The 41,605-nt window shown below is 45.6% G+C and carries 39 protein-coding genes (1 of these 39 running past the window's edge); 32 read left to right on the top strand and 7 right to left on the bottom strand.

Translation table 11 applies throughout. The features are described from left to right. Positions 1-201 precede the first annotated feature (201 nt). A complete protein-coding gene (locus BUC01_RS17550) occupies positions 202-495 on the bottom strand; it encodes a nucleotidyltransferase family protein (RefSeq protein ID WP_025831159.1) in 294 nt (97 codons plus the stop codon). Positions 496-702: 207 nt separating this feature from the next. On the opposite strand from BUC01_RS17550, the gene BUC01_RS17545 reads away from it, so the two are divergent. The 10 genes from BUC01_RS17545 to BUC01_RS17495 all read left to right on the top strand — a co-directional run bounded on the left by BUC01_RS17545 (position 703) and on the right by BUC01_RS17495 (position 11,411). Continuing rightward, positions 703-1,686: a tyrosine-type recombinase/integrase gene (locus BUC01_RS17545; RefSeq protein WP_073314373.1), complete on the top strand. Its 984-nt coding sequence runs from the start codon at positions 703-705 to the stop codon at positions 1,684-1,686. A gap of 659 nt (positions 1,687-2,345) precedes the next feature. Further along, on the top strand, positions 2,346-3,644 hold the full coding sequence (locus BUC01_RS24950) for a DUF3575 domain-containing protein (protein ID WP_243462376.1): 1,299 nt from the start codon (positions 2,346-2,348) through the stop codon (positions 3,642-3,644). Positions 3,645-3,708: 64 nt separating this feature from the next. Further along, positions 3,709-4,080: an Rrf2 family transcriptional regulator gene (locus BUC01_RS17530; RefSeq protein ID WP_025831161.1), complete on the top strand. Its 372-nt coding sequence runs from the start codon at positions 3,709-3,711 to the stop codon at positions 4,078-4,080. Between the two features lie 42 nt (positions 4,081-4,122). Further along, positions 4,123-5,145 (top strand): DUF5119 domain-containing protein, encoded by a 1,023-nt coding sequence (locus BUC01_RS17525; protein ID WP_081795759.1) that lies wholly within the window; start codon positions 4,123-4,125, stop codon positions 5,143-5,145. Positions 5,146-5,215: 70 nt separating this feature from the next. Then, positions 5,216-6,388 carry a fimbrillin family protein gene (locus BUC01_RS17520; RefSeq protein WP_083595472.1) on the top strand — a complete coding sequence of 391 codons (1,173 nt, stop codon included), beginning with the start codon at positions 5,216-5,218 and terminating at the stop codon, positions 6,386-6,388. Between the two features lie 135 nt (positions 6,389-6,523). Then, positions 6,524-8,161, top strand: coding sequence for a fimbrillin family protein (locus tag BUC01_RS17515; RefSeq protein ID WP_073314369.1), 1,638 nt, complete (start codon positions 6,524-6,526; stop codon positions 8,159-8,161). An 11-nt stretch (positions 8,162-8,172) separates the two neighbouring features. After that, positions 8,173-10,170 (top strand): fimbrillin family protein, encoded by a 1,998-nt coding sequence (locus tag BUC01_RS17510; RefSeq protein ID WP_083595470.1) that lies wholly within the window; start codon positions 8,173-8,175, stop codon positions 10,168-10,170. Between the two features lie 74 nt (positions 10,171-10,244). Then, on the top strand, positions 10,245-10,628 hold the full coding sequence (locus BUC01_RS17505) for a hypothetical protein (protein WP_244895758.1): 384 nt from the start codon (positions 10,245-10,247) through the stop codon (positions 10,626-10,628). Positions 10,629-10,761: 133 nt separating this feature from the next. Next, the gene (locus tag BUC01_RS17500; RefSeq protein ID WP_243462380.1) at positions 10,762-11,010 is read left to right on the top strand and encodes a hypothetical protein; all 249 of its coding nucleotides are present in this window, start codon (positions 10,762-10,764) and stop codon (positions 11,008-11,010) included. Next, positions 11,010-11,411, top strand: coding sequence for a type II toxin-antitoxin system VapC family toxin (locus BUC01_RS17495; protein WP_025831168.1), 402 nt, complete (start codon positions 11,010-11,012; stop codon positions 11,409-11,411). The genes BUC01_RS17500 and BUC01_RS17495 overlap by 1 nt, the downstream gene beginning before the upstream one ends. Positions 11,412-11,484: 73 nt before the next feature. Here BUC01_RS17495 and BUC01_RS26115 read toward each other — a convergent pair whose 3' ends face one another. Beyond that, positions 11,485-11,607: a hypothetical protein gene (locus BUC01_RS26115; protein ID WP_262483988.1), complete on the bottom strand. Its 123-nt coding sequence runs from the start codon at positions 11,605-11,607 to the stop codon at positions 11,485-11,487. A 559-nt stretch (positions 11,608-12,166) separates the two neighbouring features. Here BUC01_RS26115 and BUC01_RS17485 point away from each other — a divergent pair. The 7 genes from BUC01_RS17485 to BUC01_RS17460 all read left to right on the top strand — a co-directional run bounded on the left by BUC01_RS17485 (position 12,167) and on the right by BUC01_RS17460 (position 18,431). Further along, complete coding sequence (locus BUC01_RS17485; RefSeq protein WP_025831169.1) at positions 12,167-12,778, top strand: hypothetical protein; 612 nt, start codon at positions 12,167-12,169, stop codon at positions 12,776-12,778. Positions 12,779-12,788: 10 nt separating this feature from the next. Next, the gene (gene dnaB / locus BUC01_RS17480) at positions 12,789-14,165 is read left to right on the top strand and encodes a replicative DNA helicase (protein ID WP_025831170.1); all 1,377 of its coding nucleotides are present in this window, start codon (positions 12,789-12,791) and stop codon (positions 14,163-14,165) included. Between the two features lie 164 nt (positions 14,166-14,329). Further along, positions 14,330-14,830 carry an HU family DNA-binding protein gene (locus BUC01_RS17475; RefSeq protein ID WP_025831171.1) on the top strand — a complete coding sequence of 167 codons (501 nt, stop codon included), beginning with the start codon at positions 14,330-14,332 and terminating at the stop codon, positions 14,828-14,830. Positions 14,831-14,885: 55 nt separating this feature from the next. Next, the gene (locus tag BUC01_RS25560) at positions 14,886-14,990 is read left to right on the top strand and encodes a smalltalk protein (RefSeq protein WP_159106496.1); all 105 of its coding nucleotides are present in this window, start codon (positions 14,886-14,888) and stop codon (positions 14,988-14,990) included. Between the two features lie 11 nt (positions 14,991-15,001). Continuing rightward, on the top strand, positions 15,002-15,475 hold the full coding sequence (locus BUC01_RS17470; RefSeq protein WP_025831172.1) for an N-acetylmuramoyl-L-alanine amidase: 474 nt from the start codon (positions 15,002-15,004) through the stop codon (positions 15,473-15,475). Positions 15,476-15,553: 78 nt separating this feature from the next. After that, positions 15,554-16,033, top strand: coding sequence for a ferritin (locus BUC01_RS17465; RefSeq protein WP_025831173.1), 480 nt, complete (start codon positions 15,554-15,556; stop codon positions 16,031-16,033). A 145-nt stretch (positions 16,034-16,178) separates the two neighbouring features. Then, positions 16,179-18,431 (top strand): sensor histidine kinase, encoded by a 2,253-nt coding sequence (locus BUC01_RS17460; RefSeq protein ID WP_025831174.1) that lies wholly within the window; start codon positions 16,179-16,181, stop codon positions 18,429-18,431. Positions 18,432-18,795: 364 nt separating this feature from the next. Here BUC01_RS17460 and kbl read toward each other — a convergent pair whose 3' ends face one another. After that, positions 18,796-19,986: a glycine C-acetyltransferase gene (kbl, locus tag BUC01_RS17455; RefSeq protein WP_073314365.1), complete on the bottom strand. Its 1,191-nt coding sequence runs from the start codon at positions 19,984-19,986 to the stop codon at positions 18,796-18,798. Between the two features lie 154 nt (positions 19,987-20,140). On the opposite strand from kbl, the gene BUC01_RS17450 reads away from it, so the two are divergent. From BUC01_RS17450 to BUC01_RS17430, 5 genes are all read left to right on the top strand, one after another. Continuing rightward, on the top strand, positions 20,141-21,097 hold the full coding sequence (locus tag BUC01_RS17450) for an NAD-dependent epimerase/dehydratase family protein (RefSeq protein WP_073314364.1): 957 nt from the start codon (positions 20,141-20,143) through the stop codon (positions 21,095-21,097). Positions 21,098-21,117: 20 nt separating this feature from the next. Next, positions 21,118-21,966 (top strand): DUF4348 domain-containing protein, encoded by an 849-nt coding sequence (locus BUC01_RS17445; RefSeq protein ID WP_025831175.1) that lies wholly within the window; start codon positions 21,118-21,120, stop codon positions 21,964-21,966. A gap of 28 nt (positions 21,967-21,994) precedes the next feature. Beyond that, on the top strand, positions 21,995-22,972 hold the full coding sequence (murB, locus tag BUC01_RS17440; protein ID WP_073314362.1) for a UDP-N-acetylmuramate dehydrogenase: 978 nt from the start codon (positions 21,995-21,997) through the stop codon (positions 22,970-22,972). A 77-nt stretch (positions 22,973-23,049) separates the two neighbouring features. Beyond that, on the top strand, positions 23,050-23,814 hold the full coding sequence (locus tag BUC01_RS17435; RefSeq protein WP_025831176.1) for an MBL fold metallo-hydrolase: 765 nt from the start codon (positions 23,050-23,052) through the stop codon (positions 23,812-23,814). 108 nt (positions 23,815-23,922) lie between these two features. Continuing rightward, positions 23,923-25,572, top strand: coding sequence for a hypothetical protein (locus BUC01_RS17430; RefSeq protein ID WP_025831177.1), 1,650 nt, complete (start codon positions 23,923-23,925; stop codon positions 25,570-25,572). A gap of 66 nt (positions 25,573-25,638) precedes the next feature. On the opposite strand, the gene BUC01_RS17425 is transcribed toward BUC01_RS17430, so the two are convergent. After that, entirely contained in the window at positions 25,639-26,013 is a 375-nt protein-coding gene (locus tag BUC01_RS17425; protein ID WP_025831178.1) for a DUF3127 domain-containing protein, read from the bottom strand. A 177-nt stretch (positions 26,014-26,190) separates the two neighbouring features. On the opposite strand from BUC01_RS17425, the gene dnaN reads away from it, so the two are divergent. From dnaN to BUC01_RS17385, 8 genes are all read left to right on the top strand, one after another. After that, the gene (gene dnaN / locus BUC01_RS17420) at positions 26,191-27,315 is read left to right on the top strand and encodes a DNA polymerase III subunit beta (protein WP_025831179.1); all 1,125 of its coding nucleotides are present in this window, start codon (positions 26,191-26,193) and stop codon (positions 27,313-27,315) included. 122 nt (positions 27,316-27,437) lie between these two features. Further along, positions 27,438-28,208, top strand: a complete 771-nt coding sequence (locus BUC01_RS17415) for a 3'-5' exonuclease (protein ID WP_025831180.1) — start codon at positions 27,438-27,440, stop codon at positions 28,206-28,208. Positions 28,209-28,212: 4 nt separating this feature from the next. Continuing rightward, positions 28,213-29,427: a bifunctional phosphopantothenoylcysteine decarboxylase/phosphopantothenate--cysteine ligase CoaBC gene (gene coaBC, locus BUC01_RS17410; RefSeq protein ID WP_025831181.1), complete on the top strand. Its 1,215-nt coding sequence runs from the start codon at positions 28,213-28,215 to the stop codon at positions 29,425-29,427. 30 nt (positions 29,428-29,457) lie between these two features. Then, positions 29,458-30,339 (top strand): type IX secretion system protein PorD, encoded by an 882-nt coding sequence (gene porD, locus BUC01_RS17405; RefSeq protein WP_073314360.1) that lies wholly within the window; start codon positions 29,458-29,460, stop codon positions 30,337-30,339. A gap of 36 nt (positions 30,340-30,375) precedes the next feature. Next, positions 30,376-32,040, top strand: coding sequence for a DNA repair protein RecN (recN, locus tag BUC01_RS17400; RefSeq protein WP_073314358.1), 1,665 nt, complete (start codon positions 30,376-30,378; stop codon positions 32,038-32,040). Positions 32,041-32,079: 39 nt separating this feature from the next. Then, positions 32,080-32,820, top strand: coding sequence for a 23S rRNA (guanosine(2251)-2'-O)-methyltransferase RlmB (rlmB, locus tag BUC01_RS17395; RefSeq protein ID WP_025831182.1), 741 nt, complete (start codon positions 32,080-32,082; stop codon positions 32,818-32,820). A 3-nt stretch (positions 32,821-32,823) separates the two neighbouring features. Beyond that, the gene (locus tag BUC01_RS17390; protein ID WP_073314356.1) at positions 32,824-34,527 is read left to right on the top strand and encodes a serine protease; all 1,704 of its coding nucleotides are present in this window, start codon (positions 32,824-32,826) and stop codon (positions 34,525-34,527) included. 216 nt (positions 34,528-34,743) lie between these two features. Beyond that, entirely contained in the window at positions 34,744-35,118 is a 375-nt protein-coding gene (locus BUC01_RS17385) for a RidA family protein (protein WP_009132222.1), read from the top strand. On the opposite strand, the gene BUC01_RS17380 is transcribed toward BUC01_RS17385, so the two are convergent. Next, positions 35,086-36,339, bottom strand: coding sequence for a bifunctional folylpolyglutamate synthase/dihydrofolate synthase (locus tag BUC01_RS17380; protein ID WP_073314354.1), 1,254 nt, complete (start codon positions 36,337-36,339; stop codon positions 35,086-35,088). The two genes, BUC01_RS17385 and BUC01_RS17380, sit on opposite strands and share 33 nt — an antisense overlap. Positions 36,340-36,516: 177 nt before the next feature. Here BUC01_RS17380 and BUC01_RS17375 point away from each other — a divergent pair, with 177 nt between their 5' ends. After that, positions 36,517-37,842, top strand: a complete 1,326-nt coding sequence (locus BUC01_RS17375) for a PhoH family protein (RefSeq protein ID WP_025831183.1) — start codon at positions 36,517-36,519, stop codon at positions 37,840-37,842. A 150-nt stretch (positions 37,843-37,992) separates the two neighbouring features. Further along, entirely contained in the window at positions 37,993-39,900 is a 1,908-nt protein-coding gene (locus BUC01_RS17370; protein WP_073314352.1) for a polysaccharide biosynthesis protein, read from the top strand. A 123-nt stretch (positions 39,901-40,023) separates the two neighbouring features. Here the strand turns inward: BUC01_RS17370 and BUC01_RS17365 are convergent, their stop codons facing one another. Continuing rightward, positions 40,024-41,001: a dihydroorotate dehydrogenase-like protein gene (locus BUC01_RS17365; RefSeq protein WP_025831184.1), complete on the bottom strand. Its 978-nt coding sequence runs from the start codon at positions 40,999-41,001 to the stop codon at positions 40,024-40,026. A 26-nt stretch (positions 41,002-41,027) separates the two neighbouring features. Beyond that, positions 41,028-41,605, bottom strand: the 3' portion of a protein-coding gene (locus BUC01_RS17360; RefSeq protein ID WP_073314350.1) for a YggS family pyridoxal phosphate-dependent enzyme. Its footprint extends 91 nt past the window's final position; only the last 578 of its 669 coding nucleotides appear in the window; its start codon lies off the right edge, out of view — the gene reads right to left on this strand; the stop codon is at positions 41,028-41,030.

Genomic DNA, 41,605 nt, shown 5'->3' with positions numbered 1-41,605 from the left:
CGTTTTGGCCGTCAAACCGTTTTTTGGGGGGAATGCTTAAAGATACAAAAAAGGCAACTAACTCGCAATGAATTAGTTGCCTTAAATTTTATTATCTTAGGAATATCCCTATTTATTAATTATTAGATTAAATCTTGTTTTACGATTTCCACTGCCTCTTTCAGTGGGGACAGATGTTTATCAATAATTTCTTCTTTCAACTTAGGCGTAAACTCCATCTTGCTCTATTCTTTTAAGTAATAGATCTCGTAATCCTTCTCGCAAACGAACTAAATCAACTTTACATCCGAGCAAGGATTGCAGTGTTTCTCGAATATCGAACATGACAAATGGGTCGGGTTCTTCCAATTCTACGAAAACATCTACATCACTGTCAGGTCGATTCTCGCCACGAGCTACCGAACCAAATATTCCAATAGAGCGAATGCCATATTTGGACGCACAATCATTTTTGAATTGTCTGAGTGTGGCAATACATTCATCTTTTGTTTTCATATTCTTGCTCCTTTCATCTTGAACAATGTTCTTTGTACAAAGATAAGAAGTTTTCTGTTATTTCAAGATTGATATTAGCATTTTCTCTTTTTGTTTGGCTCTGAATCTTCTTCCTCACTTTCTTTACTTTGTATTCACAAACATTACACTTGTGATTCCTGTTCTCAGGACTCACTTCGTAGTGTGCAACTTTAAATGATAAAAGTGATGAATACAGAAAGGATTGAGAAAGATGACGGAAGGCTGGACCTTTCGCTGTATATGACGAAGGTCATTAACAAATTGAGTGAAGACAAGAGGTACCCTGCGGTGCATACCTACACCAGCACCTTGCACTCTTTTGCAAAGTTTTCCTGTGGGGCAATGCCCGTGAATGACGTGTTCACCCCCGGGCGACTGAAAGCGTATGAGGACTGGCTGCTGCAAAGGCGGCTGAGCTGGAACACCATTTCCACCTATATGCGCACCTTGCAGGCGGTATATAACCGCCTGTCCCCACCCGGCACGCCGGAACACAACGCTAAACTCTTCGATGACGTGTATACCAAGGTGAAGTCGCAGACCAAACGGGCGTTGACTGAGGAACAGATGGGCAGGCTGATGCACACAAATCTTGCCGTGCCCTGCAAAGAACTACAACGCGCACAGGCCTATTTCCTTCTGATGTTCCTGCTGCGCGGCATGCCGTTCATCGACCTTGCCCACCTTCGCAAGAGGGATGTGCGTGATGGCAGGATAGTGTACCGCCGCCACAAGACGGGAAAGCAGATCACGTTGCGCATCCCTCGGGAAGCCTTGCCCTTACTGAAAGAGTTTAAGGATAAGGATGCTGCCTCCCTCTATTTTTTTCCCATATTGAATGATGCCCCGGAAGGGGAGGATGCCTTATACGGGTATTATCAGAAAGCCTTGCGGAATTTCAATAAGATGCTGGGAGCACTGGCTAAACGGTTACTTCCCGGTGTAAAAGTCAGCTCCTACACGGCGCGGCACACCTGGGCTACACTGGCCTACCATATAGGAATGCCCGTCGGAATCATTTGCCAGGCATTGGGACACTCTTCGGTTCGCGTGACGGAAACCTATCTGAAGCCCTTCGAAAATGAAAAGGTGGATAAGGCTAACCGTAAATTGATTTCTTCTGTTAGGAAAAGTAAATGGGGAAATGATGTGAATTGTAATATGTTATGAAACAATATATTGCAAGGAAATTACTTATCAAGTAACGGAAAGGCAAGCGGGGAATTACTTATCAAGTAACGGAGCTTTGTGCCTGCAAAATTGAACATTATTTTTGATTATCCAAAATAAAAGGTCTTTTTTTCACGTTAATAACTTAATTTTTATCTATTAATCTATTTACAAACACTAAAAACATCTCATATTGCCCCTGATGCGGACTGAAAAGCACACACCACTTCATCCATCTTTGAATCCTCAAAAACGGACAGCTTGTCTATTCGCTTTACTTATTAGCAAAATAGTTTTTTCATAAAGGATTATTGAAATAATCGGTAAGAAAACGCCTTTTCTTGTACCTATTCAGGTATGCTACCCGCTTGTTATTGTCGGAGTAACCTTCATCCTGAGCTTGTCGAAGGATCTACTCCCCCTTGCTACATGCGGAGAGGAGATGCTTCGACTACGCTCAGCATGACGGATAGTTCTGATAATCAGAAGGTATTATACCTGAATAGTTGCCTTCTCTTTTTATGCGTGAAGATTGCCCTTTCCGTTACTTGATAAGTAATGGAAATAATAAAAGAAGTTATTATGCGAATACTCTATACACAAACTACCGAATATGTCGCCCATCCTATGAAGCGATTTATTCTGAACTCCACTTGCTTATGAAAAAAGAAGTATTTATAATCATTTGCGGCATTTGGCTCTTTTTGTTGCCGCCTTCCGTTTTTGCAGGCAAGGTAGCGGATACGGACGTGAACATGGATGCGGACACACTCCTTTGCCGACGTGACAGTTTCTTCCGCGAATCCCTGTTGCTATATTTCCGTTTCGACCGGTCGCTGATAGACAGCAGCTATATGGATAACGGCCCAACACTTGGTGCTTTTCACGTCCTGCTATCCAACAGCACCGCTGCCTCACTTATCGACACTGTCTTCATCACGGCTTATGCCTCTCCCGAAGGTGACAAGACGCACAATATCCGTTTGGCTGAACGTCGTGCGGACGCAGTGAAGGACTACCTTTCCGAAAAATATCCGGCCATCGAGCATCAGCGTATACTTACCGACCCGCAGGGGGAGAATTGGGCAGGGTTGCGCAGCATGATTGAAGAAGATGACTCCGTTCCCGACCGCGAAGAAGTCCTGATGATACTGGATTATGTAAAGGACCTCAACCGTTGCAAGGAATTGCTGAAACGGCTGAATTGCGGGTATGCCTATACCTATATCCAAGACCGCATATTACCCCGGCTTCGTAATGCCACTGTCTGCACGGTGCAGATGAAGGATGTGAAGGGGATTGCCCTTTTGGGAAAGATAAAGGAAGAGGAGCGTGTTTTTGGAGAGATGGCGAAGGAGAGGGGAGCTGACCGTCTTCAATGGTTTCATCATGGGCAGTCATTCCTGTCCGCCCGTGCTTCCCGCCGCCCCTTGTTTGCATTGAAAACAAATCTGCTGTTCGACGCTGCCTTGATGCCCAACATCGAGATTGAACTCCCCATCGGTAAACGCTGGTCACTGAACGGTGAATATATATTCCCCTGGTGGCTGCTGGATGGTGACAAATACTGTCTTCAAGTACTTTCCGGCGCTCTGGAAGGTCGTTGTTGGTTGGGGAGACGTTCCAATCGTGAGGTGCTGACCGGACATTTCTTCGGCCTGTATGCGGGTGGAGGTAAGTATGACCTGCAATGGAAAGAGAAAGGCTACCAGGGAGAGTTTTTCATCGCTGCCGGATTGAGCTACGGCTATGCACATCGCATCGCCCGCAACCTGCACTTGGAGTTCAGCCTCGGCATTGGTCTGCTACGTACCGACTACCGTCATTACCGTACCCGCGACAACTATCAGACGCTGCTGTGGCAGGAAAACGGAAATTATACCTGGCTTGGGCCTACGAAAGTAAAGTTTTCCCTCGTATGGTTGCTGACGCGCCGTAAAGCTGCTGGCAAAAAATAAATCATCATAACCCCATTACTAATCATCATAAATCACTACTGATCATTATAAACCACTACGTCCTATGCTTACACAACAAACCCAGAAAGCAATAGCCATCTTGCATGACATCGCCGGCCATCAGGCGCTTGCCGTAGAAAGTTATCATATCACCCCCGACGAACTTGCCGTCATGCTTGCCCGTCTGGAACGCCATAAAATAGTGAACCGCATCCCCGGTGCTTCGGCCGATAAAGAGACCTCTTACCAACTGTGCCGTCCGCTTAACGACATTTCACTACTGGATGTACTGGAAGCGACCGGCGAGCATTTGAACTGCAACCATCCCACTACCGAGGCCTTCTACTCCCGTTACGGGCGTGTGGCGTCGAAGCTGGGTGTGGTGAACCATATGACACGCCTGTATCTGTCGGAGATAAAGTTGGTTGACTGCTGACCGGGCGGGAAGAATGAATTGAAGATAAAAAAAATCAGATGAATGAAAGATACAGTATTTAAGTCGGGATATTATAGTTGGATACGACCGTTGCCGTGGCTTTTTGCGCTGTCGTGGCTTTTGTGCTTCTTTGCGTCGTGCGAGCGTCGCGAACTGACTTACTATATGGAAGCTGAGATCACAGTAACAGCCGATTGGAGCCATGCAGGGATGCCGGAAGAAAAAGACGACGGTGCCACGCTGGTCATCTTCCCTCAGGATGGCAGTGAGCCTCGCGTGATATTGACGGGCGAACGTGAACGTACCATCGTGCGTTTGCCGCGGGGAACTTATGATGCCATACTCTTTAACCGTTCGTTCACCGATTTCAGCAACCTCCTGTTTACTGGAATGGAGTCTATGAAATCGCTCGAAGCGTATGCTAAAGAAGTGGTGACCCGTGCCGATACGCGTGTTATCATCTCTTCGCCCGACAAACTGGCATCGGGCACGGTGCTGAACTTCGAAGTGACGGATGACATGCTGGGCAACTATGCCCCTCCGGCAGCACGGGGTGTCTGCCCCGAAGGTGCATGCAGGATGCACTTCACGCCCACGCCGCTTACCCGGCACATCCGGGTGACACTGAACGTGAAAGGCTTGCACAATGTGCGCGAGGTGCGTTGTACACTGAACGGAGTGCCCCTTTCGGTCTTCCTCCACGACGGACGTGCAGGGGAGGAGCTGGGCGGCCAGCAGTTCACGGTGGGCAATCCGGTTTTTGCCGAAGGTTCGTTCACCGACGGCCGGCTGACGGGAGAGCTTGATGTATTCGGCTTCGACCGCTCGCTGTCACATTCCATTGCACTGAAGGCGCTGCTGGTGGATGGCAAGACAGTGGTGGAGCAAATGCTGACGGACATAACAGTGGAAGAAGAAACGGACAGTGCCGGAAACATCACGCTCTTTATAGACGCCTCCGTTCCCGAAACTTTCCCCGATGTGAAACCCGAGGGCGGTTCCGATTCCGGCTTCGATGTGGATGTGGACGAATGGGAAGACGAGGAAGTGGACGTTCCGGTATAAAAGGACAAACGGAACAGACATGAAGTTATCAATGAAACTCTTTTTTATTAATTAAAATATGTATCAATTCATGAAAACGAAAAGTTTATTTTTAGTAGCGGCAGCAGCCATGACTATGGCAAGTTGCTCGCAAAATGAGATTGTGGAAACCAATCCGGACACTAACCGTGCCATTGGATTCGGAGTGTACACGGGAACGCAGACAAAAGGGCTGGTAACAGACAACTCACTTACGGATGGCGCTACCGCCAACGGTTTGAAGGTGGCTGGCAAAGGCTTCGGTATCCTTGCGTATCAGACGAGCGGGAACTATAGTACTTCCGGTGCGAAAGGTCTTTTTATGGACAATGTGCAGACTACTTGGACTCCCGGAGCGCCGAGCGGGAGTTGGGGATATTCTCCTACAAAATTCTGGCCTACTAATACTACGGACAAGATTTCATTCTTCGCCTATGCTCCCTTCAATGCCGGTGCCACAACTGGCACTCCCACCGGTGCAAACAAGATTAAGGTGACCAATGCGACAGCTACGGAAGACCCGCTTTTGGAATTTACATTGCAGGATAATCAGAAGGATATGGTGGACTTGGTGGTATCGGGCGTGAAAGACCAGCAGAGTACTACGGCCGGTGGCAAAGTCACTTTCGCTTTTAAACATGCGCTTACCCGTGTGGCAATGCATGCTAAGACCAGTGTGGCTACTAATGCCGAAACCAAAGTGTACATCACCGGCATCAAGTTGAAACATACCAAGAAGCTTGCCCAGAAAGCCACTTTTGATATGAATGATGCCACATGGGAACTTCCGGCAACGACTCCCGGAAGTGATTATTTGGCAGCTGAGTATGCCATTGCCGCAACTTCTGCCAATGGTGTGCTGAAACTGGCAAATCCTGCCTGGAAAGGCTATACCACGCCTGCCGTTGAAATTAATTCAACAGTCGCCAACCTGTTTACTGACGACCAATATCTGTTCTTCATTCCTATTGACGGAACAACAGGTACCGGTGCAGCCGATGATGTAGTAGCCGCAATCTCTTATGACATCGTTTCACTTCCTTCTTCCGGTGCTACTACGGCTGTAGCGTCTTCTTTCACCAAAGAGGTGGATTTGGGAGCGAATGTATTTGCACAAGGCAAAGCCTACAAGTTCACGTTTACAATCACGTTGAATGCAATCACGGTGGATGTATCGGACTTTGATTGGGATGCTGAAACGAATAAACCCGTAACAGTCAATTAACCCCGGTCTTTTGTTTTTGTCTCGGCAAATTACAAATCCGCCGTAATTTCTCCCTAACCCCAGCCCGGACAAGGTTGAATGTCCTTCTCCGGGCACACATAGATTCAAGACAGTAAATCGTAAGACATGAAAAGAATGAAACTCTTAACTTTTGCCTTCTGTTTCACTCTGTTTGCCTCCTGCTCGCAAACCGATGATATGGAAGAACTGCCTGTCCCCGTTGGATTTATTCCGACCATAGAGGCGCAGACGCGAGGAACAGACTATAACAAAGATAACCTCCCTTCGCTGGGCGTGTTGGCTTACTTTACACAAGGAAGCGGTTTTAATGCGGCATCTTCCACTCCCAATTTCATGTACAACCAGATAGTGACGCAAGGAAGCGGTTCATGGGAATACACCCCTACAAAGTACTGGCCCGCCAACAGCAACGACAAACTCACTTTCTTTGCTTATGCGCCGCATGATGCCACGGGACTGACACTACCGGGAAGCACCGATGCAGGATATCCCTCATTCACCTATCAGGTGCAAGCCACTGAAGCTGCACAGACAGATTTGCTACTGGCAAAACCCGTACCTGATAAAACAGCAAGCAATGGTACGGTCAATTTCTCCTTCAAGCATGCACTGACACGGGTTGTTCTCAATGTGGAAGCGGGAAGTGGTTTCACGGGAGTAAGCATCAACTCCCTTTCCATCCAAACCAAGAAAAGCGGTACGGTAGCCTTCCACTCTGTCACTTCTCCGACTGACTGGATGCAATGGAGCAATATAGCCTCCGGAGCGGGAAACGACATATCCTGCACCGCCACTTTACCTTCGTCTTCCAGTACCATAACAGCCGGAACCACCCAGAAGATAGCGACTTTCTTTCTGCTACCTGTAGCCGCTGCGGGAACTAGTTCTGAAAGTGCCACGCTTAGCTTCACTTATACGATGAACGGAGTAGGAGACACAAGAACTGTGACCGGCCTGGCGCTGCCTTCCATGACCGACTGGTTACCTTCTACTTCCATTGCCTATAACCTGAAAATATCAAGGGATGCAGTGACGGCAGAGGTAAGCAGTATCAGTGTATGGAGTGGAACAACCGTAGATGTGGATAAGGGTGGAGAGATAGCGGAAGGATATAAAGCAGAAGATATTAAAACAGGAGATTACTATTATAACGACGGAACCTGGAGTGATGGCGGCTATCGTGTGCTGACCGACGGGACGGCACTGCAATACAGTATACCACCGACGGCAGGTAAAACGTGCATCGGCATCATATATGCCAATGGTGAAACGGGAGAAGGGCGTGAAGACAATATATCGAAATATAGTGGTACGGGAATATCCGGAAATACAGGAATACAAGGCTATGTAGTGGCTCTGGATATGATATCCGGTGTGCGAAGAAGCGGAAATGCTTCCAACAGTGCAACCGCTTTCAACGGCTATACAAATACGCAAACTCTTAGTACATCAGTTTCCAATCCCCGTGAGATACGTGAAGTGCTGACAAATACTACTGCCGCACCGCCCGTTGCTACCAGTGGCTGGTATGTAATGTCAGTGGGGCAGACCCAGTATGCATACGACATGAGGGATATCATTAATAAAAGTAGAAAGGCTGTAGAAAACTATAATGATATGGATTTTAGTACTCTTTGGACAAGCTCATATAAAGTTACAGGTAGTGGTTTTCCTACAACTTTCTCGAACGGAAGTTACGGAAATGCCTATGGTACTGTCATGCGTAGTGTTTATCCGGGTTTTACTTTTTAAAATAATATATAATGAAAAGGATAGCAGAAAAAATAATCTTATTGACAACTTTTGTGTCCCTGTTTATGGCTTGCAGCCCGGAATTAGAAGATACTTCCGAAAAGACAATTGCCTCCTTGCAAGTCACGCTCGACGGCTTTCGTGGCGCAGCAGATACACGCACACAAGAAAGCGGATACCAGACTTCCTTCACGGGAAATGAACAGATAGGGGTTTTTGCCTTAAAAAACTCCGGTAATGTCATTCTGGAAAACAACGTTCCTTATAAGTATAGTGCCGGAGCATGGCAACCTGTCAATACAAACAATCAGATTCATGTATATGGTACTGGCATTACTTACTATGCCTATTATCCTTACAACGGTAGTATGGATGGCAAGAAGAGCGTTGCGGAAATAATCTCCGCATTCACCCCTCCGGCAGACCAGAGCGACTATGATAAATATACCTCCGCTGACCTGATGACAGGCGCAGGTACACTTAACAGCAACACATTGGCTTTCTCTTTCACGCATGCCATGTCTTTAATAGAGATCCAGATTAATGAAACGAGCAATTCGGATGCTCCGTATGATCCTGCTCCTGTGTTTTATGGCATGGTTCCGTGGAAGATGTCAGATGGGATATACCGCTACCTTGTGCGTCCCGGTGCAGACGCTGAAGTTGCATTTGACTATGGTCCTGCCGACAACCGCTATGCTTATCAGAAATCCCTTGCAGCTGCCGATGTTAGGGCAGGAAACTATACACGCATTGCGGCTCCTTTCAAAAATTTCTCTATGAAGTTGAATACGGGAAGTTATGTAGCCACCACATTGGGCCCGGTTTCAAAAGTGATAGTAAATGGAAATGAATATGCTGCAACTGCGGTCAGTGGAAGTAGTAACGAATATATATTGAATGGACTGAGAAAAATTCCGGAACCTCTCGCTTCCTTCGATGTTTATATCACCGATAATCAGGCAAAAGCGGAGAGTAAAGAGCAATTGCTGGTTTCTGCCACCACTACCGGCCTGACAGTAGATGCTACCGCCTTGACAGTGACTTTGCCGTTAAGTGCAGGCGGCATGGAAGGGGCAGGTACGGAGGCTGATCCGTATCAGGTGACAACTTCGCCACAGCTGAGAGGAGTAGGAGTGGAGGGAACGGAAAATAACTCTGCGGAAACAGAGTACTATGTACAAACCCACGATATAGATTTAAATATGTATGCCGATTGGAAACCGGTGAAAAGTGGATTGTTGTATGATGGCAAGGGTTTTAAGATAAGCAATCTGAAGAGCACACGAGGAGGAATATTTTCCTATAGTGGAGGGACGATACAAAATGTGCATCTTGTCTCCGGAGAAATAACAGTTAGTGGTAAAACATTTGGAGGTATAGTGAATATAAGCGATAGGTCCGGTTGTAAAATACTCAAATGTAGTAATGCGGCTACTATTGTATCAACTAATGGTGGCGATGTCGGTGGTATAGTAGGTAGCGGTGGACATAGCATCATAGAATATTGTAAAAACTCTGGAAATATCACAGTAGATGTATATGGTGGCGGTATTGCCGGAATTACCTGGGGAAATCAAGTTGAGCCAGGTAGTGCCGGTATGGACACGGAAATAAGGTATTGTTATAATGTTGGCACAATAGTCAAAAGTAATGCGCGTAGCGATAATGGAGATTGTGGCGGGATATTGAGCCGTCTGGTTAGAACAAAGATCATGGAATATTGCTATAATGCCGGGCAAATAATAGATAATGGTAGCAATAATAAGGTTGGAAGTCTCACTGGAGAATTAGATAATAGTTATTCGAAAAACAATTATGGAATTTCTGTTTCAAGTAGTAAGCTGCATTATAGCACTAATAATGGATTTTCATCCAATGATGCCTTTTTTGATACTGCCAGCAATAAATGGCCTGTATATAGCGCTGATTCATCTAATGGTTGGGGAAGTGCACACTGGAAATCTTACAGCCAGGGAGAATATCCCAAGTTGCTATGGGAAGAATAGAACGAAAAAGAAGGCTTATAGCCTTCATTAATTAATAATTAAATTTTTATTCAAACAATGAAAAGATTCAAAAGATGTGCCTTTGTGGCACCCGGTGCCACAGATGCATCAAAAAAAAGACTACTCGTGATGTAATTTCAGACGGTTTTCGCTGGACAGAGGCCATGCGTATAGTTCGTGCCGACCATCCGGAAGTGACTATTATTTTGCCGAATGAGAAGATACAGGTTCGTCCCGGCGATGATGTGCGCAGTCTGATTACTCCGTATGTAGCCGTTATCCGTCAGGCGTTGGACAGCAAGAGGGTAGGTGAGTGGAAAGGTTATACCGCTGAGTGCCGCATTCGCCAGGTGCGCCGTTTGCTCACCCATTACTTCTACTTTCACGAAGGTGCCATCAGTGAACAAGCTTTCGATCTGTTGGTTGAGGATTTACTGTTTGTACATAAGGCAGGCTGACGCGCGCGTGTTTTTATTCCCCCGGAGACGGGGGATTTCGGAAAGAAAAGAGTATCTTTTTGTGTTTTCAGCAGAAACTTTCTATCTTTGTAGATGTTAGTTGTTTTTGGATAAAAAAGGAGGCGTTATGGATATGAGCGTGAGATTGGCTCACAGCTATTTCGATATGTTGAAGTCGCTGGGAGATGAAACAAAGTTACATCTAATAAAGATGTTGACAGATTCGTTACTTAAAAAAGAAGGAACAAGTGATACCGCCAAGGGTAAGACGTTGGAATCCTTATTTGGTGTGTGGGCAGATGATGCCGAGGCAGAGGAAATGCTGGAAGCTATTAAAGAAAAGCGAAGCGGCACGACGCGCCATATTGTGTCATTGGACTAATGAAAGGATATTTACTTGATACCAATATTTGTATCTTCTATATGAAGGGCAGATATCAGCTGGATGAGAAAATCGCGAAAGTTGGTCAGAATAATTGCTATATATCAGAGATTACAGTTGCCGAACTGCTTTTCGGGGCTGCTCGTAACGCGAACAAAGAAAAACATCTGAAGCAAATTGCGAGCTTTATAGGACAATTCAAAATATTGCCTATTTATAATGCCTTGTCTGTCTTTGCTGATAAGAAAGCGGAGCTATATGCCAAAGGGCAGCCAATAGATGATTTTGATATTTTGATTGGTGCTACAGCTATCTATCACAAGCTTGTTATGATAACTGAGAATGTAAAACATCTCAATCGCCTTTCATCTATAAAAATAGAAAATTGGATTGAAAGGTAAAGGCACGACAACCAATCTATAGTTTTACTCATCAGGCAGTTATTTAAAGTTTGTAACTGCCTTCATGACGAGTTCATATTTTTTTTCTACGTTCCCGCTCTTCTTTTGAGATTTTTCGCGGATGCTTCATTTGTTCTTCAAATCTACGGGCATCTTCTCCGAATAAAATAGGTGTTTCTCTAATAGGTCTTGCCATATCACTATCTCCTTTCTTAATTAAAACATTGCAAAGATAGTAATAGTTTTTGTAGGGATGGTGCATTATCTTTGAAATTACTCACTATTAAAAAACGCCTATATACCTGCAATGATTTTATTTAGTGATGTTTATATTTGTGTTGGTGTAAATATTTGCTGTTGAGCTTTGAGTAATACTTCCTATTTTTGCGCTGTAATACAGAATATGAGTATATTATATGTCTCTATTTGAAGTGTAAATAAGTAAACAACTGAGCAATGAAAAAGAAAGAAAAATTGATTAAGGTAAACAGTAAAGGAAAACGCATCATCAGTTCGGGGCAAACGTATCATGCGTTGGGACCCGACGCATCATCTGTTTGACTCGAACACATCATCTGTTCTGATAGATATACTTTAGTATATCATTTCTTCTAATATAATTATGTTGTGTTCGTTTGCCCTCCGTTCAGGTGTTCACTTCTTTGTGTAATATGCTGAATATCATTCAAAGAAGATGTCTGTTCGGGTGATCGGGAGAAAACGTAAAAGATGTTAATTTGAAAAATGTTTGATTGATGAAAGATAATTTGTTAAAGACGGGCTATGTCATGGTTTCCCGGGCATTACTGATGGATGTTTATGGAAAGAGAGGTGCGGCAAGTAGTGAAGAGGAAGCGCTTCTGAGGGTGCTGACCTTTGTTAACTATCGGGATGTGGTGACGCTCTATAATGGTGTGCAGATCACCTGCGCGCGGGGAGAGTCAATCATTTCTTTTGCCGGGTGGGCGGATATATTGGGATGGACGAGGACGCATGCCCGGCGTTTCTTCGAACATTGCTTCGTCGAGGGTACCATGGAGAAAGTGCCGGGAGCCTGTCCCAGTCATATTCGCGTGTCCAACTATGATGCCTGGACGGGTAGTCCCACAGGTAAGAAACAATCGGGTGAAAGACCGGTAGATAAAGCTCTGCAGCAATTCATCGGCAAATACAGTGAAGTGACACATTTGCCGGTGGAGAACAAAGGGCAGATAGCCAAAATCTGGAAAAAACTGTCCACACGTGAACGCGAACTTGCCTTGATGCATATAGAAGACTATTATTACAGTCTGAACAATGTGCAATATTGCCTGAGAGCCGCGCACTACCTGGAGTATAAATCGTTTGATAATGATTTTATAAATTGAGATGAATGCTATGGCCGAAATTCTTAATCCCCACGACGCCGAACTGGAAGAAGTAGTCCTCGGCGCCTGCCTGCTGGAGACGGCAGCCATGACGCTTGTTGCCGACAAACTCCGTGCGGAGATGTTCTACGAGCAGAGCCATTCCGAGATATTCTCCGCCCTGCTGGCCATGTATCACACAGGTAAGCGCATCGACATCATCACCGTAAGGCTTGAACTTGCCGCCCGTGGCAAACTGGATGCTGTGGGCGGGCCGTTCCGGCTGACGCAGCTGACTTCGCGCGTGGCCTCTTCCGCCCACCTGGAGCAGCACGCCGCCATCCTGCGCGAGCAGTACGTGCGGCGTGAGGCCATCATCGGTATGCACCGTCTGTTGGCCGCTGCCTCGGACGTGACGATAGATATGTCTGAAACATTGGTAGAACTGCATAACCTTGCCGACCACCTGGAAGGCGAAGCTGCTTTTGACGATTACTTGCGCAACATGGATCAGTTGATGCAGGACACCCTGAAACTGATGGATGGCCGTGTGGCAAACAATCGGGAAGGCGTCACCGGTATTCCTACGGGGCTTGCCGATCTGGACCGCATGACGGCCGGCTGGCAGTCGGGAGAGTTGGTCATTATTGCCGCCCGTCCCTCGATAGGCAAGACGGCTTTCGGGCTGCATCTGGCGCTGGCAGGCGGGCGTGCAGGCAAGTATGTGGTGGTCTACAGCCTTGAGATGCAGGGCGAACAACTGGGCGACCGCTGGATAGCTTCCGCTGCCGCCGACATCAATGCCAGCCATATACGTACGGGACTGATGACCGCCGACGAGCAGCAACAGGCTTTGGACACTGCCCGCGAATTGTCACGCCTGCCCGTCTACGTGGATGACAATCCGAAGATGGGAATGGATCATATCCGTTCTTCGGCGCGCTTGCTGAAAAGCAAAGGCCGGTGTGACTGTATCATCATCGACTACCTGCAACTTTGCGAAATGGCTTCCGGACAAAAGAATCGTAACCGTGAACAGGAAGTGGCGGAGGCAAGCCGCAAGGCGAAGTTGATGGCGAAAGAACTGGGTGTGCCGGTGATTTTGCTCTGTCAGTTGAACCGTGAGTGCGAAGGACGCGGCGACCACCGCCCTGCACTGAGCGACCTGCGCGAGAGTGGGGCGATAGAGCAGGATGCCGACCTTGTAATGTTGCTCTATCGTCCGGCCGTTTATGGAATACCGACGGAACGTAAGAGCAAATATCCCTCGGAAGGCTTGGGAGTAGTGATTGTGGCGAAGCATCGCAACGGAGAAACCGGTGATGTGTACTTCGGGCACAATGCCAGCATGACGAAGATAGGGGAGTATGTGCCGCCGTTGGAGTGGATGATGAGGAATGCGAAATAGATATTATTGTTTAGCTATTAGTTGTTTGTGGGTAGTGAAAAATAATTATTATTTGAGGAAAATAAATGGCGGAAAACTTGACTTCGGCTTCTGAATGTTGTATCTTTGTGATGTGCTTAATGATAAGCATTACAGAATGTTTTTTTAACCTAAACCTTTATTTTATGGATGTAATTGTAGAACGCTTTAAGCGTAGAAAAATCGTGAGTGACAAGGACTCGGCAATGTTGTTTTATCTTCGTCAGAAACCGGGCACGTGCGGCACGGTGGACATTGACACACTGGCTGCCAATATCCAGAAGAATTGTGCCATGACCAAGGGCGATGTGAAACACGTCATCGAAGCTATGGTGGAGGAAATCCAGGCAAATCTTGCCAATGGAGACAAGGTGAAGTTGAACCAACTGGGAACGTTCCACATGACTTTCCGCTGCTCGGGCGTGGAGAAGTCGGAGAATTGTACGGTGAGAAATATCAAACGGGTGAATATACGTTTCGTACCGGACAAAGAGTTGCGCCTGGTGAACGGGACAACCGCAACCACGAGAAGCCCGGCAAATGTGAGCTTCACCCTGGAGAAACCGGATGATAAAGAAGGCGGATCGTCAGAAGGAGGCAACACCGGAGGCAGTGGGGGCGGCGTGGATGAAAATCCGCTGGGTTGATCCTTACACCGGAAGCATTAGAATTTGAAGTACTAATCACTAACCTATTTTAATTATGAAAAAGAAAATTTCCTGGGATGCCATTCTGAAAGTCGTAATCGCTTTGGCTTCTGCCATGTTGGGCGCACTGAGTGCCCATGCCATGACAGGAAATAACTAAAAAAAACTTTCATGCGAAAAATTGATTTAATTGTCATTCATTGCAGCGCCACCCGCGCTGACCGTTGCTATACGGAACATGACTTAACCGCAGACCACCTGCGTCGGGGCTTTTCCGGCGCAGGTTATCATTTTTATATAAGGAAGAACGGAGACATCAAAACCCTTCGCGCGATAGAGATTCCCGGTGCCCACGTGAAGGGCTACAACGGGAGTTCGGTAGGAATCTGCTATGAAGGCGGTCTGGATGCGGATGGCCGTCCTGCCGATACCCGGACCGACTTTCAGAAACATTCTCTTCGGGTACTCGTTCTGTTGTTGCTGAAAGATTACCCCGGTAGTCGTGTGGCGGGCCATCGCGACCTCAGTCCCGACCTGAATCATAACGGGGAAATAGAACCGGAAGAGTGGATAAAACAGTGTCCTTGCTTCGATGCCGCGGATATTCTGAGTGAAACGCCGGTGAATCCTGAATATTTTATATAAAAAATGTTATCAGATGAACAAAGTATGTGTGTCATTGTTACTTTTGTAATGATTTCAAATTAATTAAAAAATACGATTATGATTACTGAAAAATTACAGAATGCAATTAACGAGCAGATTACGGCTGAAATGTGGTCGGCTAACATGTATTTAGCTATGTCTTTCTATATGGAGAAAGAAGGTTTCTGTGGCATGGCACATTGGTTGAAGAAACAATGGGCGGAAGAAAACGAACATGCTTGTGCGTTGGCTGATTATGTAATCAAACGTGGCGGTAAAGCCAAGGTTGATAAGCTAGACGTTGTTCCCAATGACTTCGGCACTCCGCTGGAAGTATTCGAACAGGTCTACAAACACGAATGCCGTGTGTCTGAAATGATTGACAAGCTGGTTGATGTGGCTGCTGCCGAAAAAGATAAAGCAACTCAGGACTTCCTGTGGGGATTTGTCCGCGAACAGGTGGAAGAGGAAGCTACGGCTGCGGGTATCGTTGATATGATTAAGAAAGCCGGTGCTACGGGTATCTTCTTTGTAGATGTGAAATTAGGCGAACGTTAATAATCTTTTTGATATAAATTGCTAAAGTGAAGGAGCTGCTTGAAAAATTCAAGCAGCTTTTTTTTATATTCGTCTTTGCCATTCCGATGTTTTGATTTACCTTTGCTTTACTTTAAATGACATGTGCCATGAATTACTATGCTTTATGAGTAAAACCAATTTTATATTACTCTTTCTGTTAGCGTCGGCTTGCTTTTTTCTGGGTAGTTGCTCGGAGAAAGAAGTTAGAAAAATACTGGTTGTGCACTCCTACGAAGAAACCTATGCTGCTTATCCCGATTTCAATAAAATGATTGCTGAATCTTTCCGGAAGAAAGAGGTGGATGCTGATGTCCGTACACTCTATCTGGATTGTGAAGCTTATCAGGAAAAGGAGGAGCTTCTGCGGATGTATTCCTTGTTGGACGAGGTTTCCAAAGACTGGAAGCCGGAGGTCATACTGGTCAATGAAGATCAGGCCACCTATTCGTTATTGAAGTGCGGGCATCCGCTGGTAAAAGAAGTGCCTATTGTGTTCGGTGGAGTGAATTACCCCAACTGGTCGCTTATAAAGCAGTATTCCAATGTGACCGGATTTCGTGATAAAATAGATTTTATGGAGAATATTGAGGTTGTGAAAGAGCTGTTCGGGAAGAGGACGCACCTCTTTACCCTCATTGACACCACTTATCTGGATAAACAGATAAGGCAGGATGCCCGGGAACAGTTGGAAGGCAAGAAGGTGAAAGGATTCATGAATTCTAAAGTTTTGAACACCAGGGAGTGGAGGGAATTTGTGAAGGATGAGAGCTATACTTATTTTGCGGGAATTGCTGTCCGGGTTCAGGAGGATCATTCGGATGCCGGACTTTTGTGGAGTTTAAGCCAATATACAAGAGATAGGTGTTATCTTCAATTGAAAAGGGATTTCACGACTGTCAATATTGGAAATATCTGTTCTAGTCCCAGCCTGACAGCTATCAATGAAGGATTTGGCTATGGCGAAAAATTGCTGGGCGGCTATATCACTACTCTTTCCATACAAGTGGGGGAGATGGTGGATGCTGCTGTCCGGATTCTGCATGGTGAGAAGCCTTTGGATATGCCCATTGCAAATAGCGCTAAAGAATATGTGGTAGATTGGGACGTGATGGTGCAAAGGGGGCTTTCGAAAGCGGATATTCCCGGAAAGTACTCCATTATCCATATCCCGTTCAGCAAGAACCATCCTCTGTTGTGGGGAGGAATTGTCTTTTCGGTTGTGGTTTTGCTGCTTACGTTGTTTGTCTTGTTGTTTTTCCTTTACCGGCGGGAGCAGGGGAGAAAAAAGAAAGCTCTCAATGCGCTGGAAGATGAGAAAGAGACGCTGGCGCTTGCTATTGAGGGGAGCGATACGTATGCATGGAAGCTGGAGAATGATTATTTCATTTTTGAGAGTGACTTCTGGAAATCACAGGGAATGAGATCGAAGGTGCTCACATTCGAGAAACTGATTGATTTCATTCATCCGGAGCATTGGGATGAGGTGCATGAAAACTGGAGGAAAATATCCATGATTCGTAAAGTGGCGGTGCAGGCGCGTTGCGATTTTAACGGAAAAGGGTATCAGTGGTGGGAATTCCGCTACAAGACCATTGCATTGCCGAATGGAGGATATAAAGCCGCCGGATTGCTGCTGAACATACAGGATATTAAAGACCATGAACAGGAACTGGAAGAAGCGCGTCTGTTGGCGGAAAAGGCCGAGCTGAAACAGTCGTTCCTGGCGAATATGAGCCATGAGATTCGTACACCGCTGAATGCGATTGTCGGCTTTTCCAATATTCTGGCGGCTGATGAGGATCTGGAACCGGATGAGCGTTGTGAATATATCAAGACTATCAACAGGAACAGTGATTTGCTGTTGACGCTGATAAATGATATACTGGAACTTTCGCGGCTCGAATCGGGGTATATGTCCTTTGAGTTTGCTCCGTGCGGAGTGGCTGAGTTGGTGGATGAAGTCTATCTGACCCATCAGATGTTGATACCGGAACAGTTGGAATTTATTAAAGAGAAAGATACGGTATCGGTAAAGATAAATGTGGATAAGGGCCGGTTGATACAGGTGCTTACGAATTTCCTGAATAATGCTTCTAAATTTACTCCTTCGGGGTATATCAAACTGGGTTACCGCTATCTGCCTGATACTTCGGAAGTGGCGGTTTATGTGGAAGATACAGGTTGCGGCATTCCGTATGCCGAGCAGAAGATGATCTTCAGCCGGTTCTATAAACAGGATGAATTCTCACAAGGTACGGGCCTGGGACTTTCTATCTGCCAGGTGATTATGGAGAAGTTGCAGGGGAGGATTGAACTGTGGTCGGAGCAGGGGAAGGGGAGCCGGTTTACAGTGATACTGCCGAAAATTGAGAATTGAGAATTAAAAATTGAGAATTGAAAATTGGCTGCGCAATATAAAGACTCTTGCCGTTAGGTCGAATGGTATTTTTCAATTCTCAATTTATTCAAGTTTCGCAAGTTACATTTGCGTTATCAAAACTATCTCAATTCCCCTCCTCCTGGGAGGAGGGGTGCCCGTAGGGTGGGGTGGTAGGTGAGAAAAGCATTTCTTAATGTTCTTTTATAGATGTTTTTATTGTTTCACCTACCACCTCCCCCTTCGGGTACTCCTCCTCCCGGGAGGAGGAGAATTGAGATACTACTGTTTATCAATAATATAAAGAACTTAATCAATAATATAAAGAACTTGCGAAACTTCAGTCAATTTACATTATCGTGCCTTAGCGCGATAATACTCCCAGTTCTTTTCCTACCTTAATAAATGCCTCGATACATTTATCCAGATGTTCTTTCTCGTGCCCTGCCGAAATCTGTACGCGGATGCGTGCCTGATCTTTCGGAACTACAGGGTAGTAGAATCCGGTTACATAAATACCTTCTTCCTGCATACGTGCCGCATAAACCTGAGATAATTTGGCATCATACAGCATCACGGCACAAATGGCGCTCTGCGTCGGCTTGATGTCGAAGCCGGCGGCTGTCATCTTATCGCGGAAGTAGTTTACGTTATCTACCAGTTTGTCATGCAGTGCGTTGCTTTCTTTCAGCATCTTGAACACTTCGATACTTGCACCTATCACGGCCGGAGCTACTGAATTGGAGAACAGGTACGGACGGCTGCGCTGACGCAACAGGTCGATGATTTCTTTCGGTCCGGTAGTGAATCCGCCCATAGCGCCGCCGAAGGCTTTGCCCAGCGTTCCGGTATAGATGTCCACGCGTCCGTAAGTCTTGAATAATTCGCTCACGCCATGTCCTGTAGGACCTACCACACCTGCGGAGTGCGACTCGTCTACCATAACCAGCGCATCGTATTTCTCTGCCAGGTCGCAAATCTTGTCCAACGGGGCGACATTGCCATCCATAGAGAATACACCGTCCGTCACGATGATACGGAAACGCTGTGCCTGAGCTTCCTGCAGGCATTTTTCCAGTTCGGTCATGTCGGCATTGGCGTAACGGTAACGTTTGGCTTTGCACAGGCGTACACCGTCGATGATGGAAGCGTGGTTCAGAGAATCGGAAATGATGGCATCTTCTTCTGTGAATAACGGTTCGAATACACCACCGTTGGCATCGAAGCAAGCAGCATAGAGTATGGTGTCTTCCGTCTTGAAGTAGTCGGAGATGGCAGCTTCCAGTTCCTTGTGAATGTCTTGCGTGCCGCAGATGAAGCGTACGGAAGACATACCGTAGCCACGGTGATCCATCATTTTCTGGGCGGCGGCAATCAGTCGCGGATGGTTGGACAGGCCCAGATAATTGTTGGCGCAGAAGTTCAGCACTTCTTTCCCTTTTACGTTGATAGCAGCTTGTTGTGCACTCTCAATCAGGCGTTCTTCTTTATAGAGTCCCGCCTCTTTAATTTCAGCAAGCGTGTTGCTGAGGTGTTCTTTCATTTTCCCGTACATAGCTTTATAATTTAAAAGTTTGTCTTCTTAATAGTAGACGATACAAAGGACACGATTTTTCTTCAAATAAACAATAGCAAAATGATAGAATAATGAAAAAAAAGTATGTATATTTGCGGGTCTCTAAGGATGGAGCACCTTATAAATAAGTCGTATGAAGAATATTTTGGTAATTGGAGCTACCGGACAGATAGGTTCGGAACTCACGTTGGAGTTGCGTAAACGTTATGGTGATGACCACGTTATAGCCGGATACATTCCGAGTGCTATGCCCAAAGGGGAGCTGAAGGCATCGGGGCCATCGGCTATCGCCGACGTTACGGACCGTCAGTCTATTGAAGTTGTGGCACGACAGTTTAAGATTGATACGATTTATAATCTGGCCGCTTTGCTGTCGGTAGTAGCCGAAAGCCGTCCGGCTATGGCTTGGAAAATCGGTATTGACGGACTGTGGAACGTGCTGGAAGTAGCGCGTGAATATGGTTGCGCAGTGTTCACTCCGAGCTCTATCGGCTCGTTTGGAGAAACTACGCCTCATGTGCAGACACCGCAAGATACGATTCAGCGTCCCCGCACGATGTATGGAGTGACGAAAGTGACTACTGAATTGCTCAGTGATTACTATTACACAAGATATGGAGTGGATACCCGTGCGGTACGTTTTCCGGGAATCATTTCCAATGTAACCCCTCCGGGTGGCGGAACTACCGACTATGCAGTGGATATTTATTATTCCGCTGTAAAAGGTGAGAAATTTGTATGTCCTTTGAAGCCGGGCACTTATATGGATATGATGTATATGCCTGATGCACTGAATGCGGCTATCTCATTGATGGAAGCGGCTCCGGCACGGTTGAAGCACCGGAATGCGTTCAATATTGCTGCCATGAGCTTCGATCCGGAACAGATCTACCAGGAAATAAAGAAGCACGTACCCGATTTTGAAATGGTATATGAGGTTGACCCTTTGAAGCAATCCATTGCCGACAGCTGGCCCGACAGTCTGGATGACACTTGTGCCCGCGAAGAATGGGACTGGAAACCGCAATATGATTTAGAATCCATGACAGTGGATATGCTTGAGAAATTAAGAGCTAAACTAAATAAGTGACCTTTATGGTCCGGTAAAGAATGAGGAAAATAGGATTGGGGCTGTGTCTTCTTGTTTTCTTGGTGTCCTGTGGAAACAAGAAAACGAAGATAGACCCTTTTGTGACAATCACCAATATGGTGGATTCAGCTTCACACAAAACTGATACAGTGCCACAGGTTGAGGTTGATACTGACCCCAAACCAATAGAGGCGGATGAATCGTTTGATGACTTCATCTATGCTTATGCTTCGGATGACGTCCTGCAACGGCAGCGGACGAAGTTTCCGCTGTCTTATTACGATGTAGATACTCCGTCGAAAATAGAGAAAGCGGATTGGAAGCATGATTATCTGTTCACTCAGCAGAGCTATTACACGTTGCTCTTCGACAATGAGGAGGACTTGGACTTGGTGGGTGACACCGCTGTTGCGTCCGTACAGGTGGAGTGGATCTTCCTGGAAAACCGTATGGTGAAGAAGTATTACTTTGAACGCATCAAGGGCGCCTGGATGCTGGAAGCCATTAATCTGAGGCAGATAGAGCAGGGAGAGGACGAGGATTTCGTGGCCTTTTACTCGCGTTTCGTGACGGACAGTCTCTATCAGAGCCGGCATATCCGCCAGCCGCTGGAGTACATAACGATAGATCCGGATGATGAATTTTCAATTCTGGAGACAACTCTCGATCTGAACCAGTGGTACGCTTTCCGTCCGGTATTGCCTGTGGATAAGTTGTCCAACATCAATTACGGACAAAAGAACAATGATGACTCGAATACGAAGGTTCTGAAAGTGAACGGGATTGGAAACGGGTATACTAACATCTTTTATTTTCGCAGGCACAGAGGGGCTTGGGAATTGTATAAATATGAAGATACAAGTATTTGATAATTTAAAATTAATAATTAAGAATTGAATGAAGATTCCCAATACATTTGGGCTTGATGTCGAAGCTGCCGTGTTCCTGGAATACGATTCGGTAGAAAAACTGGAGGAGCTGATTGCCGCAGGGCGTATCACTTCTCCTTATCTGCATATTGGCGGAGGTAGTAATCTGCTGTTTACCGGTGACTATGAAGGTGTGATACTGCATTCGCGCATCGGTGGCATAGAGGTGACGACGGAAGATAAAGAAACGGTGCGGGTACGTGTTGGTGCCGGTGTCGTTTGGGATGATTTTGTGGCATATTGCGTAGAGCATGGATGGTATGGTACCGAGAATCTGTCGCTCATTCCCGGAGAAGTGGGAGCGAGTGCGGTGCAGAATATCGGAGCTTATGGCGTGGAAGTGAAAGATTTGATTTCTTCTGTGGAGACAGTGAACATACAGGGTGTGAAGCGCGTTTTCCAGGTAGATGAATGTGGTTATTCATATCGGAACAGTATCTTCAAACGCCCGGAGATGAAGCAGGTGTTCGTCACGTATGTCTGTTTCCGGTTGAGCAAGAAAGAGCATTATACGCTGGATTACGGTACGATTCGCCAGGAGTTGGAGGATTGTCCGGTTGACCTGAAAACATTGCGCCGGGTCATTATCCGCATCCGCGAAAGCAAATTACCCGATCCGAAAGTGCTGGGGAATGCAGGCAGTTTCTTTATGAATCCTGTCGTGCCGCGTGGGGTGTTCGAGGCTTTGCAGAAACAATATCCTCAAATGCCTTTCTATGAGTTGGATGCTGACCGGATAAAGATTCCTGCCGGTTGGATGATAGACCGGTGCGGCTGGAAAGGTAAGTCGCTGGGACCTGCTGCCGTGCATGACAAACAAGCGCTGGTGCTGGTGAACCGGGGCGGAGCGACGGGAGCCGATATCGTAGCGCTTTCGGATGCTGTGAGAGCGTCAGTCCGTGAAAAATTCGGTATCGACATTCATCCCGAAGTGAACTTTATTTAGTATAAATGTCGATTGTCTGATAAGCAGTAGCTTCGGTCGCTTGATATTTAATAATTAATGTTTAATATTTAATTGACGTGAAACTGAGAATATTAGGAAGCGGAACATCGACAGGAGTGCCTGAAATTGGTTGCAAGTGCGAAGTTTGTACTTCTGTTGATCCGCGTGACAACCGCTTGCGTGCATCTTCTTTGTTGCATACGGACGATGCGGTGATACTGATTGATTGTGGACCGGATTTCCGGGAACAGATGCTGCGCGCGTCTTCGTTTGAAAAGATAGATGGTGTGCTGATAACCCATGAACACTACGACCATGTGGGTGGATTGGATGACTTGCGTCCCTTCTGCCGCTTTGGTGAAATTCCCATTTATTCTGATGAATATACCGCATCCCACTTGCGTGCGCGGATGCCTTATTGTTTTCTGGAACATAAATATCCAGGCGTTCCGCAGATATTCCTGCAGGAAGTGGAGCCGGGGAAGAATTTCTTTATCAATAATACGGAGATTATCCCTGTTCAGGTGATGCACGGACGCCTGCCCATCCTGGGGTACTGCATTGGCAAGCGTATGGCTTATATTACGGATATGCTGACCATGCCGGAAGAATCCTATGAACAATTGCACGATCTGGATGTTCTCGTTGTGAATGCTTTGCGTGTAAAACCACATCCCACGCATCAGAGTATTTCCGAGGCATTGGAGACGGCGAAGCGAATCGGTGCGCGGGATACGTATTTCATTCACATGAGTCATCATGCAGGTTTGCATGCCGAACTTGAAAAACAGCTCCCGCCTCATGTGCATTTGACCTTTGATGGGATGGAAATAGAGTTTTAAGGCGCAAAAAGCTAAAACTTTTTTATATCTACTAAAGTTTTTGAAACATTTGTTTTGTTTTATTAGTAGAAATAATTATTTTTGCCGAAACTTGATGCCTGAAAAACCATGAAGTTACGCCTTATCATAAGAATTGCCATCATTGTGTCCATAGTCTTGCTATGTACAGGTTTTGGGGTGTATTCATTCTTCAGGTTGAACGCGGTGGAGAACCAGAAAGATTTTAATCTTTATACATTGGTGCCGCAGAGTGCGATGGCCGTGTTGGAAACTGACCGGATGGCGGAGTTGGTGGATGACATCAACGGGCTGAGTTGCAGCAAAGACAATCATTTCCTTTATGCTTCCGAACTTTTTGTTTATCTGAAAAATTACCTGCATACTCTGCTTGAGGATACTCCGCATGGGTTCAGTAAACAGATGAACAAGATGCTTATCAGCTTTCATGAGCCGGATAATCCGATGAATCAGGTGTTGTATTGTAGTCTGGGTGCAGGCGACTACGAACTGGTGGAGTCGTTTATCCGGAAATATTGTTCCAGCTCGTTCCCTTCTAAGTTCTTCGATTACAAAGGGGAGGAAATCAGTATTTATCCTATGCCCGACGGACGTTTCCTGGCTGCTTATTTCACACCGGACTTCTTGGCGATCAGTTTTCAGAAGCGGCTGATAGAGCAGGTGATAGATGCCCGGATTTCTAAGAACTCGCTGATTGAACTGCCGTCTTTCAAGCTGATGCACGCTGGAAAGAATGCCAATGTGCAGGCTACGGTATATGTTCGTATCAAGTCGGTGGATATGGGAAAGAATACGGATGGCATTCGTTCGCAGATTTATCTGGGAAGTTGGGCGGAGTTCGATTTGAAGTTGAATGAAGACGCTATTTACTGTTCAGGCCTCAGTCACGGATCGGACACAACGCATACTTTCATAAATGCGTTGCGCCGCCAGCAATCTATAGAGGGGTTTCCGGGAGAGCGTCTGCCGCTTTCCACTTTCTTCTATGACTGTTGGGCTATTTCGGACATGGATGCCATGTGCGGTTTTACGGCGGAGCAGGAATATGCCAAGGCTACTTATTCCGATTATATAAAGGAAAGAGATGAAGAATGGCTTGATTTTCTGAAAACGTATGCCGGTGACCAGGTGATATCCTGTCTCTTCCAGTCGAAAGATACGGTGAATAAATATCCGTGCGCAGTGATGAGTGTGCCGGTGAAGAATGTGTTGCAGGCGGAACGGCGTTTGCAGTCGTTGCTTTATACTACTCCGAAAGAGGTGGATGCGCCGCCTTTGCCGCAAGACTCTCCCGAATATCATCTTTATCCGAAATCGAGGGGGTACCGTCTTTTCGTATTACCCCGGAATACGGTGCTGACCCAGCTGACAGGCATCACCGAGTCTGCCCTTTATACCTATGTGTGTTTTTATCGGGGGCATCTGCTGATGGCTCCGGATGCCGTCAGCCTTACGGCTTATATCGACGCGATGGAGAACGGCGAGGTGCTGGATGATACTCCGATGTATGAAGAAGGCATAGCGAGCCTTTCGCAGGCATATAGTTTTGTGATGATGGTGGATATGGAGGAAATGCTGCATCAGCCGGAAACGTATGTGCGCCTGATACCTAACTTTTTCTTCCGTCAGGCTAAATTCTTCCGGCATTTTATACTTGCTGTTCAGTTTACTTGTGTGGAAGGAACTGTCTATCCGAACCTTGTGCTATTGTATAAGGGCGATAAAGGTGAGGTGGAATAATGAAAAAAGATATTAATAAAAAAAGGGAGAATATTCTCCCTTTTTTATTGATACTAAAGTCCTGATTTAGAAAGGCAGGTCGTCTTTTGCATCACCTGACAGGAAATCAGGTGTGGCTGCCGGTGCCGGCGGCGGAACGGGAGCACCCGGTGCGCCTGCGGGAGCAGCTGCGTTGACACGCTCCACTTTCCATGCGCGGATACTGTTGAACCAGCGGTCTTGCCATTGGCGTGCATCCACATCAAATGATACGGTCAGTTCTTCGCCCATCTGGATGTTAAACTGTTCTATTTTGTCTGCTCCGAAAACATCGAAGCACATTTTGCGGGGATATTGGCCGTGATCTTCAATCACGTATTCCTGTGATTTCCACTCGTTGCCCGACTTTGCCACTCCGCCTCTTGGCTGAAGTATAGCGATGATTTTTCCTGTAAATTCCATTGCGTTCTTTTTAAATGATGCTGCGAAGTTACAATTTTTTAGGGAAATCCGGAGTACTTCCAGACGTTTTTTCTTAATTTTCTTTGCTGTGGGAAAATCTTTTTTTGTAACTTTGTCCGATACTATGAAGTTATAGTACGAATAGGGAATAATATAAAACTTAAATACACAGAATATATGAAATTTATCGTTTCGAGTACTGCGCTCTCCAGCCATTTGCAGGCTATCAGCCGTGTGATTAATTCGAAGAATGCGTTGCCCATTTTGGATTGTTTCCTCTTTGAACTGAAAGACGGAACATTGTCAGTAACCGTTTCGGACAGTGAAACAACCATGGTGACTTCAGTTGAAGTGAATGAAAGCGATGCCGACGGACGTTTTGCCGTAGCTGCCAAAACTATTCTGGACGCTTTGAAGGAAATTCCCGAGCAACCGTTGTCGTTTGAGGTTAACACCGATTCATTGGAAATCACAGTACAGTATCAGAACGGTAAGTACAGCCTGATGGGACAGAATGCGGATGAATTTCCCCAATCGGCTATGTTGGGTGATAATGCCGTGCGCGTAGAGATGGAAGCGTCTGTATTGTTGGGTGGTATTAACCGTGCTGTGTTTGCTACGGCGGACGATGAGCTACGTCCCGTGATGAACGGTATCTATTTTGATATTACGACGGAAGATATTACGATGGTTGCATCGGACGGTCATAAACTGGTGCGCTGCAAGACGCTGGCTGCCAAAGGAAGTGAACGTGCTGCGTTTATCCTGCCCAAGAAGCCTGCTTCGCTGATAAAGAACCTGTTGCCGAAAGAACAAGGACAGGTGTTGATTGAATTTGATGAGCGTAATGCCGTGTTCACATTAGAGAAATATCGTATGGTGTGCCGTCTGATTGAAGGACGCTATCCGAATTACAACTCAGTGATTCCGCAGAATAATCCTTATAAAGTGACGGTTGACCGTATGCAGTTGGTAGGCGCCCTGCGTCGTGTGTCCATCTTCTCATCACAGGCGAGCAGCCTTATTAAGTTGCGTATGCAGCCCAATCAGATTGTGATTTCTGCTCAGGATATCGACTTCTCTACTTCTGCCGAAGAAACATTGGCATGCCAGTATGACGGAAATCCGATGAGCATCGGTTTCAAATCGACTTTCCTGATTGATATTCTGAATAATATTGCTGCGGATGAAGTCGTGATAGAATTGGCAGACCCGTCACGTGCAGGTGTCATCATTCCCGTTGAGCAGGAAGAAAATGAAGACTTGCTGATGTTGTTGATGCCGATGATGCTGAATGATTAAAAAAAATAATAGAGTTAACGAGGGACGAGTTGACAAGGAGACAAGGGTTGTGTGCTGTTATGCTGGAAATGCCTTGTTCTCTTGTCAACTCGTCCCCTTGTCAACTATAAAATAAGAAAATAATGAAACTAAACCTCAAGAATCCGATTGTCTTTTTTGATTTGGAGACTACTGGAACGAGTATCAATGCAGACCGTATCGTAGAAATCTGTTATCTCAAAGTACACCCCAATGGTAACGAGGAATCAAAAACACTCCGTATCAATCCGGAGATGCATATTCCGGAAGGAGCATCTGCCATTCATGGTATTTACGATGCTGACGTAGCGGATTGTCCTACTTTCAAGGAAGTGGCACGCAGCATTGCCAATGAGATAGAAGGATGCGATCTGGCAGGATTCAATTCCAATCGTTTTGACATTCCCGTGCTGGCGGAAGAATTTCTCCGTGCCGGTGTAGATATTGACCTGAGTCGCCGCAAGTTTGTGGATGTACAGGTCATTTTCCATAAAATGGAACAGCGTACGCTTTCTGCCGCCTATAAGTTTTATTGCGGAAAGAATCTGGAAGATGCGCACACGGCGGAAGCCGACACGAAAGCCACTTATGAAGTGTTGATGTCCCAGCTTGACCGCTATGCGGAACTTCAGAATGATATCGCTTTTCTGGCTGATTATTCCAGTTTCAATAAGAATGTGGATTTCGCCGGACGTATGGTTTATGATGATAATGGGGTTGAAGTCTTCAACTTCGGAAAATATAAAGGAATGTCGGTAGCCGATGTCCTGAAACGTGATCCGGGTTATTATAGTTGGATACTGAACAGCGACTTTACGCTGAACACCAAGGCAATGTTGACCAAGATCCGTCTACGTGAATTAACCAATAAGTAGTGTCATGGCGAATACACTGAAAGGGAAGAAAATTGTATTAGGCATAACCGGAAGTATTGCTGCCTATAAAGCTTGTTATATAATCCGGGGGCTGATAAAACAAGGCGCTGAGGTACAGGTTGTCATAACTCCTGCAGGGAAAGAATTTATAACTCCCATTACGCTTTCGGCGCTGACGAGCAAACCGGTTATCAGTGAATTCTTTGCCCAGCGTGACGGCACGTGGAACAGCCATGTGGATCTCGGTCTGTGGGCGGATGCCATGCTCATTGCTCCGGCCACTGCCTCCACTATTGGTAAAATGGCAAATGGTGTGGCGGACAATATGCTGATAACGACCTATTTGTCGGCAAAAGCTCCTGTCTTCGTGGCGCCTGCCATGGATTTGGATATGTATGCCCATCCCTCTACGCAAAAGAATCTGAATACGCTTCGCTCTTATGGAAATCATATTATCGAGCCGGGTACGGGAGAACTTGCCAGTCATTTGGTGGGCAAGGGGCGTATGGAAGAACCGGAAGTCATTATTCAGCATCTGGCGAATTATTTTGCCGGGAAAGAAGGTGATTTACGGGGTAAGACCATTATGATTACTGCCGGACCTACTTATGAGAAGATTGATCCGGTGCGCTTTATCGGTAACTATTCTTCCGGGAAGATGGGCTTTGCTATAGCGGATGAATGTGCTGCCCGTGGAGCTAAAGTCATTATGGTGTCAGGTCCGGTGCAACAGCAATTGAAATATCCGGTACGTTGGTTTGCTGTGGAATCGGCAGATCAGATGTATAATGTAGCGTGTAACTTTTTTGCAGAGGCTGATGCTGCAATTCTTTCGGCTGCTGTTGCCGATTTTACGCCGGAACAGGTTGCTGATGCTAAGATAAAGCGGGAAAAGGAAGGGGAAATGACGTTGCGTTTGAAACCTACGAAAGACATTGCCGCCTGTCTGGGGCAGATGAAGAAAGATCGCCAGATATTGGTAGGTTTTGCTTTGGAAACGAATGATGAACAGCATAATGCTGAAGATAAGTTGCAACGGAAGAATCTGGATTTTATCGTGTTGAACTCTCTGAATGATAAGGGAGCCGGTTTCCGGTACGATACGAATAAAATTAGTATTATCGACCGTGAAAGCAAGACGGACTTTCCGTTGAAATCAAAGGCAGAAGTAGCTGCGGATATTGTAGATCGTCTGGTGGAAGTTATGAAGAATAAGTAAATATAGCTAGTGAGGAATAAGACACTTTATATGATTTTGCTTCTGGTTGTGGTGGCGTTAAAGTCTGCTGCCCAGGAATTGAATTGTAAATTTACGGTGAATTATTCTCAGATACAAGGTACGAGTACACAGGTTTTTACTACGCTTGAAAACGCCTTGATGGAGTTTATCAATACCCGTAGGTGGACGCAGGCGCAGTATGAAGTGAATGAACGGATTCGTTGTTCTATGAATCTGACCGTGAAAGAATATAATGAGGCGGACGGACGTTGGAAGTGTGAGCTGATTGTACAGTCTACACGTCCTGTCTGGCAATCCGGTTATCAGACGGTAGTTTTTAGCTTTAAGGATACGGATATTGCTTTCAACTATCGTGAGTTCGATTCGTTGGAACTGCGGGATAATGTTATTGACAATAATCTGACTGCCGTTATTGCCTATTATGCTTATATGATTATCGGTCTGGATATGGATACGATGGCCCCACAAGGCGGTACAGAACTGTTTCGGGCGGCCGAAGATATCGTAACCGCTGCGCAGAACCTCGGTGAAACCGGGTGGAAAGCATTCGACAGTAGCCGTAACCGCTATGCGCTGGTCTCCGATTATCTGGAGGACGGTATGTCGCCTTTGCGCAAACTGATGTATGATTATCATCGTACAGGAATGGATGAACTTTCAGTCAATGCGATTCGTGCCCGTGCTGCGATTACGACAGCGTTGGGCGGTTTGAAACAGGCACAACAGAATAAACCGATGTCGGCATTGCCCGGTTTGTTCACGGAAATAAAGAAAGATGAATTAGTGAATCTCTATTCCCAGGCTGCGATGAAGGAAAAAGAGGACGTTTTTGAATTGCTGTCTTCTGTCAATCCGTCACTGAGTGCTGAGTGGGAAAAGATGAAACAATGATATGAAGTGAGTAAGGATTTAATTTGTAAATAAGTTATGTTACGTTCGCTTTACATACAGAATTATGCTCTTATAGAGAAACTTGATATTGGTTTCGATGCAGGTTTTTCCGTTATTACGGGTGAAACGGGTGCCGGAAAGTCTATCATATTGGGTGCTATCGGCTTGATGCTCGGACAGCGTGCCGATGTGAAAGCCATCCGGCAAGGTGCTTCTAAATGCGTGATTGAAGCCCGTTTTGATATATCGGCTTATGGTATGCAACCTTTTTTTGAAGAAAATGAATTGGAGTATGAGGACGAATGCATTTTACGCCGTGAAGTTTATGCTTCAGGTAAGAGCCGCGCGTTCATCAACGATACTCCGGCTTCGCTTGTGCAGATGAAGGAATTGGGTGAGCAGCTCATCGACGTCCACTCCCAGCATCAGAATCTTTTGTTGAATAAGGAGGGATTTCAGCTTAATGTGCTTGATATATTATCTCATAATGATGAACAACTTTCTGTTTACCAGTCCTTATACAAAGACTGGAAGCAGGCACAGCAGGACTTGGAAGACCTCATAGCCCGCGCCGAGCAGAATAAGGCTGATGAAGATTATATCCGCTTCCAGTTGGAGCAGTTGGAAGAAGCGAATCTGGCAGCCGGTGAGCAGGAAGAACTGGAACAGGAGGCTGACACATTGAGCCATGCCGAAGAGATTAAAGCCGGTTTATTCCGTGCCGGACAGTTGTTGACTTCTGATGAAGGAGGTTTGCTGGCCTCGTTAAAGGAGAGTCTGAACACGATGCTGGCTCTGCAAAAGGTTTATTCTCCCGCTACAGAACTTGCCGAACGCCTGGAAAGTACATATATTGAGTTGAAAGACGTTTCCCAGGAAATTTCTTCGCAGGAAGAAGATGTAGAGTTCAATCCTGACCGGCTGGAGGAAGTGAACGACCGCTTGAACCTGATTTATACTTTGCAGCAAAAACACAGGGTAGCTACCGTAGGGGAGTTGCTGACGCTTACTGAAGAATATTCAGCCAAGCTGGCGGCCATTACTTCTTATGATGAACGTATCGCCGGGCAGACAGCACTTTGTGATACCTTATATAATAAGGTGAAGAAGCAGGCGGCTGTCTTGACCAAAACCCGTGTGAAAGCTGCTCTCGAAGTTGAGAAGCAGATGACGTCTCGACTGGTGCCGCTTGGTATGCCTAATGTCCGTTTCCAGGTGGAGATGGGAATGAGGAAAGAACCCGGTGTGCATGGTGAGGACACTGTTAACTTTCTTTTCTCAGCCAATAAGAACGGTGCGTTGCAGAACATTTCGTCTGTAGCTTCCGGGGGTGAGATTGCCCGCGTCATGTTGTCTATCAAGGCAATGATAGCCGGTGCGGTAAAACTGCCCACTATCGTATTCGATGAAATAGATACCGGTGTATCCGGTGAAATAGCCGACCGTATGGCGGATATCATGCAGGAGATGGGAGAGCAAGACCGTCAGGTTATCAGTATCACCCACTTGCCGCAGATTGCCGCCCGCGGATGTGCACATTATAAAGTCTATAAACAAGACAATGAAACAGAAACCAATAGCCACATCCGTCGTCTGGCAGATGGGGAGAGGGTGGAGGAAATAGCTCATATGTTGAGCGGCGCTACTTTGACAGAAGCAGCCTTGAATAATGCAAAAGTGCTCCTTGGTGTCGGAAAGTAGTTTTTAAATTTATAATTCATAATTTTTAATTTCTCAAAGATGGTTGATAAGAGTGAAATGATTTTCGGCGTTCGCGCTGTGATAGAAGCAATACAGGCAGGAAAAGAAATCGATAAGATTCTGGTGAAAAAGGATATCCAGAGTGATTTGTCCAAGGAACTTTTCGCTGCATTGAAGGGGACTTTGATTCCTGTTCAGCGTGTTCCGGTGGAGCGTATTAACCGCATAACCCGCAAGAATCATCAGGGGGTGATCGCCTTCATTTCTTCCGTTACCTACCAGAAAACAGAAGATATGGTGCCTTTCTTGTTTGAAGAGGGGAAGAATCCGCTGTTTGTCATGCTTGACGGAGTGACGGATGTCCGTAATTTCGGAGCTATTGCCCGTACTTGCGAATGTGCGGCGGTAGATGCCGTTATTATCCCTGCCAAAGGTAGTGTGACGGTGAATGCGGATGCCATGAAGACTTCCGCCGGGGCGTTGCACGTATTGCCGGTTTGTCGCGAGCAGAATCTGAAGAATACCCTGCAATACCTTAAAGATAGTGGATTTCGCATTGTGGCGGCCACAGAAAAAGGTGACTATGATTACATGAAAGCTGATTATACAGGGCCGATGTGTATCATTATGGGTGCTGAAGATAAAGGAGTTTCTTATGAAAACCTGGCTCTTTGCGATGAATGGGTGAAAATCCCGATGTTGGGCACTATCGAGTCGCTCAATGTTTCCGTAGCGGCGGGTATCTTGATTTATGAAGCTGTGAAACAAAGAACCAACTAAGATATGAAAAAGAACTTATTGTTGACGCTCGTCCTCTGTTTGCTGGCTCAGTGGAGTGTAGCTCAAGCACCCAAATGGGTGGAAAAAGCCAAGCGTGCCGTTTTCTCGGTGGTTACGTACGATGAGAATGATAAAATTCTAAATACGGGAAACGGATTTTTCGTGACCGAAGATGGAATTGCCTTGTCTGATTACGGATTGTTTAAAGGTGCTCAACGTGCGGTCGTTATCAATTCGGAAGGGACACAAATGCCTGTGGATGTGATTCTGGGGGCAAACGATATGTACGATGTTGTTAAGTTCCGTGTAGCGATTTCCGGAAAGAAAGTTCCTGCACTGGTTGTATCTGCCACGGCTCCGGCTGTTGGAGCAAGTGTTTATCTGTTGCCTTATTCTACGCAGAAAGACCGTTCTTATACTGCCGGACAGGTGAAAGAAGACTCTAAGATAGAAGGGAATTTCCACTATTATACACTTGATATGCGTCTGAAAGACAAGATGGTGAGCTGTCCTGTTATGACTGCTGACGGACAGGTGTTTGGTCTGGCTCAGAAATCTTCCGGTAAGGATACGGCTACCATTTGTTATGCTGTAGGCGCTGATTATGTGATGGAGCAGAAGATAAAACCTCTCTCATTCAACGACCATACTTTATCAAGCATCGGAATTAAGAAGGGATTGCCTGATACGGAGGAGCAGGCACTGGTATTCCTTTATATGGCTTCTTCACAACTTACTCCTGAGAAATATGCTGAGTTGCTGAATGATTTTATAGCTCAATATCCTAACAGTGCTGACGGATACCTTCGCCGTGCGAACAACCAGATGTTCTTGTCGAAGGAAGCGGCTTCAATGGATAAAGTAGCTGCTGATATGGATAAAGCGCTTGAAGTGACACAAAAGAAAGATGATGCGTACTTTAATCGTGCCAAACTGATTTATAACTACCGGTTGACTAATCCTGAGACGGTCTATAAAGATTGGACGTATGACAAGGCTTTGGAAGAAGTCCGCAAGGCAATGGCAGTTGAAGAACTGCCGATATATATTCAGTTGGAGGGTGATATCCAGTTTGCAAAGAAAGACTATGCGGCAGCTTTAGCCAGCTATGAAAAGGTTAATACGACTAACCTTGTTTCTCCGGCTACTTACTTTAGCGCAGCCAAGACGAAAGAGCTGATGGAAGCGGCTCCGGAAGAAATACTGGCACTGATGGACAGCTGTATAGCACGTTGTGTACAACCGTTCACGGAAGAAAATGCACCCTATTTGCTGGAACGCGCTCAGATGCGTATGAATGCGGGACAGGCACGCGGCGCGATGCTTGACTATGATGAATATTATAAAGCAGTGCGTGGTAATGTAAATGATGTATTCTATTACTATCGCGAACAGGCATCTTTCCAGGCAAAGCAGTTCCAGCGTGCGCTGGATGATATAGCAAAGGCTATTGAACTCAACCCGAAAGAATTGACTTACCGTTCGGAACTTGCAGTAGTGAATATCCGTGTCGGCAGGCATGAAGAGGCTATTAACGTTTTGAAAGGTGCTTTGGAGATTGATCCTGACTATGCGGAGGCTTACCGCTTGATAGGCGTTGCCCAATTGCAGTTGAAGCGGAATAAAGAGGCGTGCGCCAGCTTTGCAAAAGCAAAAGAACTGGGTGACCCGAATGTAGATGCTTTGATTGAGAAACATTGCAAATAAGATAAAAAAGGCTCGGCTTTCACAAGCCGAGCCTCTGTCGGGAAACTCCCGTGTCAAAAAAGAATTAGCTAAGTCTAGGTTTTAAAACAGGTATAAGTGAATTTCTTTTGTGTATAATCCTATAAGGTAAATGCACGGACTTTCAGAATACTGCATATAATACTGGATTTTTTTTAGAATAAATCATAAATTGTTGAATACTAAAACTATATCGGAATGAAAAAAGTAATTTGCAGCCAGAAAGCACCGGGAGCTATTGGCCCTTACAGTCAAGCAATTGAAGCGAATGGAATGATATTCGTATCCGGTCAGTTGCCTATTGATGCGGCCACCGGAAAGATGGCGGAAGGTGCTGAAGCACAAGCCCGCCAGTCGTTGGAGAACATCAAACATATCCTGGGAGAAGCGGGACTGACGATGGCAAATATCGTTAAGACCACAGTTTTCCTGGAGGATATGTCGTTGTTTGCAGATATGAATAAGGTATATGCCACCTATTTTGATGGTGATTTCCCGGCCCGTTCGGCTGTGGCCGTAAAGGCTTTGCCGAAGGACGCGTTAGTGGAGATTGAGTGTATCGCGGTTCGCTAACAGGTCGGCAACAATAAAGCTACTGCCTCCCACGAAGATGAAGTCTTCCGGGAGGCTTTTTTCTTGTGCGGCGCGCACGGCGGAGGGAACGTCCGGGTAACAATCTCCCTGCAATCCGGCTTCGGCGGCAAGCCGGGCAAGTTCTTGTTCGGGCAATGCGCGTTTCACGCTGGCTTTCGTGAAGTAGTATTCGGCATCTTCGGGTAACAGTGCCAGCACACCACGGATGTCTTTGTCATTCACCATACCTATGACCATGTGTAGTTTCCGGTAAGACTGTTGTTTCAGTTGTACCGTTATGTAAGTGATACCTCCCACGTTGTGTCCTGTATCACATATCAGGGTAGGGGCATCTTGTAATTTTTGCCAGCGTCCCATCAGTCCGGTCAGTTCGCAGACGTGTGCGAAACCACTGCGGACAGCCTGTTCGCTCAGTTTGTATCCTGCTTTTTGCAATTGCGGGATAGCCGTAAGCAAGGTACGGGTATTTTTAGTCTGATATAGTCCTTTCAATTCACATTCTAATCCGGGATAATCATCCCCCTGGTTCTCTTCCGCGAAGAGAATGGGAGCGCCGGTTTCATGAGCCTTTTTCGTGAATACAGGCTTTGTTTCGGGAGTTGTTTCTCCGATTATTACAGGTATTCCGCTTTTTATGATGCCGGCTTTTTCTCCTGCTATCTTTTCCAGCGTATCTCCCAGGAATTGTGTGTGGTCGAAACTAATATTGGTGATGATGCATAAATCCGGCTGTATGATGTTGGTGCAGTCCAGTCTTCCGCCAAGACCTACCTCGATAACGGCTACATCTACTTGCTGATCGGAGAAATAACGAAATGCCATCGCAGTGGTCAGTTCGAAGAAAGAGGGATGCAAGGGCTCGAAAAAGTCCCGTTCTTCTTCTACAAACCGGACCACGTACTCTTCCGGAATAACTTGTCCGTTTACACGGATACGTTCGCGAAAATCCACGAGATGCGGAGAAGTATATAATCCCACTCTGTATCCCGCTTCCTGTAAGATTGCGGCAAGCGTGTGTGAACATGATCCTTTTCCGTTTGTCCCCCCTACATGGATGCTGTGGAAGTTCCGGTGCGGATGTCCGAAATGTTCGTCTAAAGCTTGTGTGTTCTCCAATCCTTCCTTATACGCTGAACTCCCCACCTGCTGGAACATGGGGACACTGTTATATAAGTATAATAAAGTGTTCTGATAATCCATCTTTTTAAATATTTAACGAGAAAGCAAACCATTCTCTCTTTTTAATTCCTATCTTAGAAGCTGCAAAGATAATGCAAACTGGGAGCAGAATGAAATGAACTTATTCATTTTTTATGCAGAGGTGCAGCTTGTCTTTTCTTTGGAGGCAAATATATCAACAATTTAAATCTAATGAGTATGGGAGCAAAGAAAAATTTTGTGATTGATACCAACGTAATCCTTCATGATTATAACTGTCTTAAAAACTTTCAGGAAAACGACATTTATCTCCCCATCGTGGTTCTTGAAGAATTGGACAAATTCAAGAAAGGGAATGAACAGATTAACTTCAACGCCCGTGAATTTCTCCGCGAACTCGATTTAATAACCGATGACAATCTTTTTAGTAAAGGCGCTTCTTTAGGCGAAGGCTTGGGGCGTCTGTTTGTGGTAGCGGGAGTTGTGGATGCTCCGGATGTGCATGCGTCTTTCCCGGAACGTATTCCGGATCATCTGATTCTGTCGGTGGTTGATTGGCTGACGCGTGAAAAGAAGGCAATGAAGACCATTTTGGTGACGAAAGATGTAAACCTTCGTATGAAAGCACGTTCCATCGGTCTGCTTTGCGAAGATTACATCAATGACAAAGTGATAAATGCGGATATCTTCGAGAAATCGAATGAGATATTCGAAGGGATTGACCCTTCCTTGATAGACAGGATTTACTCTTCCAGGGAAGGACTGGATATCAATGAGTTTGATTTCAAGGATATTATTCATCCGAATGAATGCTTTGTCCTGAAGAGTGACCGGAACAGTGTTCTGGCTCGCAACAACCCTTTCACGCATACGATTTGCCGGGTGAATAAAACGAAGAATTACGGTATCGAACCGAGGAATGCCGAGCAAAGTTTTGCTTTTGAGGTGTTGAATGACCCTAATATAAAATTGGTTGCCTTGACGGGTAAAGCCGGTACCGGAAAGACGTTGTTGGCTTTGGCTGCCGCGCTTAGTCAGATGAACGATTACAAGCAGATTTTATTGGCGCGTCCTATTGTTGCTTTATCTAATAAGGATATCGGTTTTCTGCCGGGTGATGCTAAAGAAAAAGTCGCTCCTTATATGCAGCCTTTGTTCGACAATCTGAATGTCATTAAGCATCAGTTTGCCACAAATTCTACAGAAGTGAAGCGTCTGGATGATATGCAGAAAAGTGACCAGTTGGTGATTGAAGCGCTGGCTTTCATCCGCGGACGTAGTCTGAGTGAGACTTATTGCATCATTGATGAAGCGCAAAATTTGACTCCGCATGAAATAAAGACCATCATTACACGCGCTGGAGAAGGAACCAAAATGATATTTACCGGTGATATCCAGCAAATTGACCAACCCTATCTGGATAGTCAGTCCAATGGTTTGGTTTACATGATTGACCGTATGAAAGATCAGAACCTTTTTGCACACGTGAATTTGTTAAAAGGAGAACGCAGCCAGTTAAGTGAATTGGCAAGTAATTTGATGTAACAGAGCTTGATAGACAGTAGATATGGTGGTAAAGTTATAACCTTAACTTTACCACCATTTAATTTTATCACACATTTTTATCTTTTTCTTGTCCTAATTGATGAAAATAATGTATCTTTGCCTCGCCTAAAAACAAAACTGTCAAACGAAATGAAACATAAAATTATTCATCGGTACCTTTCATCGAAGGTATTGCCGATTTGGACTATTCTGTTGATTGATGTACTGATAATCGTAGTATCCAGCCTGTTGGCTTATGCACTTCGGTATGATTTTCGGAGTATTTTCCTGGAATCCTCTACCATTGATAAAACGATTGTGTGGACAGTCATTGTCAACTTAATCTTCTTTCGTATTTTCCGCACATATTCCAATGTGCTGCGCTTTTCTTCGTTTATAGATATCATGCGTATCTTCGTTTCATTGACAGTATCTTATGCGCTGTTAATGATTTCAAGTGTGCTTCTGGCAAGTTATATGGATATCCGGCTGGCACCTGTAAGCGTGCTGTTTATGGCGTATATCATCAGTTTTGCCATGATGTCTTGTTCGCGTATCGTAGTGAAGATGTTTTATGAACTGTTGAACTTTGATGGAAGTCATAGTGCTAATGTCTTTATTTATGGTGCTAAAGAGGCTGGGGTAAATATAGCTAAAGCATTGCGGGTGAACTTGCGCAATCATTATCGTTTGCGGGGGTTCATTGCCGATGAGCCGGAATTGATCAATAAGGTAATGATGGGTGTGAAGGTATTCCCTAATGATGAGTCGTTGATTGACGTGTTGAGCGATCGTGACGTGCATACCATTATCATTTCTCCTGCCAAGATGGAGGAACTGAAAAAGTCTGGTTTGGCTGACCGCCTTCTGGCAAATAACATAAAAATGATGACTGCCCCTCCTTTGAGTGAGTGGAATGGTCAGACTCTGAACCGCACTCAGCTGAAAGAAATTCAGATAGAGGACCTGCTGCAACGTAATCCTATCGAAATAGATATTCATAAGGTAGCTTCCCACCTGGAAGGAAAACGGGTGATGATTACCGGTGCTGCCGGTTCTATCGGTAGCGAGATTATGCGCCAGGTGGCTTCTTTCAATCCTTATAAACTGATTCTGATAGACCAGGCAGAGACTCCGTTGCATGATATTCGTCTGGAATTGCAAGACCGTTGGCGAGATATTGATGCGGAAACCATTATCGCGGATATTTCCAATGCTACACGTATGGAAGGCATATTTAAGGAATATCAACCGCAGTATATTTTCCATGCGGCTGCTTACAAGCATGTGCCGATGATGGAGGATAACGTTTCCGAATCTATCCAGATAAACGTGTTTGGAACCCGTACGCTGGCAGATTTGGCAGTGAAGTATGGTGCTGAGAAATTTGTGATGATTTCTACCGATAAGGCTGTGAACCCGACGAATGTGATGGGATGTTCCAAACGTATCTGTGAAATCTATGTGCAGTCTTTGGCCAAGAAGTTACAGAAAGAGGGTGGGCATGTGACGCAATTCATTACGACACGTTTTGGTAACGTATTGGGTTCTAACGGTTCGGTGATACCCCGCTTCCGCGACCAGATACAGCGTGGTGGTCCGGTGACCGTGACACATCCCGAAATAATCCGTTATTTCATGACTATTCCCGAAGCTTGTCGTCTGGTGCTTGAAGCCGGAAGTATGGGTAACGGAGGGGAGATTTATATCTTTGATATGGGCAAACCTGTGAAGATTGTAGATCTTGCTAAACGTATGATCAGCCTTTCCGGACGCACGGATGTGAAGATTGAGTTTACCGGTCTGCGTCATGGTGAGAAGTTGTATGAAGAACTGCTTAACGTGAAGGAATTGACGAAGCCGACATATCATGAGAAAATCATGATTGCCACGGTGCGCGAGTACGATTATGATGAGGTGAAAGAACGTATCCAAAAGTTGATAGAGGTTAGCTACACTTACGACCAAATGAAGATTGTATCAGCTATGAAGGATATTGTTCCTGAATTTATCAGTAAGAATTCATGCTTCGAAGCATTGGATAAGAAAGCGGAATAATACAAAATTAGAGGTTCCGGATTGACGGAACCACGATAAAATATAATGCCCCGTAACAATATGTTAGATGTACTAACGATATGTTACGGGGCATTATTATAATGAATGTTGTGTAGTTCCCGTTTATTTTCTGCTGGAGAAATACTTCATGAATTGTGTGCGTTCGAAGGTGTTTACACCGTTCAAATCACTTACATTCAACATTCCCTTGAATTGAGAGATTGTTTTCATGCCCTTGCGGTCCATCCATAAATTGATGAAACGTGTATATTCTCCTACAAGGGCGTAGCTGTTCTGATAGAATGCACTACAGATTTCTACTGCCGAGGCTCCTGCAAGGATTGCTTTTATGACGCTTTCGGGAGAATGAATGCCGCCCGATGCTGCATAATCCAGTTTATTCACAGCTGCGGAAGCAATGCCTATCCAACGTAAGGTTTTTGCCAAATCGGCTCCAGTGCTGAATACGTTTCCTGAAATTTGTTTCATCTTCTCGATATCAATGTCCGGCTGGTAGAAACGGTTGAACAGTACGACTGCGGCTGCTCCGTTGGCATACAACTGGTCTATCAAGGCGATAGGGTTAGTCAGGTTGTCGCCTAACTTCATGATAACAGGGATACTCACTGTTTTCTTGATATGGCTGAGAATGTCGATATGCCGCTGTTCAAATGAACCGTAATTGTATTGAACATCCGTCTGTAGGGCCAGGATATTGATTTCTATGGCATCAGCTCCTGCTGCCTCCATTTGTTTGGCAAAGTCTACCCATTCGGCATCCTGATAGCAATTGATGCTGGCAATCACAGGAATAGGGCATACCTTTTTAGTTTCTTTTATCAGTTCCAGATATTCCGACAGTTTGTGTTGGCGGATGTATTCTACCAGATAATCACTGCCTTCGGGGTACATATTCGGGTCTCCCAACCAGTCGGCTTCCAACATGATTTGCTCTTCAAAAAGAGATTTGAGGACAATGGCGCCGACACCGGCCTCGTAAAATTTCTGATTCTTCTCAGCACTGTCAGTCAAGCCAGAACTGCTGACGATAATCGGGTTTCTTAATTCTAACCCGGCAAAAGTAGTTTTTAATGTTGCCATGGTGATAATGTTTATTGAATGATCAATTAATAAATTCTGTCTCCAAAAATTTTGCTGCCTACACGTATCAGGCTGCTCCCGGCAGCAATAGCTTGATGATAGTCGTGGGACATTCCCATTGACAATTCCCGGAAAGCTTCCGTATCAGCAAACCATGTGTCTTTTACTTCTTTGAAGAAGCTACTTAATGAACAAAATTCTTTCTCTATTTGTTCATTGTCATCCGTATTTGTTGCCATACCCATCAGACCACATAATTGTATGTTACTGAGAGTTTTCCACTCTCCGTCTGCCAGCATTTCCCGGCACTCGTCGAAACTGAAACCAAATTTAGTCTCTTCTTCTGCGATGTGCAGTTGCAACAGGCAGTTGACTACCTTTCCGGCTTTAGCCGCTTGTTTGTTGACTTCGGTCAGAAGTTTATAGGAGTCGATTCCGTGGATAAGGGATACGTAGGGAACAATATATTTAATTTTGTTTGTTTGCAGATGCCCGATAAAGTGCCATTCGATGTCTTTAGGAAGGCTTTCATATTTGGCAGTCATTTCCTGCACCTTGCTTTCTCCGAACACTCGTTGTCCGGCGCGGTAGGCTTCTTCTATCG

The sequence above is a fragment of the Bacteroides stercorirosoris genome (assembly GCF_900142015.1).
Taxonomy (GTDB): Bacteria; Bacteroidota; Bacteroidia; order Bacteroidales; family Bacteroidaceae; genus Bacteroides; species Bacteroides stercorirosoris.
Note: the sequence above shows the minus strand (reverse complement) of the source record. Positions and strands in the feature narration are given on the sequence as shown.

Coding starts and splice junctions, on each gene's coding strand:
- BUC01_RS17465 (WP_025831173.1), top strand. CDS start 15,554: ATGATTACTGAAAAATTACAGAATGCAATTAACGAGCAGATTACGGCT.
- BUC01_RS17475 (WP_025831171.1), top strand. CDS start 14,330: ATGGATGTAATTGTAGAACGCTTTAAGCGTAGAAAAATCGTGAGTGAC.
- BUC01_RS17390 (WP_073314356.1), top strand. CDS start 32,824: ATGAAAAAGAACTTATTGTTGACGCTCGTCCTCTGTTTGCTGGCTCAG.
- murB (WP_073314362.1), top strand. CDS start 21,995: ATGAAGATTCCCAATACATTTGGGCTTGATGTCGAAGCTGCCGTGTTC.
- BUC01_RS17380 (WP_073314354.1), bottom strand. CDS start 36,339: ATGGATTATCAGAACACTTTATTATACTTATATAACAGTGTCCCCATG.
- BUC01_RS17500 (WP_243462380.1), top strand. CDS start 10,762: ATGAGCGTGAGATTGGCTCACAGCTATTTCGATATGTTGAAGTCGCTG.
- BUC01_RS17530 (WP_025831161.1), top strand. CDS start 3,709: ATGCTTACACAACAAACCCAGAAAGCAATAGCCATCTTGCATGACATC.
- BUC01_RS17450 (WP_073314364.1), top strand. CDS start 20,141: ATGAAGAATATTTTGGTAATTGGAGCTACCGGACAGATAGGTTCGGAA.
- BUC01_RS17460 (WP_025831174.1), top strand. CDS start 16,179: ATGAGTAAAACCAATTTTATATTACTCTTTCTGTTAGCGTCGGCTTGC.
- BUC01_RS17525 (WP_081795759.1), top strand. CDS start 4,123: ATGAAAGATACAGTATTTAAGTCGGGATATTATAGTTGGATACGACCG.
- BUC01_RS17495 (WP_025831168.1), top strand. CDS start 11,010: ATGAAAGGATATTTACTTGATACCAATATTTGTATCTTCTATATGAAG.
- BUC01_RS17520 (WP_083595472.1), top strand. CDS start 5,216: ATGAAAACGAAAAGTTTATTTTTAGTAGCGGCAGCAGCCATGACTATG.
- porD (WP_073314360.1), top strand. CDS start 29,458: ATGATTTTGCTTCTGGTTGTGGTGGCGTTAAAGTCTGCTGCCCAGGAA.
- kbl (WP_073314365.1), bottom strand. CDS start 19,986: ATGTACGGGAAAATGAAAGAACACCTCAGCAACACGCTTGCTGAAATT.
- BUC01_RS17505 (WP_244895758.1), top strand. CDS start 10,245: ATGTGCCTTTGTGGCACCCGGTGCCACAGATGCATCAAAAAAAAGACT.
- BUC01_RS17375 (WP_025831183.1), top strand. CDS start 36,517: ATGGGAGCAAAGAAAAATTTTGTGATTGATACCAACGTAATCCTTCAT.
- BUC01_RS17425 (WP_025831178.1), bottom strand. CDS start 26,013: ATGGAATTTACAGGAAAAATCATCGCTATACTTCAGCCAAGAGGCGGA.
- dnaB (WP_025831170.1), top strand. CDS start 12,789: ATGGCCGAAATTCTTAATCCCCACGACGCCGAACTGGAAGAAGTAGTC.
- BUC01_RS17415 (WP_025831180.1), top strand. CDS start 27,438: ATGAAACTAAACCTCAAGAATCCGATTGTCTTTTTTGATTTGGAGACT.
- BUC01_RS17515 (WP_073314369.1), top strand. CDS start 6,524: ATGAAACTCTTAACTTTTGCCTTCTGTTTCACTCTGTTTGCCTCCTGC.
- rlmB (WP_025831182.1), top strand. CDS start 32,080: ATGGTTGATAAGAGTGAAATGATTTTCGGCGTTCGCGCTGTGATAGAA.
- BUC01_RS17485 (WP_025831169.1), top strand. CDS start 12,167: ATGAAAGATAATTTGTTAAAGACGGGCTATGTCATGGTTTCCCGGGCA.
- BUC01_RS24950 (WP_243462376.1), top strand. CDS start 2,346: ATGAAAAAAGAAGTATTTATAATCATTTGCGGCATTTGGCTCTTTTTG.
- BUC01_RS25560 (WP_159106496.1), top strand. CDS start 14,886: ATGAAAAAGAAAATTTCCTGGGATGCCATTCTGAAAGTCGTAATCGCT.
- BUC01_RS17545 (WP_073314373.1), top strand. CDS start 703: ATGAATACAGAAAGGATTGAGAAAGATGACGGAAGGCTGGACCTTTCG.
- recN (WP_073314358.1), top strand. CDS start 30,376: ATGTTACGTTCGCTTTACATACAGAATTATGCTCTTATAGAGAAACTT.
- BUC01_RS26115 (WP_262483988.1), bottom strand. CDS start 11,607: ATGGCAAGACCTATTAGAGAAACACCTATTTTATTCGGAGAAGATGCC.
- dnaN (WP_025831179.1), top strand. CDS start 26,191: ATGAAATTTATCGTTTCGAGTACTGCGCTCTCCAGCCATTTGCAGGCT.
- BUC01_RS17365 (WP_025831184.1), bottom strand. CDS start 41,001: ATGGCAACATTAAAAACTACTTTTGCCGGGTTAGAATTAAGAAACCCG.
- BUC01_RS17470 (WP_025831172.1), top strand. CDS start 15,002: ATGCGAAAAATTGATTTAATTGTCATTCATTGCAGCGCCACCCGCGCT.
- BUC01_RS17385 (WP_009132222.1), top strand. CDS start 34,744: ATGAAAAAAGTAATTTGCAGCCAGAAAGCACCGGGAGCTATTGGCCCT.
- BUC01_RS17550 (WP_025831159.1), bottom strand. CDS start 495: ATGAAAACAAAAGATGAATGTATTGCCACACTCAGACAATTCAAAAAT.
- BUC01_RS17370 (WP_073314352.1), top strand. CDS start 37,993: ATGAAACATAAAATTATTCATCGGTACCTTTCATCGAAGGTATTGCCG.
- coaBC (WP_025831181.1), top strand. CDS start 28,213: ATGGCGAATACACTGAAAGGGAAGAAAATTGTATTAGGCATAACCGGA.
- BUC01_RS17445 (WP_025831175.1), top strand. CDS start 21,118: ATGAGGAAAATAGGATTGGGGCTGTGTCTTCTTGTTTTCTTGGTGTCC.
- BUC01_RS17430 (WP_025831177.1), top strand. CDS start 23,923: ATGAAGTTACGCCTTATCATAAGAATTGCCATCATTGTGTCCATAGTC.
- BUC01_RS17510 (WP_083595470.1), top strand. CDS start 8,173: ATGAAAAGGATAGCAGAAAAAATAATCTTATTGACAACTTTTGTGTCC.